The sequence below is a fragment of the Arthrobacter sp. FW306-1B-G06A genome, assembly GCF_058781765.1.
The window spans coordinates 54,589-109,677 of the sequence record NZ_JBYSXB010000007.1 but is presented as its reverse complement, the minus strand read 5'-3'; the positions used below and the strand labels follow the sequence as shown (position 1 = coordinate 109,677).

General features: G+C 64.4%; 56 protein-coding genes (2 of these 56 cut by a window edge). 22 read left to right on the top strand and 34 right to left on the bottom strand.

Going from position 1 to position 55,089, the window contains the following annotated elements; genetic code table 11:
- From fdhA to AC3WJM_RS05715, 3 genes are all read right to left on the bottom strand, one after another.
- Positions 1 to 772 carry the 5' portion of a formaldehyde dehydrogenase, glutathione-independent gene (gene fdhA, locus AC3WJM_RS05725; RefSeq protein WP_492271365.1) on the bottom strand. The gene continues 446 nt to the left of window position 1, outside the view, so 772 of the gene's 1,218 nt are visible here — the first part of the coding sequence; the start codon lies at positions 770 to 772; its stop codon lies off the left edge, out of view.
- Between the two features lie 271 nt (positions 773 to 1,043).
- Entirely contained in the window at positions 1,044 to 1,646 is a 603-nt protein-coding gene (folE, locus tag AC3WJM_RS05720) for a GTP cyclohydrolase I FolE (RefSeq protein ID WP_306960244.1), read from the bottom strand.
- Complete coding sequence (locus AC3WJM_RS05715) at positions 1,639 to 3,978, bottom strand: FdhF/YdeP family oxidoreductase (protein ID WP_492271364.1); 2,340 nt, start codon at positions 3,976 to 3,978, stop codon at positions 1,639 to 1,641. Before AC3WJM_RS05715 ends, folE begins: the two co-directional genes overlap by 8 nt.
- A gap of 190 nt (positions 3,979 to 4,168) precedes the next feature.
- On the opposite strand from AC3WJM_RS05715, the gene AC3WJM_RS05710 reads away from it, so the two are divergent.
- Positions 4,169 to 4,834: a GntR family transcriptional regulator gene (locus AC3WJM_RS05710; protein ID WP_284989180.1), complete on the top strand. Its 666-nt coding sequence runs from the start codon at positions 4,169 to 4,171 to the stop codon at positions 4,832 to 4,834.
- Positions 4,835 to 4,902: 68 nt separating this feature from the next.
- Here AC3WJM_RS05710 and AC3WJM_RS05705 read toward each other — a convergent pair whose 3' ends face one another.
- The 4 genes from AC3WJM_RS05705 to purU form a co-directional block, all read right to left on the bottom strand.
- Positions 4,903 to 5,778, bottom strand: a complete 876-nt coding sequence (locus tag AC3WJM_RS05705; RefSeq protein WP_492271363.1) for a bifunctional 5,10-methylenetetrahydrofolate dehydrogenase/5,10-methenyltetrahydrofolate cyclohydrolase — start codon at positions 5,776 to 5,778, stop codon at positions 4,903 to 4,905.
- Positions 5,775 to 6,401 (bottom strand): cyclodeaminase/cyclohydrolase family protein, encoded by a 627-nt coding sequence (locus AC3WJM_RS05700; protein WP_476909986.1) that lies wholly within the window; start codon positions 6,399 to 6,401, stop codon positions 5,775 to 5,777. Before AC3WJM_RS05700 ends, AC3WJM_RS05705 begins: the two co-directional genes overlap by 4 nt.
- A gap of 119 nt (positions 6,402 to 6,520) precedes the next feature.
- Positions 6,521 to 9,013: a GcvT family protein gene (locus tag AC3WJM_RS05695; protein WP_492271362.1), complete on the bottom strand. Its 2,493-nt coding sequence runs from the start codon at positions 9,011 to 9,013 to the stop codon at positions 6,521 to 6,523.
- A 61-nt stretch (positions 9,014 to 9,074) separates the two neighbouring features.
- Entirely contained in the window at positions 9,075 to 9,989 is a 915-nt protein-coding gene (purU, locus tag AC3WJM_RS05690) for a formyltetrahydrofolate deformylase (RefSeq protein ID WP_306960098.1), read from the bottom strand.
- A gap of 119 nt (positions 9,990 to 10,108) precedes the next feature.
- Between purU and AC3WJM_RS05685 the strand changes: the two genes are divergently transcribed.
- Positions 10,109 to 10,789: a GntR family transcriptional regulator gene (locus AC3WJM_RS05685; RefSeq protein ID WP_059388974.1), complete on the top strand. Its 681-nt coding sequence runs from the start codon at positions 10,109 to 10,111 to the stop codon at positions 10,787 to 10,789.
- 50 nt (positions 10,790 to 10,839) lie between these two features.
- On the opposite strand, the gene AC3WJM_RS05680 is transcribed toward AC3WJM_RS05685, so the two are convergent.
- Positions 10,840 to 12,996: an amylo-alpha-1,6-glucosidase gene (locus tag AC3WJM_RS05680; protein WP_492271361.1), complete on the bottom strand. Its 2,157-nt coding sequence runs from the start codon at positions 12,994 to 12,996 to the stop codon at positions 10,840 to 10,842.
- Between the two features lie 252 nt (positions 12,997 to 13,248).
- Between AC3WJM_RS05680 and AC3WJM_RS05675 the strand changes: the two genes are divergently transcribed.
- Both AC3WJM_RS05675 and AC3WJM_RS05670 read left to right on the top strand, forming a co-directional pair.
- Positions 13,249 to 14,448: a pyridoxal phosphate-dependent aminotransferase gene (locus AC3WJM_RS05675; protein WP_492271360.1), complete on the top strand. Its 1,200-nt coding sequence runs from the start codon at positions 13,249 to 13,251 to the stop codon at positions 14,446 to 14,448.
- Positions 14,445 to 15,404: a 2-hydroxyacid dehydrogenase gene (locus AC3WJM_RS05670; RefSeq protein ID WP_492271359.1), complete on the top strand. Its 960-nt coding sequence runs from the start codon at positions 14,445 to 14,447 to the stop codon at positions 15,402 to 15,404. The genes AC3WJM_RS05675 and AC3WJM_RS05670 overlap by 4 nt, the downstream gene beginning before the upstream one ends.
- 90 nt (positions 15,405 to 15,494) lie before the next feature.
- On the opposite strand, the gene AC3WJM_RS05665 is transcribed toward AC3WJM_RS05670, so the two are convergent.
- On the bottom strand, positions 15,495 to 15,899 hold the full coding sequence (locus tag AC3WJM_RS05665) for a LacI family DNA-binding transcriptional regulator (RefSeq protein ID WP_492260012.1): 405 nt from the start codon (positions 15,897 to 15,899) through the stop codon (positions 15,495 to 15,497).
- Between AC3WJM_RS05665 and AC3WJM_RS05660 the strand changes: the two genes are divergently transcribed.
- From AC3WJM_RS05660 to AC3WJM_RS05650, 3 genes are all read left to right on the top strand, one after another.
- A complete protein-coding gene (locus AC3WJM_RS05660; protein WP_492271358.1) occupies positions 15,888 to 16,748 on the top strand; it encodes a Gfo/Idh/MocA family protein in 861 nt (286 codons plus the stop codon). The genes AC3WJM_RS05665 and AC3WJM_RS05660 overlap by 12 nt on opposite strands.
- A 73-nt stretch (positions 16,749 to 16,821) precedes the next feature.
- Positions 16,822 to 19,530, top strand: coding sequence for a winged helix-turn-helix domain-containing protein (locus AC3WJM_RS05655; RefSeq protein WP_492271357.1), 2,709 nt, complete (start codon positions 16,822 to 16,824; stop codon positions 19,528 to 19,530).
- Between the two features lie 91 nt (positions 19,531 to 19,621).
- Complete coding sequence (locus tag AC3WJM_RS05650) at positions 19,622 to 20,644, top strand: DUF4386 domain-containing protein (protein WP_492271356.1); 1,023 nt, start codon at positions 19,622 to 19,624, stop codon at positions 20,642 to 20,644.
- Positions 20,645 to 20,768: 124 nt separating this feature from the next.
- Here AC3WJM_RS05650 and AC3WJM_RS05645 read toward each other — a convergent pair whose 3' ends face one another.
- The 3 genes from AC3WJM_RS05645 to AC3WJM_RS05635 form a co-directional block, all read right to left on the bottom strand.
- Positions 20,769 to 21,647, bottom strand: a complete 879-nt coding sequence (locus AC3WJM_RS05645) for an SDR family oxidoreductase (RefSeq protein WP_284989165.1) — start codon at positions 21,645 to 21,647, stop codon at positions 20,769 to 20,771.
- A complete protein-coding gene (locus tag AC3WJM_RS05640) occupies positions 21,644 to 22,669 on the bottom strand; it encodes a helix-turn-helix transcriptional regulator (RefSeq protein ID WP_492271355.1) in 1,026 nt (341 codons plus the stop codon). Before AC3WJM_RS05640 ends, AC3WJM_RS05645 begins: the two co-directional genes overlap by 4 nt.
- A 114-nt stretch (positions 22,670 to 22,783) precedes the next feature.
- Positions 22,784 to 23,368, bottom strand: coding sequence for a helix-turn-helix domain-containing protein (locus AC3WJM_RS05635; protein ID WP_306960240.1), 585 nt, complete (start codon positions 23,366 to 23,368; stop codon positions 22,784 to 22,786).
- A 121-nt stretch (positions 23,369 to 23,489) separates the two neighbouring features.
- Between AC3WJM_RS05635 and AC3WJM_RS05630 the strand changes: the two genes are divergently transcribed.
- Positions 23,490 to 24,530 carry an NAD(P)/FAD-dependent oxidoreductase gene (locus AC3WJM_RS05630; protein ID WP_492271354.1) on the top strand — a complete coding sequence of 347 codons (1,041 nt, stop codon included), beginning with the start codon at positions 23,490 to 23,492 and terminating at the stop codon, positions 24,528 to 24,530.
- A 21-nt stretch (positions 24,531 to 24,551) separates the two neighbouring features.
- On the opposite strand, the gene AC3WJM_RS05625 is transcribed toward AC3WJM_RS05630, so the two are convergent.
- The 3 genes from AC3WJM_RS05625 to AC3WJM_RS05615 form a co-directional block, all read right to left on the bottom strand.
- Positions 24,552 to 25,436, bottom strand: a complete 885-nt coding sequence (locus tag AC3WJM_RS05625; protein WP_492271353.1) for an aldo/keto reductase — start codon at positions 25,434 to 25,436, stop codon at positions 24,552 to 24,554.
- Positions 25,437 to 25,519: 83 nt separating this feature from the next.
- Positions 25,520 to 26,548 (bottom strand): MFS transporter, encoded by a 1,029-nt coding sequence (locus AC3WJM_RS05620; RefSeq protein ID WP_492271352.1) that lies wholly within the window; start codon positions 26,546 to 26,548, stop codon positions 25,520 to 25,522.
- Between the two features lie 19 nt (positions 26,549 to 26,567).
- Positions 26,568 to 26,735 (bottom strand): hypothetical protein, encoded by a 168-nt coding sequence (locus tag AC3WJM_RS05615; RefSeq protein WP_307053749.1) that lies wholly within the window; start codon positions 26,733 to 26,735, stop codon positions 26,568 to 26,570.
- Positions 26,736 to 26,837: 102 nt separating this feature from the next.
- Here AC3WJM_RS05615 and AC3WJM_RS05610 point away from each other — a divergent pair, with 102 nt between their 5' ends.
- The 3 genes from AC3WJM_RS05610 to AC3WJM_RS05600 all read left to right on the top strand — a co-directional run bounded on the left by AC3WJM_RS05610 (position 26,838) and on the right by AC3WJM_RS05600 (position 29,499).
- On the top strand, positions 26,838 to 27,719 hold the full coding sequence (locus tag AC3WJM_RS05610; protein WP_307053750.1) for a helix-turn-helix transcriptional regulator: 882 nt from the start codon (positions 26,838 to 26,840) through the stop codon (positions 27,717 to 27,719).
- 148 nt (positions 27,720 to 27,867) lie between these two features.
- A complete protein-coding gene (locus AC3WJM_RS05605) occupies positions 27,868 to 28,479 on the top strand; it encodes a hypothetical protein (protein ID WP_492271351.1) in 612 nt (203 codons plus the stop codon).
- Between the two features lie 81 nt (positions 28,480 to 28,560).
- Entirely contained in the window at positions 28,561 to 29,499 is a 939-nt protein-coding gene (locus AC3WJM_RS05600; RefSeq protein ID WP_307053752.1) for a 5'-3' exonuclease, read from the top strand.
- A 40-nt stretch (positions 29,500 to 29,539) separates the two neighbouring features.
- On the opposite strand, the gene AC3WJM_RS05595 is transcribed toward AC3WJM_RS05600, so the two are convergent.
- Both AC3WJM_RS05595 and AC3WJM_RS05590 read right to left on the bottom strand, forming a co-directional pair.
- A complete protein-coding gene (locus AC3WJM_RS05595) occupies positions 29,540 to 30,631 on the bottom strand; it encodes a hypothetical protein (protein ID WP_284989156.1) in 1,092 nt (363 codons plus the stop codon).
- Positions 30,632 to 30,910: 279 nt separating this feature from the next.
- Positions 30,911 to 32,026, bottom strand: coding sequence for a fatty acid desaturase family protein (locus AC3WJM_RS05590; RefSeq protein ID WP_492271350.1), 1,116 nt, complete (start codon positions 32,024 to 32,026; stop codon positions 30,911 to 30,913).
- 277 nt (positions 32,027 to 32,303) lie between these two features.
- Between AC3WJM_RS05590 and AC3WJM_RS05585 the strand changes: the two genes are divergently transcribed.
- Both AC3WJM_RS05585 and AC3WJM_RS05580 read left to right on the top strand, forming a co-directional pair.
- Positions 32,304 to 33,152, top strand: a complete 849-nt coding sequence (locus AC3WJM_RS05585; RefSeq protein WP_492271349.1) for an esterase/lipase family protein — start codon at positions 32,304 to 32,306, stop codon at positions 33,150 to 33,152.
- Positions 33,153 to 33,310: 158 nt separating this feature from the next.
- A complete protein-coding gene (locus AC3WJM_RS05580; RefSeq protein ID WP_332602285.1) occupies positions 33,311 to 34,204 on the top strand; it encodes a nuclease-related domain-containing protein in 894 nt (297 codons plus the stop codon).
- Positions 34,205 to 34,207: 3 nt separating this feature from the next.
- Here AC3WJM_RS05580 and AC3WJM_RS05575 read toward each other — a convergent pair whose 3' ends face one another.
- Both AC3WJM_RS05575 and AC3WJM_RS05570 read right to left on the bottom strand, forming a co-directional pair.
- On the bottom strand, positions 34,208 to 35,116 hold the full coding sequence (locus tag AC3WJM_RS05575) for a prephenate dehydratase (RefSeq protein WP_492271348.1): 909 nt from the start codon (positions 35,114 to 35,116) through the stop codon (positions 34,208 to 34,210).
- Between the two features lie 173 nt (positions 35,117 to 35,289).
- Positions 35,290 to 35,844: an SDR family NAD(P)-dependent oxidoreductase gene (locus AC3WJM_RS05570; RefSeq protein WP_492271347.1), complete on the bottom strand. Its 555-nt coding sequence runs from the start codon at positions 35,842 to 35,844 to the stop codon at positions 35,290 to 35,292.
- Positions 35,845 to 36,146: 302 nt separating this feature from the next.
- Here AC3WJM_RS05570 and AC3WJM_RS05565 point away from each other — a divergent pair, with 302 nt between their 5' ends.
- Entirely contained in the window at positions 36,147 to 36,584 is a 438-nt protein-coding gene (locus tag AC3WJM_RS05565) for a hypothetical protein (RefSeq protein ID WP_492271346.1), read from the top strand.
- A gap of 28 nt (positions 36,585 to 36,612) precedes the next feature.
- Here the strand turns inward: AC3WJM_RS05565 and AC3WJM_RS05560 are convergent, their stop codons facing one another.
- Positions 36,613 to 37,089 carry a phosphatidylserine decarboxylase gene (locus AC3WJM_RS05560; protein ID WP_492271345.1) on the bottom strand — a complete coding sequence of 159 codons (477 nt, stop codon included), beginning with the start codon at positions 37,087 to 37,089 and terminating at the stop codon, positions 36,613 to 36,615.
- Complete coding sequence (locus AC3WJM_RS05555; RefSeq protein WP_307053760.1) at positions 37,059 to 37,625, bottom strand: phophatidylserine decarboxylase associated domain-containing protein; 567 nt, start codon at positions 37,623 to 37,625, stop codon at positions 37,059 to 37,061. Before AC3WJM_RS05555 ends, AC3WJM_RS05560 begins: the two co-directional genes overlap by 31 nt.
- A gap of 90 nt (positions 37,626 to 37,715) precedes the next feature.
- Between AC3WJM_RS05555 and AC3WJM_RS05550 the strand changes: the two genes are divergently transcribed.
- Both AC3WJM_RS05550 and AC3WJM_RS05545 read left to right on the top strand, forming a co-directional pair.
- On the top strand, positions 37,716 to 38,669 hold the full coding sequence (locus tag AC3WJM_RS05550; protein ID WP_492271344.1) for a DUF5996 family protein: 954 nt from the start codon (positions 37,716 to 37,718) through the stop codon (positions 38,667 to 38,669).
- A 55-nt stretch (positions 38,670 to 38,724) separates the two neighbouring features.
- A complete protein-coding gene (locus AC3WJM_RS05545; protein ID WP_492271343.1) occupies positions 38,725 to 39,072 on the top strand; it encodes a UBP-type zinc finger domain-containing protein in 348 nt (115 codons plus the stop codon).
- A gap of 152 nt (positions 39,073 to 39,224) precedes the next feature.
- Here the strand turns inward: AC3WJM_RS05545 and AC3WJM_RS05540 are convergent, their stop codons facing one another.
- On the bottom strand, positions 39,225 to 39,545 hold the full coding sequence (locus AC3WJM_RS05540; protein WP_306960052.1) for a hypothetical protein: 321 nt from the start codon (positions 39,543 to 39,545) through the stop codon (positions 39,225 to 39,227).
- A 733-nt stretch (positions 39,546 to 40,278) separates the two neighbouring features.
- Positions 40,279 to 41,397, bottom strand: coding sequence for an alanine racemase (locus AC3WJM_RS05535; protein WP_492271342.1), 1,119 nt, complete (start codon positions 41,395 to 41,397; stop codon positions 40,279 to 40,281).
- 224 nt (positions 41,398 to 41,621) lie between these two features.
- Here AC3WJM_RS05535 and AC3WJM_RS05530 point away from each other — a divergent pair, with 224 nt between their 5' ends.
- Together AC3WJM_RS05530 and AC3WJM_RS05525 are read left to right on the top strand one after the other, a co-directional pair.
- Complete coding sequence (locus tag AC3WJM_RS05530; RefSeq protein WP_059388952.1) at positions 41,622 to 41,927, top strand: hypothetical protein; 306 nt, start codon at positions 41,622 to 41,624, stop codon at positions 41,925 to 41,927.
- 11 nt (positions 41,928 to 41,938) lie between these two features.
- Complete coding sequence (locus AC3WJM_RS05525) at positions 41,939 to 42,400, top strand: GyrI-like domain-containing protein (protein ID WP_492271341.1); 462 nt, start codon at positions 41,939 to 41,941, stop codon at positions 42,398 to 42,400.
- 92 nt (positions 42,401 to 42,492) lie between these two features.
- On the opposite strand, the gene AC3WJM_RS05520 is transcribed toward AC3WJM_RS05525, so the two are convergent.
- On the bottom strand, positions 42,493 to 43,188 hold the full coding sequence (locus AC3WJM_RS05520) for a maleylpyruvate isomerase family mycothiol-dependent enzyme (protein WP_492271340.1): 696 nt from the start codon (positions 43,186 to 43,188) through the stop codon (positions 42,493 to 42,495).
- A gap of 144 nt (positions 43,189 to 43,332) precedes the next feature.
- Between AC3WJM_RS05520 and AC3WJM_RS05515 the strand changes: the two genes are divergently transcribed.
- Positions 43,333 to 43,815, top strand: coding sequence for a MarR family winged helix-turn-helix transcriptional regulator (locus tag AC3WJM_RS05515; protein WP_059388955.1), 483 nt, complete (start codon positions 43,333 to 43,335; stop codon positions 43,813 to 43,815).
- A 24-nt stretch (positions 43,816 to 43,839) separates the two neighbouring features.
- On the opposite strand, the gene AC3WJM_RS05510 is transcribed toward AC3WJM_RS05515, so the two are convergent.
- Entirely contained in the window at positions 43,840 to 45,234 is a 1,395-nt protein-coding gene (locus AC3WJM_RS05510) for a glycosyltransferase 87 family protein (RefSeq protein ID WP_492271339.1), read from the bottom strand.
- Between the two features lie 112 nt (positions 45,235 to 45,346).
- On the opposite strand from AC3WJM_RS05510, the gene AC3WJM_RS05505 reads away from it, so the two are divergent.
- Positions 45,347 to 46,564, top strand: coding sequence for a molybdopterin-dependent oxidoreductase (locus AC3WJM_RS05505; protein ID WP_492271338.1), 1,218 nt, complete (start codon positions 45,347 to 45,349; stop codon positions 46,562 to 46,564).
- The gene (locus tag AC3WJM_RS05500) at positions 46,564 to 47,076 is read left to right on the top strand and encodes a hypothetical protein (protein ID WP_284989144.1); all 513 of its coding nucleotides are present in this window, start codon (positions 46,564 to 46,566) and stop codon (positions 47,074 to 47,076) included. The genes AC3WJM_RS05505 and AC3WJM_RS05500 overlap by 1 nt, the downstream gene beginning before the upstream one ends.
- Here the strand turns inward: AC3WJM_RS05500 and AC3WJM_RS05495 are convergent.
- The 8 genes from AC3WJM_RS05495 to AC3WJM_RS05460 form a co-directional block, all read right to left on the bottom strand.
- Complete coding sequence (locus AC3WJM_RS05495) at positions 47,037 to 47,786, bottom strand: methyltransferase domain-containing protein (protein ID WP_284989143.1); 750 nt, start codon at positions 47,784 to 47,786, stop codon at positions 47,037 to 47,039. The two genes, AC3WJM_RS05500 and AC3WJM_RS05495, sit on opposite strands and share 40 nt — an antisense overlap.
- Positions 47,783 to 48,487, bottom strand: a complete 705-nt coding sequence (locus AC3WJM_RS05490; protein ID WP_492271337.1) for a TIGR04282 family arsenosugar biosynthesis glycosyltransferase — start codon at positions 48,485 to 48,487, stop codon at positions 47,783 to 47,785. Before AC3WJM_RS05490 ends, AC3WJM_RS05495 begins: the two co-directional genes overlap by 4 nt.
- The gene (locus AC3WJM_RS05485) at positions 48,484 to 49,257 is read right to left on the bottom strand and encodes a glycosyltransferase family 2 protein (RefSeq protein WP_284989141.1); all 774 of its coding nucleotides are present in this window, start codon (positions 49,255 to 49,257) and stop codon (positions 48,484 to 48,486) included. Before AC3WJM_RS05485 ends, AC3WJM_RS05490 begins: the two co-directional genes overlap by 4 nt.
- 116 nt (positions 49,258 to 49,373) lie before the next feature.
- Positions 49,374 to 50,438 carry an NAD-dependent epimerase/dehydratase family protein gene (locus tag AC3WJM_RS05480; protein WP_307053770.1) on the bottom strand — a complete coding sequence of 355 codons (1,065 nt, stop codon included), beginning with the start codon at positions 50,436 to 50,438 and terminating at the stop codon, positions 49,374 to 49,376.
- Entirely contained in the window at positions 50,435 to 51,424 is a 990-nt protein-coding gene (locus AC3WJM_RS05475) for an MTAP family purine nucleoside phosphorylase (protein ID WP_492271336.1), read from the bottom strand. The genes AC3WJM_RS05480 and AC3WJM_RS05475 overlap by 4 nt, the downstream gene beginning before the upstream one ends.
- Positions 51,425 to 51,514: 90 nt before the next feature.
- Positions 51,515 to 51,862 carry a DUF6510 family protein gene (locus AC3WJM_RS05470; RefSeq protein WP_253257337.1) on the bottom strand — a complete coding sequence of 116 codons (348 nt, stop codon included), beginning with the start codon at positions 51,860 to 51,862 and terminating at the stop codon, positions 51,515 to 51,517.
- Entirely contained in the window at positions 51,859 to 52,596 is a 738-nt protein-coding gene (locus AC3WJM_RS05465) for an FAD-binding oxidoreductase (RefSeq protein WP_441437503.1), read from the bottom strand. The genes AC3WJM_RS05470 and AC3WJM_RS05465 overlap by 4 nt, the downstream gene beginning before the upstream one ends.
- A 10-nt stretch (positions 52,597 to 52,606) precedes the next feature.
- On the bottom strand, positions 52,607 to 53,203 hold the full coding sequence (locus tag AC3WJM_RS05460) for a sulfite oxidase-like oxidoreductase (RefSeq protein WP_216363205.1): 597 nt from the start codon (positions 53,201 to 53,203) through the stop codon (positions 52,607 to 52,609).
- Positions 53,204 to 53,320: 117 nt separating this feature from the next.
- Here AC3WJM_RS05460 and AC3WJM_RS05455 point away from each other — a divergent pair, with 117 nt between their 5' ends.
- On the top strand, positions 53,321 to 54,139 hold the full coding sequence (locus AC3WJM_RS05455) for an MGH1-like glycoside hydrolase domain-containing protein (protein ID WP_492271335.1): 819 nt from the start codon (positions 53,321 to 53,323) through the stop codon (positions 54,137 to 54,139).
- Positions 54,140 to 54,148: 9 nt separating this feature from the next.
- On the opposite strand, the gene AC3WJM_RS05450 is transcribed toward AC3WJM_RS05455, so the two are convergent.
- A protein-coding gene (locus AC3WJM_RS05450; RefSeq protein ID WP_492271334.1) for a DNA polymerase IV crosses the window boundary here: on the bottom strand, positions 54,149 to 55,089 show its 3' portion. Its footprint extends 148 nt past the window's final position; 941 of the gene's 1,089 nt are visible here — the last part of the coding sequence; its start codon lies off the right edge, out of view; the stop codon is at positions 54,149 to 54,151.

Here is a 55,089-nt window from a genome sequence, read left to right as displayed (position 1 = left end):
TCTGCTCGATTTGGTCCTTGGGGTCACCCTTGGAGACATTGACGGTTTCGCAACCGAATGACCTGGCCTGGACGAGGCGGTCTTCGTTGATGTCACCGACAATGACCACCGCTGCGCCGAGCAGTTGCGCGCCGGCGGCGGCCGCCAGGCCGACCGGGCCCGCGCCTGCGATGTAGACGGTAGAGCCGACCCCGACCCCGGCCGTGACTGCTCCGTGGAAGCCGGTGGGGAAAATGTCCGAGAGCATGGTCAAGTCCATGATCTTCTCCAAGGCCTGGTCCCGGTCCGGGAACCTCAGCAAGTTCCAGTCCGCATAAGGCACCAGAACATAATCGGCCTGGCCTCCGACCCATCCGCCCATGTCGACGTAGCCGTAGGCGCTGCCTGGCCGGTCCGGGTTGACGTTCAGGCAGATGCCGGTCTTGCGTTCCTTGCAGTTCCGGCAGCGGCCACAGGAGATGTTGAAAGGCACCGATACGATGTCGCCGACCTTGATGAATTCCACATCCGGGCCAACTTCCACCACTTCGCCGGTGATCTCATGACCGAGGACCAGGTCCCGCGGTGCGGTGGTACGGCCGCGCACCATGTGCTGGTCGGAACCGCAGATGTTTGTGGTCACGGTGCGCAGGATCGCTCCGTGGGGCACCTTCCGGCCGACATTGGCGGGGTTGACGCCGGGGCCGTCCTTGAGCTCGAACGTCGGGTAGCCGGTGTCAATGATCTCGACTACGCCAGGTTCCTTGTATGCGACTGCTCTGTTTCCTGACATGGACACTCCTAAGGGCCATTTCATGGTGTTTTGATTCAGTGGTTGGACGTTCGCTGAAACAGTTGCCAACGGTTGCCCGTTGCCCGTAAGCGGTGCTCCGGCGCTTACCTCCCCAGGCATTCAGGCAACCGAAGCACCGCTTACGGGAAACGCGATTCCCCAAGACCGGTTCAGGGGATGAGAGAGGCAACCACGCTGATATGTCGATCTTAGATTAAAGATATATCAGAAATATGTTACGTGAGGCGGGCGGGTCATGTCCAGAGGTTTTTCAGCGGCCGAGTATGAGGCTCAGTGCTTCTGCGCGGGCGGCCGGCAGTCGGAGCTCGCCCCGCACCGCGGAGGTGATAGTCTTTGACCCTGGTTTTCTGACGCCCCGCATGGACATGCACAGGTGTTCACACTCGACGACGACGATCGCACCGAGGGGTCGAAGCGAAGTGACCAGGGCATCAACCACCTGCGTCGTGAGCCGCTCCTGAACTTGGGGCCTTCGAGCGAAGGTGTCCACCAGTCGGGCGAGCTTGCTCAGCCCCGTGACGAATCCATCCGGGGAGGGGATGTATCCGACGTGGGCTACGCCGTGGAACGGGACCAGGTGATGCTCGCAGGTCGAGTAAAAGGGTATGTCCTTGACGATGACGAGTTCTTCATGGCCAAGGTCAAACGTCTTGTCCAGCACGGCGAGGGGGTCTTCGTGGAGGCCGCCGTACATTTCCGCCGCTGCGCGGGCGACGCGCGCGGGGGTCTCAACCAGGCCGGGCCTGTCCGGGTCTTCGCCTACGGCCAGGAGGAATTCCCGGACGGCCCGTTCCACCCGCGGACGGTCAACCCCTGGGGAGGACACCGCAACCGCGCCCCGGCTGTCACCCATGGCTGCCTGCGCCTGCCGGCTCGAGGCGGACAATGACTGACTTTGACGTCGGGGTTCCGCTGATGTCGGCTACCGAGTCCAGCGGTACGAGGACGTTGGTCTCCGGGTAGTAGGCGGCTGCGCAGCCCTTTGGCGTCGAATAGGAAACGATGCGGAAATTCTCCGCCCGTCGCTCGGTACCCCGGAATTCGGATACCAGGTGAACCATGTCGCCGTCCTCGAAACCAAGTTCGGACACATCGGATTCGTTCACGAGGACCACCCGGCGGCCGCCGTGAATGCCGCGGTAGCGGTCGTCCTTGCCGTAGATGGTGGTGTTGTACTGGTCGTGGGAGCGCAGCGTCTGGAGGATGAGGCGGCCCTCCGGGACGCGGAGGTACTCCAAGTGGTTCGCCGTAAAGTGGGCCTTGCCGGAAGCGGTGTCGAATTCCCGGGCATCCCGGGGCCGGTGGGGGAGAACGAAGCCTCCCGGGTTCTGGACCTTCTCCTCAAAATTTTCGAAGCCGTCGAGTACCGCTTCGATGTGTTTCCTGATCAGTGAATAGTCGTCCCTGAGCGCGAGCCAGGCGGCCTTCGGGGTGTTCGGCAGGGGGTGGCCGTCGCTGTCCGTGAAGAGCCGGTGGGCCAGGTTGCAGACGATCGCCACTTCGGACATCAAGTGCTCACTTGCGGGCTTGAGGCGTCCACGGGACGCGTGGACGGCACTCATGGAATCCTCCACCGTTACCCTTTGATCACCTGTCCGCTGCGTGTCCCTCTCGGTGCGTCCGAGCGTGGGAAGGATCAGGGCGCGCCGCCCCGTTGCCAGGTGGGAATGGTTCAATTTAGTGGAGATCTGGACCGTAAGGCGAGTGCTGGCCAGCGATTGCTCCGTGGTCTCAGAGTCGGGGGCCGCCCGCACAAAGTTGCCGCCCATCCCGATGAAAACCCGGACCTTGCCGTCCCGCATCGCCCTGATGGCTGCGACGGTATCGTAGCCGTGGGCCCGGGGGGAGAGGAATTGGAACTCTTGGTCCAGCCTGTCGTGGAACTTCTCCGGCATTTGCTCGAAAATGCCCATGGTGCGGTCGCCCTGGACATTGGAATGCCCGCGGACGGGGCAGACTCCGGCCCCGGGCTTGCCGATGTTGCCCTGAAGAAGGAGGACATTGACGACGTCGCGGAGCGTAGGCACGGAATGCTTGTGCTGTGTGAGGCCCATGGCCCAGCAGACAATGGTTGCTTTCGAAGCCAGGAGCCGCTCACCGGTGGCCTCGATCTGTTCCATCGTCAGCCCGGTCGCTTCGAGGATGTCCTCCCATGCCACGTCTTCCAGTTGCTTCACATAGGCATCGAGGCCGACGGTGTGTTTGCTGATGAAGTCATGGTCGAACACCGTGCGCAGGCCCGGGCTGGTCCTTCCGGCACTTTCGGCCTCCAGCAGGTATTTGCCCAGTCCCTGGAAGAGCGCCTGATCGCCTCCGGCCCTGATCTGCAGGAAGTCGTCGGTCAGCTCGGTGCCAACCATCATGCCAACCACGTTCTGCGGGTTTTCGAATTTGAGCAGTCCGGCTTCGGGAAGTGGATTCACGGACACGATAACCGCACCGTTTTTCTTGGCCTTCTCCAGCGAGCTGAGCATGCGCGGGTGGTTCGTGCCTGGATTTTGGCCGGCAACGAAGATCAGCGACGCTGTTTCCACGTCTTTGAGGCTCACGGAGCCCTTGCCGATGCCGATGGTCTCGACGAGGGCCGAACCGGAGGATTCGTGGCACATGTTGGAACAGTCCGGAAGGTTGTTGGTCCCGACACCGCGCACGAGGAGCTGGTAGGCGAAAGCCGCCTCGTTTGACGTGCGGCCGGAGGTGTAAAACACCGCCTGGTCCGGGTTGTCCATGTCCCTGATCTCCTGTGCGATGAGCTCCAAGGCATCGTCCCAATCCACGGGCCTGTAGTGCGTCGCGCCCTCGTCCAGGAGCATCGGATGCGTCAGACGCCCCTGCTGTCCCAGCCAGTAGTCGTCCCGTGTCTTCAGTTCAGCTATGGAATGCGAGGCGAAGAACTCCGGTGTGACCCGGCGGCGTGTGGCTTCTTCCGCGACGGCCTTCGCGCCGTTCTCACAGAACTCGGCCGTATGCCGCTTGTCGTGCTCCGGCCAGGCGCAGCCCATGCAGTCGAACCCGTCTACTTGGTTGACCGCCAGCAATGTTTGGACGCTGCGCAGTGGGCCCATCTGCTCGAGGGAGATCTTCAGCGCATTGGTGACGGCCGGGAGGCCCACGGCCTTCGACTTGGGTTTGGTGACAGTCAGCTTTGACTCGTCGATATTTTCACGGGGGGCTTTTGAGGCCATGGGCTTTTCCTTCAGAACTTGGCCGGATAGAGAGGTCTGGCGGTGAGGAGGAGGAAGTCCGTGACATTCTTATCCAGCGCATATTGATATATCAGTTGTAGGGATACTATGTTCACGGGGCCGGTGAGTCAAGGGCGCCGTCACCGAACAGGAAGGATCAGACGTGGAGAGCAGCGGCAAGTTATCGGTCATGGGGGAGTCGGAAGTGCCTGCGAGGCAGGATGACGAGTCCTATGCCGAGTATGCGTACCGGGTGCTGTGTGATGAGCTGATCGTCCTTGATATCAAGCCCGGGGAGCCCTTGAATGATGACCTGATCTCGCGTCGGCTTGGTGTGGGAAGAACGCCTATCCGGGAAGCCATGAAGAGGCTGGAAAGCGACCACCTGGTGGTGGCCTATCCACGCAGGGGAACCTTTGCCGCGGGCGTGGATATTACGGACCTTGCCGAAATCTCCGAGATTCGTCAGCTTTTGGAGCCTGCGGCATCTGCACGTGCCGCTCGAATGGCATCGGACCGGACGCGGCAGGAGCTAAGGGAGCTTGCCCGGGAGGTTCGGCAGCTCTTGGCCGGCCACCTGGCACAGCGGGACCTCATGCGCTTGGACATGCGAGTGCACCGCAGCATCTACCGGGCGACTGGCAGCCGGCATCTGGAGGATGTCCTGATTCGCTGTGACAACCTGGCGACCCGTATCTGGAGTCTCGTACTGGAGAAGCTCCCGCCGGTTTCCGAACACATTGCCCAGCACGTGGAGCTGCTTGAATACATTGCGGATGGCGAGGCAGAAGCGGCTGCAGACCTGACCGCCAAGCACGTTACCGACTTCGAGAACCTGATCCGGGCGGTCCTCTAGCAAGACTGAGCGTCCCGGATGCCCGGCGCCGTTCCCTTCGGCGGCCGGGCATGGTTTTGCCCTTTGTGTCAGCCGACAGGTCCAGGGATCAAAGAGCGCGACTGTTCACGGGCGGCCTCGGCGGTGTGCAGAAGCAACAGTGCGGTGGTCACCGTTCCGACGCCGCCGGGAACGGGCGTCAGTGCTGCCGCGACGCCAAGCACGCTGGCTTCGTCCACGTCCCCGACGAGGGATCCGTCGGCAAGGACGTTCGTCCCGACGTCGATCACTATCGACCGGGAGGAAACATGGGCGCCCGTGAGCAGGCCGGTCCGCCCGGCTGCGACAACAACGACGTCGGCAGTCTCCGTGTATCTCTCGAGCGGACCCGACTTGGAATGGCAGACGGTGATGGCGGCGTCGCGTTCCAGGAGGAGCAGCGAAAGCGGTTTGCCGACGACGGCGGAACGGCCGATGACGACGACGTTCCGGCCCGCCACCGGGATGTCGTAGTGGTCGAGGATCTCGACGACGGCCCGGGCGGTAGCAGGTGCGAAGGCGGGTTGCCCCACGGCCAGCCGGCCGAGGCTGAGCGGGTTCGCGCCGTCGATGTCTTTCTCTGGTGCGATGTGGCTGACCAGGGCATCCGTCCCGACCCCGGCGGGCAGGGGCGTCTGAAGGATGATTCCGTTGACGGACGGATCCGCGCTGAGGTCTTTCAGGACGCTGGCCAGGACGTGCTCTGTGGCGCCAGGGCCAAGGTCGACAATCCGGCAGCCGATGCCCGCGCGGTCGGCTGCACGTCCAATGGAGCGGACGTACCAATGCGTGGACTCGTCGTCGGTTGCCACCACCACCGCGAGGACCGGGCGCGCTCCTTCGTTTTCGAGCTTCATTGCCTCATCCCGGACTCTCTGCTGGATGACTGCTGCCAGCGGCTTGCCCGAAAGCAGGGTGGCGCTCAACCGAGGATCCTTTCGCGTACGCGCTTCACGAGCGCGTCTGCCGCCAGGACGACCTTCTCTTCGATCCCGTCGGTCTGCTGGGCAAGCCCGGTCCGGGTAACGCCGTCCTTGATGGCCACAATATTGATGTCAATGTTCACCCGTGCCGTGCTGGCAGCTGCGCGGGCGGCATCCGCGGCGGCTGCGACGTCGCTGATCACGTTGGCATTTGCGACGTCGAACAGTTCCGTGGCCAGTTCGACGACGGCTCCTGAGACCTTGACCAGTTGTGCCGGGGTCTGCGCTGCGTGAATGAGGGCAGCTTGGATGGCGGCCGACCGCGCTTCGTTGGAGGCCTCCGTCCCTGAGGGCAGCTTGTAGGAATCGATGACCCCTTGGAAGGCTAGTTCGTCGGCTTCCGCAAGTCGCAGGGCTTCGTCTACAAGTTCGTCCGCGGCCGCGATGATCCTTGAGACCAATGCGGCGTGTTGCTCGTATTTGGCGCCCGTGGTGTACCTGGCGACCATTGCAACGAGGGCGGCACCTTGGGCGGCGTGAAGCGCAGCGGCCGCGCCTCCGCCGGGGGTCGGCTCACGTGAAGCAAGCCTGGTGAGGTAATTGTTGATTGTTTCTGAACTGATCATGGGTCTTCCTGTTGTGTGTCTTCCTAGGCAGGGGCGGCAGAAGAGTCGGAAAGACGGCGGCCCGGACTCTGGTTGCGAGGATGAGTCCGGGCCGCGTGCCTTTGGATGCCGGGCCGGTCTTAGCCTCGGAGCCTGGTCATCGTGGGGTCGTACAGCGGATCGGCCGTGACCGTTGCCTGGATGCGCCGTCCGAAGTACTCGATCTCGACGGAGTCACCCAAGGAGACGGCGGACGGGAGGTACGCGTAGGCGATCGGCTTGGCAACGGTGTAACCATAGGCGGCGCTGGTGATGTAACCGACCGCCTGGTCCTTATAGAAGACCGGTTCCTTGCCCAGGACGATGCTGCGTCCGTCGTCGACCGTCAGGCAGCGCAAGCGGCGGGCGGAGTTTTCCTCGGTTCGCCCTTCCAGAGCGGCTTTGCCGACGAAGCTGTCCTTGGCCATCTTCACGGCGAATCCGAGGCCTGCTTCGAGGGGGTCGTGCTCAGTGGTCATGTCGGTGCCCCATGAGCGGTAGCCCTTTTCAAGCCGGAGCGAGCTGAAGGCGGCCCGGCCCGCCGCGATGACACCGAAGGGCTGCCCTGCCTTCCACAGTGCGTCCCAGAGGCGCTGGCCGTTGTCCGCGCTGGTGTAAAGCTCCCAGCCGAGCTCGCCGACGTATGAAAGGCGCATGGCGGTGACGTTGACTCCGCCGATGACGACATTCTTGGCCCGGAAGTAACGGAGACCGTCGTTGGAGAAATCGTCGCTGCTGACGGTGCTGATGAGGTCCCGGGCGAGGGGGCCCCAGAGACCGATGCAGCAAGTGCCGCCCGTCGTGTCACGTACCTGGACCCAGTCGCTGGCGGAGCCGCTTTCGGTCTGGTGGCGCGCGGCCCGGTCAAAGTAGGCGGTGTCGATGTTTCCGTTGGCCCCGAGCTGGAACCTGTCTTCGCTCAGGCGGGCCACCGTGATGTCGCTTCGGATACCGCCTGCGTGGTCCAGCAGGAGGGTGTAGGTCACTGCACCTGGCTTTTTGTCCAGGTCCGCGGTGGTGAGCTCTTGGAGCAGCTTGAGTGCTCCGGGGCCGGAGACCTCGAGGCGCTTGAGCGGTGTCATGTCGTACATGGCCACCGCGGTGCGGGTCTTCCACGCTTCGGCGGCGGCGATGGGCGAGCTGAACATTCCGGACCAGGCATCGCGGGCCGGGGGCTGCCACTCGGCTGGCATTTCCTTCAGCAGTTCGGCGTTGGCCTCGAACCAGTAGGGGCGTTCCCAGCCGCCGGATTCGAGGAAGAATCCTCCCAGTTGCTTGTGGCGGGCGTGGAACGGGCTGACGCGGAGGTTGCGGGGGGAGAGCTTGGGCTGGAGCGGGTGCAGGACGTCGTAGATTTCCACGAAGTTCTGCTGGGACGTTTCGCTGACGTATTCGGGGGTGAGCTGGACGTCTTCGAAGCGGTGGATGTCGCATTCGCCCAGGTCGATCCGGGACTTGCCCGTGGTCAGCAGTTCGGCAACAGCGCGGGCAACGCCGGCCGAGTGGGTGACCCACACGGCTTCGGCGACGAAGAAACCATCGAGCTCCTTTGATTCGCCCACCAGCGGGCCGCCGTCGGGGGTGAAGGAGAAGATGCCATTGAAGCCATCTTCGATGTCGCTTTCCGCCAGCGCCGGAAGCAACTGCTTGGTCGCCTCCCAGGCCGGGAGGAAGTCCTCGAGGGTGAAGTCAAGGCGGGAAGGCATGTTGTGTTCGCTGATGCTGTCCGGCGCGTAGCTGCCGAGTTCCTCGACGTCCACCGGCATGGGGCGGTGGGCGTAGGAGCCAATGCCATAGCGGTCGCCGTGCTCGCGGTAGTAGAGGTCCTGGTCCTGGTGGCGCAGGATGGGCAAGGAAGCGCCGTTGGGTAGTTCGTTCCGGCCCTGCTGTGCCGGTACGGGAGTTGTCGTGACGTATTGGTGGGCCAAGGGCAGGAGGGGAACGGACATGCCGATCATTTCGCCAATCTTGGCGCCCCAGAATCCTGCGCAGGAGACAACGATGTCCGCAGGGATGACACCGTCGGAGGTACGGACTCCGGTGACCCGGCGCCCGGATTGCTCGATCCCGGTCACGGTCGTGGAGCCACGGTACTCCACCCCGGCTGCCTCAGTGCGCTTGATCAGCAATTGGACGGCGCGGGCGGCGCGGGCCAGCCCGTCGCTAGGTACATGGAGGCCTCCAAGGATGTCTTCCTCGTTGATGAGCGGGTAGAGCTCCTTGCACTCGTCGCGGGAAAGGATCTTGCCTTCGATTCCCCAGGATGCGGCGTAGCCGAGCTTGCGTTTGAGGTCGGCGAGCCGGGTCTCCGTGGTTGCAACTTCCAGGCCGCCTACCTGGTTGAAGCAACTGACGCCGTCCTCGGTCAGCGACAGGAGCTTTTCGACCGTGTACTTGGCGAAAGTTGCCATGGTCTTGGAGGCGTTGGTCTGGAAGACCAGCCCCGGGGCGTGGGACGTGGAGCCCCCGGGCATGTTCAACGGTCCCTGGTCCAGGACAGTGATGCTGTTCCAGCCGCGGGCGACCAGTTCATCTGCCAGGTTGGTGCCGACGATCCCAGCTCCGATGATGACTATGCGTGGCGTCGATGCCATGTGGTTTCTCCTGCTATTTCTCGTGGTTGGGCTACTGCTGCTGCTTGTTGTCGGGCGTCGGCTAGCGGAAGACGACGGTGCTGGTTTGGTTCAACAGCACGCGGTGTTCGCAATGCCACCGCACGGCCCGGGAGAGCGCGAGTGCTTCGGCGTCCTGCCCGACCGTGGAAAGGGCAGTCGGCCCATAGCTGTGGTCTACGCGAATGACTTCCTGTTCGATGATTGGTCCCTCATCAAGATCCGCGGTGACATAGTGTGCCGTGGCACCCACCAGCTTGACGCCGCGGTCGTACGCCTGGTGGTAAGGACGCGCACCCTTGAAGCCTGGCAGGAACGAGTGGTGGATGTTGATCGCCCTGCCCTCCAGGGCGCGGCTCAGCTCGTCGGACAGAACCTGCATATAGCGGGCGAGAACCACCAAATCGATGTTGTATTCGTCAACCAGTTCGAGAAGGCGCCGCTCCGCATCCGCCTTGGTGTCCGGCGTCACCGGAATGTGCACGAATGGAAGCCCGGCAGCCTCGGCCATGGCCCGGTGAGTTTCGTGATTGGAAACTACCAGCACCAGGTCCCCGCCCAGGCTGCCCCCACGCCAGCGGAAAATAAGGTCGTTCAGGCAGTGCCCGAACTTTGACACCATGACCAGGACGCGCTGCTTAGTCTCGTCATGGAATCCGAACTTCATGTCAAAACGGTCGGCGATCGCCCGGAACTCTTCCTCGAGCGCGTCCGGTGAGTACTCCGGGGATCCGGAAAACGCCGTGCGCAGGTGCAGCGTCTGGCGGAGTCCGTCGTCGAACTGCTGGTGCTCTTCGATGTTGAATCCCCGTTCGAACAGGAACGTCGTGACCGCCTGGACGATGCCGGCGCGTTCAATGCACGACAATGTGAGCACGAACCTCCGCGAACGGTCGCCTTCAGAGGCACTCGCCTGCGGAAGTGTGCTTTTTATTGGAGTGGTCTCCACGAGCGTCATGTCTCCTCCTTAAGATATATTTTCGATTCGATAACTGATATATTAGATTGGGATATAGCGTATACTGGAGTTCGAGTGAGGTCAATAGTCCGCTTGGCTGGACGCGAAAGGTCGGTACCGTGGTATTTGAAGCGCTGGCAGCGGTGGATGCCGCCGGTCCGAGATCCCTGGCGGAAGTGGCCTACGAGCGGATACGCGACAGGCTCCTGACGCTGGACATCAAGCCGGGTGACTTGGTGAACGACGACGTGCTGGCGAGGGACCTTGGCATCGGGCGCACTCCTGTGAGGGAAGCGTTGAAGCGCCTCGAGTTGGACCGTCTGGTCATCAGCTATCCACGCAGGGGAACTTTCGCCACGCGCGTAGAGGTGACCGATCTGGCGTTCATTTCGGAGATTCGCGCCCAGCTCGAACCACTGGCGGCCGCGCGGGCGGCTCGGGTTGCAACACCGGCAGCCAGGGAGAACTTGCGCTCCGTGATGCGTGCAGTCGAGTCATTCGAGGTCGACGGCGCCTCCGTGGTGGAGACACTGCGCCTTGATGCCCGTGTGCATCAGGGGATCTATGCGGCAGCGGCAAATCCCCACCTCGAAGATGTGCTGATCCGCTACGACAACCTGGCGACACGGATCTGGTGCATGGTGCTCGATCGCCTGCCGGATCTTTCCCGCCACGTGCATGAACACCTCGACCTTCTTGGCGCCGTGATCGACGGCGACGAGGCCAGGGCTGCGGAACTGGCGCGACTTCACGTCGACGGCTTCGAAAAGGCGGTCCGTTCAGCGCTGTTTGCTGCGTAGGAAGACCGCCCTCCTCCGATGTCCAAGCTGGAGTGATCGTGGTGGGAACGCTATTTGTCCGGATGCAGTTTGGCTTGCTCCACGAGATCGCTGATCCACGGCCGTTGCCCGCGGTGCAGTACCAGGCCTTCCGGTACGCCCTGAACGGAGGCTGCTGAACCGGATATGTCGATGGTGATCCGGCCGGAGCCCATAGGGGCGTTCGTGATGTGAAGTTCGCCGTAGGAATCCGGCAGCACAGGGTCCAACCAAAGCCCCCCTTGGGAAATGTGTGCGTCGTAGCGCATCAGGCTGGTCACCAGCAGGATCGGTGTGGTGGCGGCCCAGGCCTGTGGGGAACAAGCCGTGGGATAGGGTACCGGTTCGGCGAACTGGTCGCGGCCGAAGCCGCAGAACAGCTCGGGCAGCCGCCCGCCCGAGTATTCGGCCGCCTCCAGCAGTGCAGTGGCTATCCGCTGTGCCTCTTCGACAAACCCATACCGGAGCAGCCCTGCCACAATAAGCGCGTTGTCGTGGGGCCAGACCGATCCGTTGTGATAGCTGGCAGGGTTATACGCCCGCATGTCGCTGGCGAGGGTCCGTATTCCCCATCCGCTGAACATCTCCGGGGACATCAGATGCTCCACCATTTGTGGCGCCTTGTCCTCATCCACAAGGCCGAACCAGAGGCAGTGGCCCATATTGGAAGCGCAGGCATCCACCGGCCGCTTATCGCGGTCCAGCGCGACGGCGTAGTACCCCTTGTCCGGCAGCCAGAACTGTTCGTTGAACCGCCGCTTCAGCGTCGCGGCCCGGTCCCGAAGTTCGGCTGCCAAGGCGAGGTCGCCGGCGTCGTACGCCATCCAGGAGCGCGCCACGTATGCGCCGTGGACGTAAGCCTGGACCTCGCAAAGGGCGATCGGCGGTTCCGCCAGGGTTCCATCGGCGAAGTTGATGCCGTCCCAGGAGTCCTTCCATCCCTGATTGACCAACCCATGATCGTTGAGGCGCTTATACTCGACAAAACCGTCCCCATCCCGGTCCCCGTATTCGCGGATCCACTCCAAGGCGCGGTCAGCGTTGGGCAGAAGGGCGTCGATGGTCTCTCTGTCAAAACCCCAGCGGCTGACGGACCCCAGGACCACCACGAACAGTGGGGTTGCGTCGACGCTTCCGTAGTAGGCGGATTTGCCGCCCAGCGCCAGTCCGGTGGAAACATCGAGCCTCACCTCGTGGAGGATCTTGCCGGGCTCCTCTTCGCTCATCGCGTCCACGACGGTGCCCTGGCGGTCAGCCAGGGTCTTCAGAGTGCCCAATGCGAGGGAAGGATCCACTGGAAGCGACATTTCCGAAGCCCAGAGCGAATCGCGACCGAACAGGGTCATGAACCAGGGCGCTCCGGCGGCGACGACCACCCGTTCAGGATGGCCAGGGTCCTCGATTCTCAGCGCTCCCAAGTCGTCGTAGCTTCGCCGCAGAGTCCGCTGGATGGAACGGTTGCCCATCTGCAATGCCGGAATCTTCGCCACCCACTCTTGACGGCGCCGGTCACTCGGAGACATTTCGCCAGGCGCCGGATGGACAAATGGGGCCTCGGGGCGTGCGCCGTTGTCCGTGGGCACAACATTCAATCGAGTACTCCACTGCCCATAGGGCGGAACGACTATCTCAAATATCAGCCCTTCAGGTGTGGCTTTGGCCCCATCCGCCTTGACGACGACGCCCTTCCGGATGTCGTGCCATTTGGCCTGGATTTCCAGGGCGTCGCCGTCGTGACCGCGTGTTTCCGCCCAGCGACGCTGGATTCGTGCCTCTTTCACTTCGAACAAGTCGGCGAAGTCCGCTTCGACGGCCAGCACAATCTGGCATTCAACGGGCTTCGTCGAGTAGTTGCGGATGGTGATCCGTTCCCGGATCCCTGCCCCCACCTCACGCAGCCGTTCCACGATCAATGGACTGTCCGCATACCCATCCGAGAGTTGCAGGCGGCCAGCGAAGAGGGCCCGGTACGGTTCCTTCGTCTCGGCAGCCAAGGGTTCGAGGGGCTGGCCGTTGATGGTTAGGTTCCAGCGGGAAAGGATGCGGGTATCCAGGTGAAAGACCCCGTGTGGGAGTTCGGGATGGATGTCTCCATTGGCCGATGAAATGCAGAAGGACGATCCTTCAACCAAAGTCACTGTGCCTGACCCAAGGGGTCCAGCCGCCGTGTCGGCATTCCATCCAGCCACTGCCGGCTCCTTCTTACGAATGCACTCCTGACCCGCCCGGGGCGCGGGTGGACCTTTGCTGCTCCCGTGTGGATGTAACCGACGCTACGCCCGTCGTGGACCGTACGCCAGAGACGATTTACCTCGTAAACAAGAACCATTGGTCCCCTTGGGACCGTTCGTATATCTTAATTCATGGTTTGATATATTAGTCCTGAACTTGATCTGAATTCGCCGGAGAATTGATCGCCAACTCAACGAGGAGTGAACAGTATGCAGCAACTCGCGCACCGGCTCGAACGTCTGGGCACCGAAACCGCCTTCAGCGTCGCCCAGGCCGCGGCCGCCTGGAAGGCGGAGGGGAACCGTGTGTTCCCCTTCCATCTTGGTGACATCAACATCCCCACGGCCGGGAACATCGTGGAAGCAATGAACCGGGCCATCGCGGACGGCTACACGGGCTACTGCCCCGGCCCCGGCATCCCGCAGCTGCGCGAAGCCCTGGCCGAGGACATTGGCTCGCGCCGTGGCATCGACTTTTCCCCGGACAACGTCGTCGTGATGACGGGCGGCAAACCCGTCATCACGAAGTTCCTGCAGGCGGTCATGAACCCCGGCCAGGAAGTGCTCTACCCGAACCCCGGCTTCCCGATCTACGAATCGCAGATCGAGTACCTTGGCGGCACGGCCGTGCCCTACCGCTACCTGCCCACGAGCACGGGCTTCGCGATCGACCTCGACCAGATCCGCGCGTCAATCACTCCAAACACGGTCGCCATCATCTACAACGACCTGCAGAACCCCATCTCGGCGGAGTCGACGGCGGCCGAGCGGGAGGCCATCGCACAGCTCGCCCAGGAGCACGACCTGTGGGTGCTCTCCGACGAGGCGTACTTCGAGACCCGCTACGAGGGCGTCTCCAGCTCGATCGCATCTCTTCCGGGCATGGCCGAGCGCACCGTCATCCTGTACACATTCAGCAAAAAGTTCGCGATGACCGGCTCACGCCTCGGCTGCGCCGTTGCACCGCTCGAGATCGCCAAGGTGCTCAGCACGCTCAACACCAACGATGAGTCGTGCACGACGCACTACGTGCAGTGGGCCGGCGTCCAAGCGCTCCGCGGCCCCCAGGAATCCGTGCAGCAGATGCTTGACATCCTGCAGAAGCGTCGGGACACTGCCTGCGAGCTCGTGAACTCCATCCCCGGCGTGCGCGTCGCCGTGCCGCAATCGACGTTCTACCTGTTCCCCGATGTCACCGAGGCTATGGAGCGCATGGGATACACGGCCGTCGGAGACTTTGCCACCGATGCCCTGTACAAGACCGGCGTCTCCTTCTGCACGCGTGAGCACTTCGGCCGCCGCCTGCCCGGTGAGCAGCGGCAGTACATACGACTCGCCTACTCAGGCATCGAGGTGCCGGATATCAGCGAAGGCCTGGGCCTCCTGCGCGAGTGGATCGAGACGGCATGAGCCGGGTAGTCGTCACGGGACGCATACCCGAAACCGCAATCGAGAAGCTTCGCGCCGAGCACGACGTCGATGCATGGACGGGTTCGGAGTCGATCGGCCGCGAGGAGCTCCTGCACCGGGTGGCCGGGGCAGACGCCGTGGTGAGCCTGCTCACCGAACGCATCGACGCCGAGCTGCTCGACGCCGCCGGCCCGCAGCTCAAGGTCGTCGCGAACGTGGCCGTGGGGTATGACAACATCGACGTCCCCGCCTGTACGGAACGGGGCATCGTGGCCACCAACACGCCAGGGGTGCTCACGGAGGCAACCGCCGACATCGCCATGGGCCTCGTCCTCATGGCGACCCGCCGGCTGGGTGAGGGGGAGAGGCTTATCCGCTCCGGCCAGGCCTGGAAGTGGGGGATGTTCTTCCTGCTCGGGTCCAGCCTGCAGGGCAAGACCCTCGGCGTCGTCGGCATGGGCGGCATCGGGCAGGCGACCGCGCGCCGGGCCAAGGCCTTCGGCATGGAAATCGTCTACCAGTCGCGCAGCGAGCTCGATCCGGTGATCGCCGCCGAGCTTGGCGCACGGCGGGTCGACCTCGACGAGTTGCTGACGGTGTCCGACGTCGTCTCGCTGCACTGCCCGTACGGGCCCGCCACGCATCATCTGATCGGCGCCGAACAACTCGCGGCGATGAAGAGCTCGGCGTTCCTCGTCAACACCGCGCGCGGACCGATCGTCAACGAAGCGGCCCTCGCGTCCGCGCTCCGCGAGGGCGTCATCGCCGGTGCCGGGCTGGACGTCTTCGAGCGTGAGCCCCAGGTCCATCCCGAATTGCTGGACCTGGAGAACGTGGTGCTCGTGCCGCACCTCGGCTCCGCGACCGTGGAGACGCGCACCGCAATGGCGATGCTCGCCGCCGACAACGCCCTCGCCGTGCTCAGCGGCGAACAACCACCCGCACCGATCAACTAGAGGCTGGCTGGGGTCGAGTCCGCCGTACGTCCACCGCGCGGCGGAATCGAGCCGCAGCTCAGCGTCCTTCAGGACGACAATCAGATGAAGTTACGCGGGCGAACTGGTCGAACCCCGTGTGATGAGCCGGGTCGCGAGCTCAATCCTTGGCCCGTCCGTGTTTGGGTCGATGCCTTCTCGCTGATTCGTCAAGCGCAGGAGCATGCGAAAGGCGGTGGCTCCCATTTCCTGAATGGGCTGCCTGACCGTCGTCAGTTGCGGTGTCGCCCAAGTCGCTTCGGGCACGTCATCGAATCCGACCACGCTGACGTCCCCGGGGATGTCGAGGCCGAGGTAGCGCACCGCGTCGTAGACGCCGAGGGCCATCATGTCCGATGCCGCGAAGATGGCGGTCGGCCTGTCCTCCCGGCCCAGGATGTCGACGGCGAAATCGCGTGCCTCGTCGCGGTTCCAATCAGCAGCACCGATTAACCGAGGCTCGACGTGCAGGTCCATGGCCGACAGGCCGGCAAGCACGTCTTTGCCGAGAAGCCCCTTGCGTTGTCCCCGGAAGACGCCCTCCCCATGCTGGAGCTCGCCGACTCTTTGGGGCTACGAGTCGGGAGCGCGCCCGATACCGTCCTCGGCACCGGCGTCCAAACGGCCCTGCAGTTGCTCAACGAAGGTGCCATCGGCACACCGGTCGCGGCGCAGGTTCACTGGTCCGCACCCGGACACGAACGCTGGCACCCGTCACCACTGTTCTACTACGAACCCGGAGGCGGCCCGCTATTCGATATGGGTCCCTACTACCTGACCAGCCTCGTCATGTTCTTCGGACCGGTTGTCCGCGTATCGGGAGTGGCCACTCGGTCCAACCGTGCGCGAACCGTCGAGACCGGACCGCTGGCCGGCACGCCGATTCCCGTCGAGATCGACACCCATGTCAGCGCGATCCTCGAACATGCGAACGGGGTGATCACCACAATCACGGTCAGCTTCGAAGTCTGGGCCACCCGGACTCCGCTCTTCGAGATCTACGGCACCGATGGCACCATCGCCGTCCCCGACCCGAACCGATTCTCAGACCCCGTCGAATTAATGACCCGGGAAGAACCGGAACGGCGCGAGGCGCCAACCTCTGCTGGCTATGAGGATGCCGGGCGAGGTTATGGTCTCGCAGACATGGCCAGGGCGATCGAGACAAACCGCCCACATCGCGCCTCCGGGCGGGTAGCGTTCCACATCCTCGAGGTTATGGAGGCCATCACACGCGCGAGCCGGGAGCATCGGGTCATTGACGTCGACAGCACGGTCGACAGGCCGGACGTTGTGCCGTTTGGTGCGGCACCCGACACCTGGTAGGCGCAAACTCACCGGCACTACACTGGGATCACCGGGCCGAGGCAAAGTGACCGGCTCTCGAGGGAGGTCCGTGATGGCAGGTCCATTGCTCGAGACCAAACTTCACGTTCCCGGGCCACGGAGCGCCCTCGTGGCCCGCCCCAGGCTGATCAGCCGTCTGGGCCAGGCCGATGAGCAAACGCTGGTCCTCATTTCAGCTCCCGCCGGCTTCGGGAAAACAACGGTGCTGGCCGAGTGGCTGGCAGATTCGCCCCACACTGGCCGATCGCACGCCTGGCTCTCACTCGACCAACGGGACAACGATCCCGTGCTCTTCTGGACCTACCTTGTGGCTGCCCTGGACAAGGCGTCTACCGGAATCGGCGCCAGAGCACTCGCTGCACTCCGGTCCACGCAATCGAGCACTGAAGACTTCCTGACCACCCTGATCAACGAGTTACAGGGTGGTCAGGACAGGTTTACGTTGGTGCTCGACGATTACCATGTCATCGACAATCAGGGCGTGCAGGAGGCTCTGGCCTTTCTCGTAGAGAACCTGCCCGCGCAGCTGCAACTGGTCATCGCGAGCCGTGCCGATCCAGCCTTGCCGCTCCCGCGACTCAGGGCACGCGGCAGGCTCCTCGAGATCCGTGCCGCCGATCTCCGCTTCACCCTGGAGGAAGCTGGCACCTACTTCAACGCCGTGATGGGACTGGGTCTCACCGCGCAGGATATCGCCGCCCTCGAAGGGCGGGCGGAGGGCTGGATCGCCGCGCTCCAATTGGCGGCGCTCTCGATGCAGGGAAGGGGCGACGTTGCCGGCTTCATCGCGGGTTTCGCAGGTGATGACCGGTACGTCGTCGATTACCTCGCGGAAGAGGTACTCCAGCGCCAGCCCGACGACGTCCGGAATTTCTTGCTGCAAACCTCCATCCTGAACCGGCTCAACGGTCAACTCTGCGACGCTGTGACCGGCCAAAACACCGGAAAAGCAATGCTCGAGGCGCTCGATCGGGGGAACCTGTTCGTGGTTCCGCTCGACGACCGACGCTGGTGGTACCGCTATCACCACCTCTTCGCCGACGTGCTGCGGGCGCGTCTCATGGACGAGCAGCCAGGCCGCATTCACGAACTGCACGAGCGCGCGAGCCTCTGGCACGAACAAAACGGCGACATTCCGGAAGCTATCCGCCACGCACTGGCCGCCCAGGACTTCGAGCGGGCCGCGGACCTGATAGAGCTCGCGATCCCTGCCCTGCGCAAGGACCGCCAGGAAGCCACGCTGAGCCGTTGGCTCGAAGCGCTCCCCGGCGAACTCATACACGCGCGGCCCGGGCTGGGCGTCGCCTACGCGGGGGCGCTCCTCGCGAGCGGCGAGCTCACCGGTGTCGACGCCCGCCTCGAGGAGGCAGAGCATTGGGTAGGTACGACGGCGGAAGGCCGCGACGGCGGCAACCTCACCAGTTCGATCGCGATCTACCGTGCCGCGCAGGCGCTTGCAAGCGGGGACACCACCGGGGCAATGACGCACGCGGCTACCGCGCTCGGCCTTGTCGGGAAGGACGATCATCTTGAGCGCGGAGCAGCATCCGGGCTCTTGGCGATCGGTCACTGGACGAATGGCGAACTGGAGGTAGCGCACCGCCTCTGGTCCGATTCCTATTCCAACCTTGAAAGGGCCGGGCACCACTCGGACATGCTCGGTTGCTCCATCGCTTTGGCCGACATCCGGATTACCCAAGGCCGGCTCCGCGACGCAATGGCCATCTATCAGCGGGGTCTTGAGCTCGCGGGAAGGCACCCGGCGCAAACGCTCCGGGGAACGGCCGACATGCACATAGGAATGAGCATGCTCCTTCTTGAACGCGGCGAACTTGACGCCGCAAGGGAGCACCTCCTGGCCAACCAGAGGCTCGGCGAGGACGCCGCGTTGCCCCAAAACCCATATCGCTCGCGGGTCGCGATGGCTCGGGTCCTCCAAGCGGAAGGGGACGTGGACGGCGCGCTTGAACAACTCGACGAGGCAGAGCGCCTGTACGTCGGCGACTTCTTTCCCGCGGTACGTCCGGTCCCGGCCGTGCGGGCGCGGATGTGGATCTCGCACGGAAGGACGTCCGACGCTTTCCGCTGGGCGCGCGAGCATGGCATTTCCGCCGAAGATGAGCTCTCCTACTTGCACGAGTTCGAGCACATCACCTTGGCCAGGGCACTCCTCGCCCAGGACAGGGCGGAGCCGTCGGAGGACCCTGCCGGACACGTCGTCGCCATGATTGACCGCCTCCTTCGGGCCGCGGAAGAGGGCGGCAGGACGGGGACCGTCGTCGAGCTTCTGGCGCTTTTGGCACTTGCCTACCAGAAAGAAGCGGACGACGGCGGGGCGCTGGCGGCGCTGCGACGCGCGGTAGCGCTCGCAGAACCAGAGGGCTACGTTTCAGTGTTCGTCGACGGGGGTGAGGCGATGGCGACCTTGTTGAATGCGCTCGTGAAGCGGGGAAGGGCCTCAGACTACGTAGGCCGGCTCCTGGAGTTGTTCGGGACCGAAACGCGCAGCACCCCGGCACGGCAACGCTTAATCGAGCCCCTGAGTGATCGTGAGCTGCACGTGCTTCGGCTTCTTTCCTCGGAGCTGGGCGGCCCGGAGATCGCGCGCGAGTTGCTCATTTCCCTGAACACCCTCCGGACACACACTAAGAACATCTACGCCAAGCTCGGCGCGAACAGCCGCCGCGCGGCCGTCCGGCGGGCCGAGGAGCTGGAGCTCCTGCCGCGAAAAGATCACCACATCAATCACCAGGTGTGGTGATCCCCGCTCACCACATCTCCTTCTACCTTCGAAGCATCAAAGAAGTCATCCGCAGAGGCGGTTGAACTCCACAAAGGCAGAAGGAGGGGCGATGAACGCGAGATCGGTAGGCCGGGAAGACACTCCGGCCGAGTATGAAATCCGCGTCAAAGGCCATCTTGATTCCCGCTGGGCCGCATGGTTCGAAGGACTGAGCGTCACCAACGAACACGACGGGACCGCCGTCATCCGCACCCGGACCGTAGACCAAGCCGCGCTCCACGGTCTGCTGCAAAAGCTCCGCGACTTGGCGCTACCGCTCCTGGCAATCACCCAAACCGGAACCACGCAAACCAGCCAGCCGGCGTCGAACGCCAGCATCTTCATCCCCAAGAAGGACCACACCATGAAAACCACCACCCAAACCCCGACAACTGATCGTGGCCGAATGGACCCCCTGCGGAAGACCGCGATGGTCGCAGGCATCCTGTACATCGTGACGTTCGTCAGCTCGATCCCGGCGCTTTTCCTGATTTCTCCCGTCCTGAACGATCCGCACTACATCACGGGCCCGGGTGCCGACTCGACCGTCATCTTTGGCTGCTTCCTCGATCTCGTCAACGCGGTTTCCGCGGTGGGCACCGCCGTCGCACTGTTTCCCGTCGTCAAACGGCAGAACGAGGGCATCGCGCTGGGCTTCGTCACCGCCCGGATGTTTGAAGCCGCGGTCATCGTGATCGGCGTCGTCAGTCTCCTGGCTGTGGTCACTTTGCGCCAGAACGGGGGAGCGGACCCTGCCTTGGTTCCCGTGGGCCAAGCGCTCGTGGCGGTGCGTGACTGGACGTTCATTCTCGGACCGAGCCTGGTTCCGGGCGTGAGCGGGCTGCTGCTTGGGTACTTGATGTACCGTTCGGGGCTCGTTCCGCGCATCATTCCCCTCCTTGGACTGATCGGCGGCCCGCTGCTGCTTTCGTCGACGATCTCAACGATGTTCGGTATCAACCAAGGGATCTCGGTGTGGTCGGGACTCGCAACCTTGCCGATCTTCGTTTGGGAGTTGTCGCTGGGCATCTGGATGGCGGTCAAGGGCTTCCGGCCTTCGCCTATCACCACCGGGCAAGTGCGCACAGCCTGAGGAGCCACCCACGAACTCCACGGAATGAGTCCCGCGGCCAACCCGGCCGCGGGACTCATCGCGTTGCAGGACGCGGCGGGTCTAAAGTTCAACGCCGACGTAAGACTCATGCCAGTTGATGATGTTAGGCGTCATGGGCGAGGTTGCTGGAGAGTTCGCGGTGGGCGTTGGCTTGGTCCTGGAGTTCCTTGGCGCGGGAGTCGAATAGTCCGACCGCGTCGGCTCCGGCGGCGAAGCGCAGTGGTGGCTGCTCCAGTTCGGCGAGTCGGATGAGGGCGTCGGCGAGTTTGGCGGGGTCTCCGCCCTGCAGGCCGTTCATGCTCTTCCATGAGGTGACGGTTTGTTCGGTGCGTTGGGCGTAGTCGCCGATGGTGGATTCGGCGTAGCGTGTGGATTCGGGGGTGAGCAGTTCGGTGCGGAAGAATCCGGGCTCGACGAGCATGGTGCGGATCCCGAACGGTGCGATTTCGGGGGCGAGGGACTCGGCCCAGCCTTCGATACCGAACTTGGACGCGGCGTAGGCGGTCAGGAATTCCCCGCCGGCGATGCCGGCGGTTGAGGAGATCGTGATGACCAGGCCCGAGCGTTGGGCGCGCAGGACCGGCAGTGCCGCTCGGGTGACGTTCATGGGCCCGAACATGGTGGTTTCGATCTGTGCCCGGAAGTCTTCGGGGGTGATTTCTTCGAAGAACCCGGCGTAGAAGTTGCCGGCGTTGTTGACGAGCACGTCGATCCGGCCGAAGCGGTCGACGGCGGCCTGGATGGCCGCTTCCGCGGCGGCGGGGTCGGTGACGTCCAGCTTCACGGCCAGCAGGGCTTCGTTTTCGCCGATGGCGTGGGCGACTTTTTCGGGGTTGCGGCCGGTGGCGACGACCGCGTGGCCGGCGGCGAGGGCCGCTTTCGCGATGTCGGTGCCCATGCCGCGGCCGGCTCCGGTGATGAACCAGACTTTTTTCCCGGTCATGTCTTCCTTCTGTCCTGTCTGGTCATTCTGCTGACTCATGGTTCTGTCTTTCCTGGGGTGGGTGTTCCCGGCCGCGCGGGGGAGCGCTGGCCAGGAGTGGTGGATCCACCGGCGGGGCCGCCGGTGGTGGTTTCAGGAGGCGACGCCGCCCAGCTGGCGAGGAACGCCAGCGCGTTCTCGGACGCGGAGCCAGGCTCCGCGGTGAAGGTGAACAGGGTCTGACCCTCGTCGCCGGGAAGGTCCAGCGTCTCGAACTGCAGGGACATGTCCCCGGCGAGCGGGTGGTGGAAACGCTTGGTGCCCGCGGTGTGGATCCGCACGTCGTGCCCGGCCCACAGGGCCGCGAACAGCCCGCTGCGCGTCGTCAGCTCCCCGACCAGCTCGTTCAGCGCCCGGTCATCGGGGTTCCGCCCCGATTCCAGGCGCAACATCGCGACTGTGGTCGCCGCGACCGCGCGCCAGTCAGGGTAGAAGTCACCCGCGCCCGGATCGAGGAAGAGATAGCGCGCCTGGTTCGGCAAGCGGGCCGAAGTGTCCGGTCCCGACCGTCCGGCGGGATTGGACTGTGCGGCTGGGTTGGACTGTCCTGCCGGGTTGAACTGCGCCGCGGAGCTGAACACGGGCCCGTACAGCGCCCGGCCCAGAAGGTTCGCGGCCAGCACGTCCGAGCGGCCGTTCTGGACGATCGCGACCGCTCCGGTCATCCCGTCCAGTAGACGCAGCACTCCGGGGCGGACTCTCTGCTGCGGTGGCCGGCGTGCCGCCCGCGGCGACGATGCGTTGGCCGTCCTTGCCAGGTCCATCAGGTGTGCCCGCTCGGCCTCGTCCAACTGAAGGGCAGATGCCACGGCCTCGAACACGGCGTTCGAGACGCCGCGGACGCTGCCGCGTTCCAGGCGGGTGTAATAGTCCGTGCTCACCCCCGCCAGATGCGCCACTTCCTCACGGCGCAGTCCCGGCACCCGGCGCAGTTCCCTGTAGGTGGGGATGCCGGCCTCTTCCGGGCTGATCTTCGCTCGACGCGAGATCAGGAATTCACGGATTTCGTCTTTTCTGTCCACATCCACCACGCTACGCAGCCGCGGCGGCCGGTGGCAGTGTCCACCAGACACCCCCAAACCGGCCCGGATACCAGCCACCGACCTTAGGCGTTCAGAAGGGCCGTTGCTTGGTCGCTATGACGGCTTGGGGCGGGCGCGTACATGCATCCGCTCGCCCTGCTGCCCGAACAAGCTGATGAATTCGACGGATTTTCCGTCGGCGCTGGCGAACCAATGGGGTGTGCGGGTGTCGAATTCCGCGGCTTCGCCAGCGCGGAGTTCAAAGTCTTTGTCGCCCAGCACCAGACGCAGCCGTCCGTTGAGGATGTAAAGCCATTCGTAGCCTTCATGAACACGCGGATCGGGCTCGGCCCCACGGGCGTCGCCGGCAAGAACCATCTTGAAGGCCTGCAAACCGCCCGGCCGGCGCGTGAGAGGAACGGCCGTCATGCCGCCATGGGTGATCGGCCGCAGATGAATTCTCGGATCCCCGGTGGGCGGGGCGCCGACCAGATCATCAAGAGGAACGCCGTACAACCTTGCCAAGGGCAGCAGAATTTCGAGGTTTGGCCTGCGTTGGCCGGATTCCAGGCGGGACAGGGTGCTTACCGACACTCCGGATGCAGAGGACACCTCTCCGAGGGTGAGATCCCGTTCCGTGCGGAGTGCCCTAAGCCGGGGCCCGACAGCCCCGAGAACATCATCAAGCTCATTTGCCATACCCATAGTTTGCCATAACGGCAAAAGAGTTTGCCAGATTTCCCACGCGAGATGAAAGCTTGTCTAAGCACCCAAGGACGCTGGCTGCGGACTTTCAGGACACCATGAAGGGCGAATCAGTATGGACACCACACGGCATGACGTCGTAATTATCGGGGGCGGCACTGCGGGACTGAGCGCGGCCACGACGCTGAGCCGCGCGCTTCGCTCGGTGCTGGTGATCGATTCCGGAACACCACGCAATGCACCTGCGGCGGGTGTGCATGGCTATCTTTCACGGGACGGCATGAACCCCCGGGAACTCCTGTCGATCGGACGCAACGAAGTGCTCTCCTACGAAGGAACTGTCATTGACGCCGAGGCCGTTTCGGCACGGCGCACTACCGACGGATTCGAGGTGACGCTCAGTGATACCCGCCGGTTTTCGTGCAGGCGCCTTCTGGTCACCACTGGCCTGACGGACGGGCTGCCTCCCATCGACGGCCTGCGGGAGCAATGGGGGAAGGGCGTTGTGCACTGCCCCTATTGCCATGGCTGGGAAATCCGCGGGAAAAGGATCGGGGTGCTGGGTACCGGAGCAATGTCCGTCCATCAGGCATTGTTGTTCAGGCAGTGGTCCCCTGATATCACCCTTTTCCTCAATGACACCGTGGAACCCACCGAGGAAGAGTGGGACAAGCTCAGTGCCCGGTCCGTAACAGTCGTCGACGGCGCCGTGGCCTCAGTGGACGCTGTCAACGGGGTCCTCACGGGTCTCACGCTCCGCCAGGGTTCCTCGTTCGACATGCAGGCCGTGGCTGTCGGTACACGGATGGAGGCCAGGTCCGCGCTGCTGGAATCACTCGGACTAAGTACCCAGGTGCACCCCATGGGGGTGGGGCGGTTTATCGAGACCGATGCTACTGGTGCGACGGCCGTCAAGGGCGTGTATGCAGCGGGCAATGTCTCCAATGTGATGGCCCAAGTGATCACCGCGGCGTCCGAGGGCGTGATGACCGGCGCACGGATCAACGCCGATTTGATAGAAGAGGAAACCCGGTGGGCCGTTGAGGGGCGGTTCGGCCCCTTCTCGGCGGCCTCGGAAGCGGCCGTATCCACCACTGTGCTGGGTCACGTCGATCACCTTCGCCTGGCCCCGGGCGTCACTTCGTGGGCTCCGTAGCTGTGGGTCCTTGTCTCTGTTTTAGGCTTCGGGGATGACCATGGCGAAGCGTTCCTCTCGGGCTTCGTCCGGGTCCGGACCGCTGCGGTTGCCGGTGTGGAGCGCGTCGATGGCGGAGAGTTCGGCTGCACTGAGTTCGAAGTCGAAGACGTCGAAGTTCTCGGCGATGCGTGCCGGGTTGGTCGATTTCGGAATGGCTGAGCGGCCTTGCTGAAGGTGCCACCGGAGCATGACCTGTGCAGGACTCTTGCCGCGGGCCGCCGCGATGGCGGCGATCGCAGGGTCTTCCATGACGTTCCGCCGCTCCTGGCCTCCCCATACTGGGTAGAAGGTGATCCCTCCGATGGGCGACCAGGCCTGGGTGATGACACCATGTTCGGCGTCGGCGGCTTGGACGTCCGGCTGGGTGAAGTACGGGTGGAGTTCGATCTGGTTCACGGCCGGGACGACGCCGGTCGAGTCGAGCAGTTGCGTCAGGTGGTGGGGCATGAAGTTGCTGACGCCGATCGCCCGCACGCGCCCGTCGGCGAGCAGGGTTTCCAGTGCTTTGTATGCGGCGATGGTTTTCTCGAACCGGTCGGGTGCGGGCTGGTGCAGGATGAGCAGGTCCACGTAGTCGACGCCGAGCTTGCCCGTCGCTTTGTCCCAGGCATGCAGGGTCTGGTCGTAGCCATAGTCACTGACCCAGACCTTGGTCTCGATGAAGACCTCTGCCCGATCCAGGCCCGAGCGGCGGATGCCTTCGCCGACTTCCCGTTCGTTGCCATACGCGGCGGCGGTGTCGATGTGCCGGTAGCCGGTAGCCAGCGCGGCCTCGACTGCCGCCGTCGTTTGCTCCGGGGCGCTTTGAAAGACGCCCAGGCCCAGGGCTGGCATTGTGACGCCGTTGTTGAGAGTAAGTTCCATGTCCATGCCTTTCACGGTATTCAGATGTGCGCAGATGTGGGAGGGCACGTCAGTACCCCCTTTGAAACGGGTGGTCCGGAAATTCAGCGCGCGGTTTCGAGTTGCGGCGCCGACGCAACTTCCCGGCGGGCCCCGGCGCGGCGGGCGGCCAGGTCCGCGGGAAGGATGAGGGCCGCTGTAACGGCCAGGGCGAGGAGCAGGAGAATGCTGCCTGTCGTGAGGGCGGCGCCGACCTGGGCGGCCAGGTGCGCCACGGCGGAACTCGTGGTCGGTACCGTCGCCGCGGCAGCGACTGCGATGCCAAGCCCCAGGCAAGTGCCGACCTGGTGGAAGGTGTTCACCAGGCCGGATGCCGCGCCGGCGTCGGACGCGGGGGCTCCGATGATGCCGAACGAGGTCAGCGGCGCAAACGCGAGACCCTGTCCCGCGCCGATGAGGACCATCGGCAGGGCAACCCCGGTCAGGTACGCGGAGTCGACACCGACCCGGCTGAGCCAGAACATCCCGGCAAGAGTGATCAGAATCCCTGCCGCCAGCGGGATTGAACCCGGCAACTTGCCCATGAGCCGCGGGATGCCCATTGCGACGGCGAAGTTCACCGCCGTCATGGGGAGGAATCCGAGGCCGGCCTGCAGCGGGTCGAAGCCGAGCACTTCCTGCAGGAACTGCGTGGTGAAGAAGAAGAACCCGATCATCGCGCCCAAGTACAGGAAGCGCGCCACATAGGCGCCGGTTCGGCGGCGGCTCGCGAACAGCCGCAGCGGCATGATCGGCTGGGCCGCCCTACGCTCGATCAGCACGAATACGACCAGAAGCACGACGCCGGCGCTGACGGCGGTGACTGTGACCGGCGAGCTCCAGCCGGCGTCGACCGTGTTGATGATGCCGAATACAAGTGCGCCGACACCGAGGGTGGCGCTGAGCGCGCCGAAAGCGTCGAAGCGGCCGCGGGACCGGCCTGATTCCGGGATGAACCGCGGCGCGAGTGCGATCATCGCGGCGCCGATAGGTACATTGACGAAGAATCCAGCCCGCCAGGAGATCCAGTGTGCCAGCGCCCCGCCGATGACCAGCCCCAGGCTGGCGCCGATGCCTGCGGTAGCGCCGTACAAGGCAACGGCCCGGGTGCGTTCACGGCCTTCCGGGAAGCTCGCGGTGAGCAGGGAGCCGCAGCTCCGCCTGCAGGCTCGGCAGGGCAGTGAAGATGACCGAGTTGTCCAGCAGGATCATGAAGTAGCTGAGGAGAATGATCGCGAGGATCGCTCCCAAATGGGAGGCTGTTGCGGGTTCAGGTTTCATGCTCTCCATCCAACCGTGATTACATACGGACCGGGAGTCACGGCCGTTCAGGGTAACGCCAGTGCCTCCCTTGGCCGATCGACCCGGCGTAGCGTGGATGCCATGACACACAGCGAGGACGTGCGGAAGTTCCTGGCCTCCCGCCGGGCAAGGATCACCCCGGACGAGGCAGGGCTTCCCGTCTACGGCGGCAACCGGCGCGTTACCGGACTGCGCCGCGAAGAAGTCGCGATGCTCGCCGGGATGAGCATCGACTACTACATACGCCTTGAGCGCGGAAACCTCTCCGGCGCCTCGGACAGTGTCCTCGAAGCCCTCGCGCGTGCGTTGAAGCTTGACGACGCCGAAACGGCCCACCTTTTTGACCTGGCCCGTGCCGCCACCGCCTCCCCAAGGGTGAGGCGCAAGCACAGCCCGCAGACAGTGCGGCCGAGCGTGCAACGCGTCATCGATGCGATTACAGCAGCGCCGGCTTGGGTTCGCAACGATCGCGGGGATGTCCTCGCCGCCAACGAGCTGGGCCGTGCCCTGTATCTGGACATGATGGCAGAGGTGGCCACTCCGCCGAACAGCGCGCGCTTCACTTTCCTGAACCCCAAAGCGCGGGAGTTCTTCGCCGATTGGGAACGCGCAGCGGACGACATCGTCGCGGTCCTTCGCTCCACCGCCGGAAAAAACCCGTACGACAGGGACCTCACGGACCTGATCGGTGAACTCTCCACCCGCAGCGAAGAGTTCCGCACGCGGTGGGCCCGTCACGACGTGAAGTACCACCGCGCCGGCCGCAAACACCTCCACCACCCGATCGTCGGCGACCTTGACCTGAGCTTTGAAGCGCTGGAACTTCCCGCAGACCCGGGACTGCGCATCAACGTCTACACGGCTGACCCCGGGACCCCCTCCGAGGACGCACTGAAAGTCCTCGCCAGCTGGGCCGCCACCCAGCGCGACACGTCACAAATAGCGGCTCAAGGAAAGAAATGAAGGGCTGCCGCACCACGTTGTCGACCTGAGCAGCTGTGGATGATACCGTCGTCGCTGGCTAGACATTTGGGATTTCAGCACGCAATCGCAGGGGATCTATATTCCCCACTATTCACGTGAATTCCGTAATTCGTCTCAGGGGGGACAAATGAAGAAGTCTATTGCAGCGCTTGCACTTGCAGGAACAATCGTACTGGCCGGCACCGCGCCGGCCGTAGCATCCACCACCTACCCGGCGCCGGGCAATGAGTACGGAACCGTTTCTGACGGAACCATATCTCGCGGCGGATCCATCACTTTCTCCGGTAGCGGCTACATCGCCGGCGAAACAGTCAACATCACGTTCGAGCGAACCGGCGGCAAGAAGGCTTCGTACGGCGGGAGGCCCGCTCCGTCCAACTTCAGCGTGATTGCTGACGGCACCGGCGCTTTCTCAACGCCCATTACCTTCACCGACGGCGGCAACTACATGATCGGCGCTGTCGGCGCCACGTCCGGCAACAGGCGCTGGGCAGCCGTGGTTGTGAATTCCGGCAACGGCGGAGGCAACAATAACGGGGGCGGCAACCATGGCGGCGGCAACGGCAAGGGCAATTCCGGACTTGCTGCTGTTTCCAGCGTTACCGCCGCTGGCACAGCAAACGGCGAGGCCAACACTGTTGCAGAGTCCAACCTGATCCTGTGGTCGCTGGTCGGCGCAGGCGCTTTGGCCGCGAGCGCGGCATCCACAGCGGTGATTCGCCGCCGCGCCAAGAAGTAACACGTCGCTACAAGGGCAGGTGCTTCTCCGGGAAACTGGAAAGCACCTGCCCTTTGCCGCTTGTGGATGTAAGGATCGGTTATGCCTCACCGCCTGATGCTCCTTGATACGGCCTCGCTCTACTTTCGCGCCTTCTTCGGCGTGCCCGATTCGATCCGCCGCGCCGATGGCACCCCGGTAAACGCCGTTCGCGGTCTGCTGGACATGATCGCGCGGCTCGCCACCGACTATGGGGCGACACATCTGGTTGCGTGCTGGGACGAAGACTGGCGCCCGAAGTGGCGCGTGGATCTCATCCCGACGTACAAGTCGCATCGGGTGGCGGAGGCGGTCGAGGGTGCGCCCGACGTCGAAGTGGTACCGGATGCGCTCCAGCTGCAGGTTCCCATGATCCGGCAGGTCCTCCGCCTTGCGGGGATCGCCGTCGTCGGGGCTGCCTCCCATGAAGCCGACGACGTCATCGGCAGCTACGCGAGCCACGCCGGGGTTCCCGTCGACGTCGTGACGGGCGACCGGGATCTGTTCCAGGTGGTCGATGATGCCCGCCAGGTGCGCGTCATCTACACGGCGAGGGGCATGAAGAACCTTGAGGTCGTGACGGATGCCGTCGTCGTGGGCAAATATCGAGTGCTGCCCGAGCAGTACGCCGATTTCGCGACGCTACGCGGCGACGCATCGGACGGGCTGCCGGGTGTGGGCGGGATCGGTGAAAAGACGGCCGCGTCGTTGCTCGCGATGTACGGCACGCTCGACCAGTTGCTCGCTGCAGCGAGGGATCCAGGCAGCGGGCTGTCCGCGCCTGTAAGGACGAAACTCGCCGCTTCCGCCGATTATCTGGCTGTTGCGCCCGTTGTTGTGAACGTCGTGCGCGACCTCGCACTGCCCACGCTCGACGAGGCGGGAGCGCTGCTGCGCCCCGTCGTCGGGGACTCGCGCATTGAACTCGAGCGTCTCGCTACGGACTGGAACCTCGGCGGCTCAGTGAAGCGATTGCTCGAAGCCCTCGACCTCAGGCAGTGAGGGACATCAGCCCTGCGCAATGATCGGCACAGCTGGCAAATCAGTGAGTCGGTGACGCCTGGATGGTTCTCGCTGTGGCTTCTATCTTGAGGGTAAGCGCGGCGAGGGCGAGCATTTCCAGTCCGGTCCAGGCGAGCGTCCCGCCCCAGATTTCAGGGGAGAAGCTCAGTGCCCCGTCGTGGACCGCCACACCGGCGAAGTACGGGGCCCAGAACACGACGGGGGAGAGGCCTGTCGCGATCATTAGCCGCGCGTGGCTGGTCGGGCGGGGTCGTACCATGGCCCACAGCAATCCAACGAGGACGGCTCCAGCGACGGCCGCCGGAACGAGCCAGGCGTCACGCAGCGCGACCATGATCTGCAGGGCCACCGAGGGCAGCAGCACCATGGCCGCGGGCACGGCGGCGTGCAGGCGCCATCGTAGCGAAAGCAAAAGGACGGGCACGAAAAGCACAGCCGTTGAGACAAAGAACGATCCCAAGGACACGATGATGGACGACGACGTCGGCACCGTCACCGCGGGCTCCGCCCCGGGAGCGGAGATGTACGTCTGGATGAGCCCGTGACGGGCGAAGACCGTGAATTCCTGCAGGATGAATGCCGCGACCATGCCGGAGAGCATGGCGCTCGCGACGGCTGGTATCAGCCGCGGCCATGACCGTTCGGGTGAGTGCCATGCCGAGGAGAACGGCGCGCCGAGGATGAGGAAGCCTCCCGTGGCGAGCCCCAGATGGGACGGGCTGAATAGCGCCTTGAGGCCCTGCTCGATGCCGAACACCGAATGCCAGGCGAAGTCCGCCATCCCGGAGATGAGGAAGAGGACGACCCCGGCTGCCGCGGCCCCATACCCGGCGGGGATGGCTTCGGTCCACCGTGTGCCGGGTGCGTGGCGGCGCCAGGTCAGGGCGGCGATCCAGAGGGCGCACGCCGCGAAGCCCGAGTAGAGGATCGCGTGCCACGGAGTGAAGAACGTCTCGAGGTCGCGGAGGTTGTTGTGCGCCCAGCCGTCAACATAGGTTCCGGTGAGGAGCCAAACGCCGGCCACGAGGGTAATGACGTCTTCAACGGCAGTCGTGGGGCGGTGGACTGATACCGGCGGAATCGCAAAAGCGTGAGCTGCTGTGGCGTCCATAGCTCCACAGTAGGTCCCGCCGCCTTTCGCGGCGAGAGGCAATCTCTTTTGCTGGAACCCCGGCCGCTGCGCCGTTGGCGGTTCCTGTTGACCAGGCTTCTTGCCCGGACCTAGCATCGCCGTGCTGGTGCGTGATGGTCTGGGGCATCCCTTGACCTTCGACCCAGCCGCCGCCTGGAAGTGATCGTCTTTGCGGCACTCATCGCGTGGACTGTCTGGGACCGGAAACGGCGGCAAGCATCGTGGTCTTCCTGACGGGTCTGTGCCGCCGGCCGCTGGTTATCGCCGGTATTCGCCGGCCACTGGACAGGTGAACGGATCCGCTGCCGCGAGTCCTACCGTATTAAGGTAGCGAACCACGATTGCGTACGAGTGCAGCAGCCCCGTTTCGGTGTAGGCGATCCCCTCGGCATCGCAGTGCGCCTTGACCAGCTGACGGACCTCTCGCAGGTGCGGGCGGGGCATATCGGGGAACAAGTGGTGTTCTATTTGGTGATTAAGCCCGCCCATGAGCAAGGTCACGAATCGTCCTCCGGCGATGTTGCGGGACGTGACCACCTGCCGTGTCAGGAAGTCCACCCGGCTGTTTTCGGACAGGATCGGCATCCCCTTATGATTCGGCGCGAAGCTTCCTCCCATGTAGAGACCGAACACGGCGACCTGTACCACGATGAATGTGACGGCGATCGCGGGGGACAGGACGAGGAAAAGCAGGCCGACGTAGGCACCGAAGTGCAGACCCAGCAGGGCGATCTCAAGCCACCGGTACTTCACTGGCCCTCGCCGAAGCAAATACTTCAACGAGTCAATATGCAGCGTCCATCCGAGGAACAAGAGCAAAGGGAAGAGCAAATAGCCTTGGTGCTTGCCGAGGGCACGGCCGAGTCTTCCGCGGCTGCTTGGCACTTCGTTGTGGAAGATGACCACACCCTGTGCGATGTCCGGGTCATGATTGACCATGTTCGGGCGGGCATGGTGCCGCGAGTGCTTGTCGGTCCAATACGCGAAACTCATGCCTACCACCAGGGTGGCAATGAGGCGTGCAGTCCACTCGTTCGCGGAACGGGACGCAAACACTTGCTGATGGGCTGCTTCATGGCCGAGGAAGGCGAACTGCGTGAAGACGACGCCGGAGGCGCCTGCCACGGCCAGCTGAAGCCAGGAGTCTCCCAAGATGAAGAACACCACCCAGATCCCCGTTCCCACCACGGCCAGGATCGTCAGCAGGAGGAGGTAGTAGCGTCGGCACCGCCGGAGCAGACCCGCTTCCCGGACGGATTTCAGGAGGTCCGCATAGCTGCTCGTGACCTTGTTGATCCGTGCCCTTCGCGGAGCGGGTCGTGGCGGCATCGTCAACGCGGGCACGGACGGTGAAGGCTGGTTGGTCAAGGGCAAGTGGTTGCCTCCTCGGATGCGCTGAAGACGCGCTGCCGGGGTCCGGGGCAACACAACCAGCCTAGGCGCCGCTGGCCCTACCCGTCCAGAGGATTGGGATCAGGGCGGGACGATCAGTCGGTGATTGGTCTGGCATTCGATACGGTCCGGGGTTGACCAGCGGGGTGCACGTTTTCTCAAGTTTGCAGCACGGTATTGCAACCCGACGGTAAGTTACCCCAAAGTAGCTAGGGATGCCGCGGACATAGGGGTTCGCGGCCAGGAGAAAGGCAAGGCCATGCGCCGATTCCGACTCACCGCCGTCCTCGCCGCTGCGGCGCTCACGATTGGACTCTTCGCCGCACCCGCGGCTCAGGCCGACTCGATCTCGCCGGTCCCGCCCGGAGCCAATGACTGGACGTGCAAGCCGACGAGCGTGCATCCGTACCCTATAGTCCTCGTCCCAGGGACGTTCGAGACGATGTACAAGAACTGGGCGCTGTTCTCGCCCGTACTTAAGAATCAGGGGTACTGCGTCTTCTCGCTCAACTACGGAGTAGTCAACGGTGTCCCCGCCAGCGGGCCAATTCGGGACTCCGCTGCTGAGCTTGCGACGTTCGTTCGCTCAGTTCTCGGCGCAACGGGTGCGAAGCAGGTAGATCTCGTCGGCCACAGCCAAGGTGGGATGATGCCGCGCTATTACATCGGCTTCCTCGACGGCGCCAAGTATGTGCACCATTTGGTTGGCATTGCGCCGTCGAACCATGGCACCCAAGGCCTGATCGCGCCGTCGCCCGCAGGGATGATTCTCGACACGACCGCAACGAGCACCCTGTGCCAGGCCTGCGCGGACCAGCATGCCGGCTCGGCATTCATGACCGAGCTCAATTCGATCGGCGACGCCGTGCCGGGGCCGTCGTACACAGTGATCTCGACCCGCTACGACGAGGTCGTGACGCCCTATACGAGCCAGGCTCTTGTTGGGCCGCTCAAGCAAATGTCCAACCTTGTCCTGCAGGACTACTGCCCGCTCGACACATTCGAACACGATCAATCTCCCAACGACCCGAACGTGTGGTCTCTCGTCTCCAACGCGCTTCTCCAGAGCGGCCCCGCAGATCCGGGGTATCGCCCGGAGTGCGTGTAGCGGGTGGTGGCCCGCCTGGGCTTTTGGTCCAGGAGGTTGCAGGCCCCGACGGCCATGCACGGTCCGCAGATCAGTCGGGCCGCCGATAATGTGCTGCCTGTATTCTCGCCCGGCACCGTTAGGATCGGTCCTGTGTACCAACGACAATGCGAAAGCCCATGATCCCCGACCCTTTCCCGACTGGTACAGGTCTGCCTCCGGACCCGCCGGAGGTTCCCGGCAAAGGTCCAGGCACCGAGCTCAGTCCCGGGCTGCTGACTGACCGGGTACCGGGACAGGCCGTGATGGCCGAGCTCTTGGCCGTGCGGGAAAGGGACGCTCCGCGGTCCCGGCTGGGGCGCGTGTTCGGGCTTGACCCGCTGACCGCAGACAGCCGCCCCTGGTACACGGGCGCCGTCGGGGAATTGGCGGTGGCTCGGGTTCTGGCGCGGCTGGGACCGGAATGGACAGTCCTTCATGCGGTTCCGGCCGGGGCCGGCACGTCAGACATTGATCATGTGTTGATCGGGCCGGCAGGGGTGTACACAGTGAACACCAAGAATCATTCAAACCAGAGAATCTGGGTGGCTGGCCGCACTCTGATGGTGGCCGGCACGAGACAGCGCTATCTTCCCAACGCCATGCACGAGGCGGCCCGAGCCGCCAAGCTCCTCTCCGCAGCAGCAGGTCTGGCGGTGGAGGTCACCGGTGTCCTGGTGTTCGTGGAGCCCAAGGGCATCACGGTCCGGGAACGGCCCGAGAGCATAACTGTGCTGAGCGATGGTCAGCTGTTGCGCTGGCTTAACCGGCGCAGACCGGTCCTCACTCCGGAGCAGATCGCCCGCATTGTCGCCGTTGCCGCGTTGCCGGGAACCTGGCACCGCCAGCCTGCGGGGCCCGGGGACGCTGTCGCTCTTCAGCGGGCCTTCGACGCTGTCAGGACGGAAGTCGTGGGGGCCCGACGACGGCGGGCGGTATGGGCGCTTGCCGTCGCGGCCTGTTTCGTCACTGCTGTTTTCAAACTTCCGGTGATTATCGCGTGGGTCTTGCCGATGCTCACGCACGCGGGATAGCCACTAAAGCGACAAAGTGGGCTTTGGATTGCCAGCAGGCGTTGTGCCCGGATTGCCGGAATCGGTGAAGCCCAGGCTTCGGTAAGGCGCAGCAGCAAATACGCCGAGAACCCTGACCTCATCGGTGAAGAACTCCAGCTCCTCGAGCGCGAGTCGCACGGGGGTGTCGGATGGGTGCCCTTCAACGTCGGCCATGAACGTGGTGGCAGCAAACTCGTTACCCACCATGTAGCTTTCCAGGCGCGTCATGTTCACGCCGTTCGTCGCGAAACCACCCAGGGCTTTGTACAGGGCCGAGGGGACGTTCCTGACCCGGAAGACGAAGCTCGTGATCACGGGACCGGGCAACTCGTCGCGGGTTTGCTGCCGACGCTCCCTTGACAGGGCGACAAACCGGGTCGTGTTGGTGGCGTCGTCCTCGACGTCTTCTGCCAAGACGTCCAGCCCGTACATCTGGGCGGCGAGCGGAGGCGCGAGCGAGACCTTGGAAGCGTCATTCCAGTCGCGGACCTCCCGTGCGGATCCTGCCGTGTCGCCGGCAACAACTGGTTTCAGCCCCATTGACCGGATCAGCTTCCTGCACTGGCCGAGGGCATGAACGTGGCTGTGCACTTCTCGCGCCTGTTCGAGCGTGCTTCCGGGTATGCCCAGCAAGTGGAATCGGATCCTGAGAAAATGTTCGCCCACAATCTGCAATCCGGATTCAGGCAGGAGCACATGGATATCCGCAACGCGCCCGGCGATGGAGTTCTCAATCGGAATCATGGCGAGGTCCGCGTCGCCGGATTTCACTAGTTCGAAAGCATCTTCGAAGCTGGGGCACGGTACTGGCTCCATGTCGGGGAACATCTGTAGGCAGGCGATGTTGGAGTTGGCGCCGGGCTCTCCTTGATATGCAACTTTACGAACCATGGAGCAAATGGTGTCACATTTTGCCGGGTGGGAAGCGCCGCGCCAGAACGGACTTTGGGTGTGAACCGGCTCGGAGCGCGCCGATGCGTGTGCGGAGGTATCGGGTAACCCTCACTGAACGGGTCGCACACTCGGACTACGCCCTGATCCACGAGCCGCCGGCTGGCAGCAGCTTAGACGGCGGTGTAGCCGCCATCGACGAGTACGTAAGAGCCGGTCATGAAACTGGCCTTGTCGGAAAGTAGGAACGTGGTGACGTTCGCGATCTCCTCAGGCTGTCCCAGGCGGCCGAGCGGATGCTTCGCCTCGAGCCCATTGAGGACTTCTTTAGGCGCAGCGGCCAGCAGCGGCGTATCGATATAGCCGGGGCCGATAGCGTTGACGCGCAACCCCTGGGGCCCATATTCAGCCGCAGCATTCTTGGTCAGGCCCACGACGCCGTGCTTGGCCGCGGTGTAAGCGGCGTTGCCGGGAGCGGCGACGGCGCCATAGCTCGCCACCGCGAAGTGGACGGCCTTCTTACTATCCTCGGCGACCGCTGTGTTGGCCTGAAAGGGAACGGCGGTGCCGCCAGCGACCGTGATCTCGTTGGCCACGCGGGTGGCACCGTCCAGGTTGATGTCGACGACGACGTTGACACCGTTCTTCGCGAGGTCTTTGCTGATCGCTTCCCCAAGTCCGGAGCCTCCGCCGGTGACGATCGCGGTCTTGCCTTCGAAGTTACTCATAGTTCCTCCTCGTGCGGCGGAATCGGTCCCGCGATTTCAGTGTTGAGCGGTGGTTGAGCCGCTCGCTTGTGGCAACCGTACTCCGTCCCGCGAGAAGAAGCCGGGACTTCGAATCTCCTGGCTCCACAGCGAGGGTCCTTTGACCCAAACGTGCAAACGGCCGGAAAGTCTTCCTTCAGGTGCGAAACGGCGGCACCATGAAGGAGAGCAGAACCCGTCCACCGATGGAAGGGAGAGAGAGCAGCGTGGATGAGCACAGGTCCCGTCGACGTCCCAGATTCCCGGGGTGGGAAGTCGGACCGGTGGCGGTCGGACTGGGCTTGGTCGCCCACCTGGTCTCGGGTGGCGTGTCTCCCGGGGTTCCGGTGCTGATCGCGCTGACGGCTCTGCTGAGTATGTGCGCTTCGCTGCTCGCCCGGATAAACCTACCGAGTTGGCTATTGGTCTTTCTCTGCGGTGTCGCCCAGCAGGTCCTGCATCTGGCCTTCGGCCGGCTCTCCGGGGCCTTCTCGGTTGTTGCGCCAGCCCAACATCAGCATGCAGGGTCAGGATGGCAGCCTGGGCAGCTGGCCGTGACGCCATCCGTCGCGGCCGGGCACTCACCGGATTTGATGCTGGACACGCACGTTGCGGCAGCTTTGCTGACAGCGCTACTCGTCTCCCGGGCGGACATATCGCTTACGCGGGCGTTGGCCCTGTTCCGGCACTCCGGCCAGACCCCTACGGCACATCTAGACTAGCTCGTGCCTCAGGAGGCCGCCGTCGGCCTCAGGACTTAGCGGTCGCCAGCTTCGACCGGACCCGCACGAGGGGCGCGTTCGGATCCTGCGGTTGGGGGATAGCGGTGAGAGCGAACTGGTCGATGACACCGGGCCGGAAGACGAGGCACTCGGTCGAGCCGACGAACTGGAAGTACCCCAGTTCGTCTCCCTTGTTTACGTGGTGGCCCGGTACGATCTCCGGATCGATGACGCAGGATGAGACTTCGACCATGCCTACCGGGATCACTGCCATGAGACCGATGACGGGGTCGTCGGCCTGGATCAGGATGATCGCGCGGGCAGCGACGTGGGCCAGATATGACTGGGAGAGGGTCGGCTTGACGGCGTCGGCCCCCTCGGAGTCTGCCTCGGAGAAGTACGTGCCGTCCTTGACGTACGCCCGCACGATCGTTCCGGCGACGGGAGCGTGCCACCGGTGATAATTGAGCGCGCTCAGGAACGCCTGGTACACAGTTCCGCCCACAAAATGATCCATTGACTCGTCCCGGGCGAGCAGGTCCTCGAGTGAGAGGGCTGGTTCTTGACCCAGAACCGGCTCCGGCGTTGAACGTCGGAGCTTATCTTGTATGGGGTCGACTCGCAGGCGCTGGCGATGATCCGGGGATCGCGGTGAGCCGCGAACCCGGCCTCGGTACCCATGGTCCAATCGAGGATCGCTGTCAACGGCGTGGTGACCATGCCGCCTTCGCTGAACTCGGGGGCAGTCGTCAGGACCTCGTTGATGAGCCGAAGCATCTGGTCAACGCTCGTGAGATGCCGTTTGCGGTAGGGCTTCAATTTAGGTACCTGCTCGATCATCTCCGTCATGTAGAGGCGGACAACCGGATCGCTGGCGATCAGTTCCTTGAACTCCACGATCACGGGATGCAGGGCAGCGTCTTCGCCCCGCGCTTCCACTCGTTCCCGGTGACCGGCAATCCATTCCTCAAGGTCGTCTTGTCGCTCGGGCAGCCAGCCGCCCGGTCGTCGGACACGGTCGGATGAAGCGTTGATTGTCATAGTGCCGAGCCTGCGCGCCTCCGACGTCGGGCCAGGCGCCGAAGCAGGGGACCTCGGCGGTTCTGGCGCTAAAGGTGGCAGAATTGTCAGATGGCTCACCCTGGATGGCCACGGCTTCGGGCCGATGATTGGACCCCGACCCGGGAGACCGTGCACATGTGGACCCAGATCGTCGGAAAAATCCGCATGGCGCACAGCCCGATGCTGAACCACTGGTGGCAGGTGACGCTTTACGTCACGCCGCGCGGGCTGACGACATCAATGATCCCGTATGGCCGCGGTGCCTACGACATCGAATTCGATTTCCTTGAACACCGGCTGAACATACGCTCCAGCAATGGAACTTCAGCATTCGTCGTTCTCGGAGCCAAGTCGGTGGCCGAATTCCACTCCGAGGTATTCGAAGCCTTGGGCCGGCTCGGTATCGAGGCGTCTATCCGCGGCATTCCGAACGAGGTGGACCCGGCCATACCCTTCGCCGAGGACCATCAGCACGCCTCCTACGATCCGGAGGCCATCGGGCTGTTTTGGCGGCAATTGGTCCAGTCGGACCGCGTCCTGAACGAATTCAGGTCCCGTTTCAGGGGCAAGGCCAGTCCCGTGCACTTCTTCTGGGGAGGCATGGACCTCGCGTACTCCCGCTTCTCCGGACGGGACGCGCCCACCCACCCCGGAGGAATCCCGAACTGCGCCGACTGGGTGATGGTGGAGGGTTACTCCCACGAGCTAAGCAGCTGCGGGTTTTGGCCCGGGGGAGGGGACGAAGGAGCCTTCTATGCCTACTGCTATCCCGAGCCCGCCGGCTACGCCGAATATGTGACCGACGCCGACGGTGCCGTCTATAACAATGACGGCAGGCTGTACCTCCTCCCGTATGAGAACGTCCGCACTGCCTCGGACCCCGACAAGATGCTGTTGCGGTTCCTGCAGTCCACCTACGAGGCGGCTGCGGAGACAGGACGTTGGGACCGGGCCGCGCTGGAGGCGGATCCGGCCCGCTGGCGGCACTCACGACGAGGGCAGCATTCCTTCGGCGTGAAATAGCCGGGGCGTAAAGTAGTGGGTGGTCCAAAGGCACTCCAATACGAGGGAAAGCCACATGAATGCAAATCACGGAATCGACGTTTCGATTCCACCCAGCGGACCTGGTTGCGTCGAATGCGAGGCCAACGGTGGGTGGTGGCTCCACCTGCGGCGGTGCGCCCAGTGCGGGCACATCGGCTGCTGCGACAACTCGCCGGGGCAACACGCCACAGCCCATGCACAATCCAGCGGCCACCCGGTCATCCGCACCTTCGAGCCGGGCGAGGACTGGTTCTTCAACTATCCCGACTCCGCATTTTTCGCCGGTCCGGAACTTGAACCGCCGGCGCATCACCCGCTCGATCAAAGCGTTCCGGGCCCAGCCTCACGCGTCCCGGCCGACTGGCAGCAGCGACTGCACTGACGGGGATGGAAGGACGATAGCGTGAGCGGCGTGCATCGCTTCCGGGCTGAACGCGGAGGTTGAGGCTGTGACCAGGGTGACGTGGTAGCCGAGATCCTTGCCGAAGCGGCCGGTCTGTTCGTTGCAGCACGCGATCGAGCCCGGGAGCTGTTCTAGGACGCGTCGGTGATGTCAGCCAGCAACCAGTCCGGGGATCCGGGACTCCGCTGCAGATGGAATGTGAGCAATGCGGAGTCTGAGTTGAGGCGAGCCTGTACCCGCCAGTTTTCAACGGATGCGAGGTGTTCGCTGTCGGTGGCGGCGGAGTCGCCGCCATCCCGCCCGCTTCCGCGTCCGAACCAGTGCGCGGCGCCGCCGTCGGGATCCACAGCCCAGATGCCGCCGTCATATCGGACGGCCAACGGGGCGCCGTCGGGGCTGAAGCGGACGGCGATCTCTACTAGCGTATGAATGGCCTCGGCAGTGAGTGTCATTGATGTGTACTTTCCCGGGTTGTACGGCGCGCCGTTGTCATGCAGCCTTCACGAAGGTCAGCTCGGTATTGTCCACTCTTTTAATCGTTTGTGTCCACGGAACAGGTACGCCCTTTTCAAAATAAATTAGCCGGATTGGGGTGACCACGCACGGCCAAAGCGTGTTTCCTCCGGGCGTTTCGACCACTTTCTACGTGAACCTATTTCGCCCGATCCAACGCGTGCATCAAGGCATCGGGCTCACCAAGTTTGAAATACGGATACTGCCATCGTTGCAATGATAGATATTCGGGAGGCTTCGGAAATAGAGTGGCGAACACCTGTACCGATAGCTCGTTTCCATTCCGGGCGGACCGGGACGTGGTCGCATGCCGCCGGGCCTCGGCGGTGCCCCACCTAGGAGGCGATGAGATGCTTGCGGACATCATTGCCCAAGTGGTGGTAGAACTGATCCAGGGATGGTTCGACGGGCGGCCCACGCCTCGCTAGCGTGTCTTACGGGCTCTGGATCTCTCGAGGGAGCCTGTCCTGTCTCCGAAGCAGCGAGAATTCGGCCGGAAGTGGCTCACGTACGGCTTGGGACATCTCGCGGATCTCGGGCTTGAATCGCGCGCCAAAGATATTCAGAAGGCACTGCAGCGTGTTGAACCCTTCCCTTGGGAGGACAGATGACGTTGCTGCGCAGAGACAAGTCGTAACGGACGTTCCGGATGCCAGCCGCTTGCAGGACTGCCTAGAACACCGGACGCCAGGTCTCGACGGCGTCGTCGCTGACTGCGACAACCTCACGCCAGCGGTCGAACACTGAGCAAGGGTGGGAGATGCCCAGATCCACGATATCGCCGACCTGCAGGCCTTCTGCGTCGTCCACGATGGCGTGGTGGTCGAAGAGGCGCGTCAGCGTGGCGCCTTCGCCGTCCGGCAGGAGGGCCCCGTTACGGAATCGGGAGACGATCACCGGCAGGCCGGCGTCGTACGCCAACTCCCGCTTGCCCGCGTTCAGGACAACGCGCCCGGGTTCAGGGGCGGAGATGACCAGTGCCCGAACCACGACGGCGGCGGTGAGACCCGGGATTGGCGAGACGCTCTGGTAGGTGCCGTGGTCGTGCACGACGTAGCAGCCTGACCGGAGCACGTTGACGGAGGTGCTGTGCGGCAGGAACGCGGCGGCACGGTCTTGGAACGCCGAGCCGCCGTTGCTCAACACCGGTAGATCCACCTCGAAAGTGGCGTGCAGTTCGTCGAAAATGTCGCGGGCCAGGCGGCAATGCGAATCGATCCCGGCCAGGTTTGCATCGGTCCTGGTGTTCGGTGCCACGCCCTCGTAGGCGCTGACGCCGGCCAACAGTAATCCCTGGGCGGCACGAACCTCAGCAGCGAGAGGCCCGGCTTCGGCTTCGCTGCGGATCCCGGTGCGGCCGCCGGCGGTCCCGACGTCGATCAGTACGTTGAGCGGCTGTGGCGAGTGTTCGAACACTTCGGCCATGGCTTGGACGCCCGCCGTCGAATCGGCCAGGCAGTAGATCTCCAGCTCCGGCGAGGCTGTCAGCCGGGCGCGGAGCTCCTCGAGGTGGCCGCGGAACAGCACCTCGTTCGCGATGAGGATCCGGGTGGCACCCCACTCGATGGCCTGCGCGGCCTGCGCGGTGGTCGCCACGGTCACGCCCCAGGAACGGGGCAACTGCCGACGGACAATCTCGCCCGTCATGGTGGTCTTGATATGCGGGGCCAGCACCATGCCGCGCTCCCGTGTCCAGGCCTCTTTGATGCCGATATTGCGCTCGACGGCGGCAACGTCCAGGAGCATCTGCGGCAAGGTGTTGAGAGGGAGGGCGGGGTCAAGGTGCGGCATGCGATGCGGTTCCTTCAGGACGTTCCGGAAGCTGGGTACCCGGAGATCCTATCCGGGTTCAGTAACTAGAGAACCCGTCGGCAGGTCGCCGCGAATGACAAGTAGTGGCCACTCGGGCGGTTACAGGGCGGAATGAGTATGGTCTTTCTCGTGTCAGACCTTTCAGGCGGATCGTCGCGTGGCTGGCTGCCACGAGCTGAGTCCAGGCCATAGGAGGTCACATCATGTCCGTCATCATTGCAACCAAGGTATCCGGTGACACGAGCGTTTTCGCCAAGTCGCTGGAGGAGCGCGCTGACGAGTATCGCCAATGGGGGGAGCGCGGCCGGGCTGCTGGGGCCATCCACCATCAGTTCGCGGTCGGCGACGGGTTTGTCCTCGTAGTCGATGAATGGGAATCGACAGAAGCATTCCAGAAATTCTTCGGTGACCCAGAGATCCAGGCGTTCATCGGCTCGGTCGGCGGCGACCCGAACGTGGCCCCTGAAGTCACCGTCGGGGAATCGGTCGACTCTGCGGACAAGTACTAGCCGACTCCTGCATGTCGGTCCCCGTCAACGTACAGACTGTTCGCCCCCGCATGCTGGCCGCCGTCCGGCGTGAGGTCTTTCCGGGCGAAGTCGGCTCGGCATGGGGCCCTGCTGTGGCGCTGGTCTGGGACTTCATTCGCAGTCAGCCGGGCCTGTGGACGGACGGCCACAATGTCTTCGTCTACCACCACCCGAACACGCCTGACGCACCCCTTCTGTGCGAATTCGGCGTCGAAGTCACGCGCACCTTTGAACCGGCGGGCGAGGTTCATGCAACCGAAACCCCCGCGGGCCAGGCTGCCGTGGCAGTCCACCGTGGGCCGTACCACCGCATGGACGAGGCATACAAGACGATCGAGGAGTGGATGGCGGCGAATCATAGGGAGTCTGCCGGGCATTCGTGGGAGATCTACGGAGATCCGACACCAGATCCGGCGGACACTGAAACCACGATCGTGCACTTGCTGAAGTAGCTGGCCGGCCGGGGCGCCTTCGCCGAGTTCGCGGAACATGGCCGGGGGAATGGCTGCGCGCCGCTATGCATATAGGCCGAAAAACCAGGTGGTCAGGGGGTGAGGGGGCCTTGCAGAACCTGGACGGCAAGCGCTTTGTCACCTTCGATGAGAGCAGTTTCTGCGAGGTTGGAGCGGCCCCAGAGCCCCAGGTACATCCCGTGCAGCGGGGCGGCAATGGAGGCCTCGGCTACCCCTTGGCCGAGTTTCCAGCTCCGGGCTCCGGGTACGTGGAAGATCACTGCCCCTTTCGGCTGGGGCATCCGTCCCAGGCGAAGCTGTCGCGGAGTGAACATTGTCAGGATTTCGTCAATTCCGTCGAGCAGGAAATCTTCTGCGAAAACAGGGTCTGCCAACCCTGATGTTTGGCAGGCGTCGATGAGGTGGACGGCGTGTTCATGTGCCTGGCGCCGGCGCCAGAACCCGGCTTTGCGCGGAGGCGGGCCGAAGTTCCAGCACGGCGCCTCGGGTTCGAGTGCCGACATTGTCCCGAGGAAGGCGTCCGCGCCTTGGAGGAACCACATTTCGGCTCCGGTGACCGGTGGTTCAGGTTCCTCGACGAACTTGCCCGAAAGGACTATTTGGGCTGCCCAACGTTCGATCGACCCCAGATGCCCGAAGAGATCCCTCAGTGTCCAGCCAGGGCACGCAGGGACAGGACGGGTCAGAATGTCCTCGGGTTGGCGAGCGAGGACGCTCAGGCGGTCAAGGCTGTTGGCCAGCTCAGTAAGAAGGCGATCCGGCGACATATGCCGAGCATAATGGGCCGGCCGGTTTCCCTGAATTCCAGCGGGTTCCAACACGGTGTGGCGATCACGCCAACGATGCTCCTGGCGCGGGTCATTTCACACTGGCATCCCGCACTTAGGAAGCAGGCTTACTATGGTGGATGTATGCCGGACTTAAACGACTGGACGACTCCACGGTTGCTCTCAACTGCAGCGCGACTGGTCGAGCATGCCTGGAATGAAAAGCTTGCTGTCTTGGGCCTGACCCATGCGGGTGTCATAGCGTTGGAAGTTCTCGACGCGGAAGGGGCCATGGTGCAGGCCCGGCTTTCCACCAAAGTCCAGGTGCGGGCGCAGACCATGGGACAGACGCTTTCGAGGTTGGAGGCGCATGGGCACATTACCCGGGAACGTAGCCGCCTGGACGGGCGCTCGCAGCGGGTGGCTGTTTCCGAGTCGGGCCGGACGGCCCTTGTCCAGGCCCGGGCGCTTGACCGGAATCTGACTCCCGGCGTCGAAGTCGGCGTGGAGGAACTGCGCGGCAAGCTAGTGGCCGTTATCCGCTGGCTCGGTTCTGCGCGCTGGGGCGAAGAAATGCCCGAGAACGAGTCAACGGCAACCAGCAAGGATCTGCCTGAGCAGAGCTAGCGCACCAGCAGCATGGCCGCCCGATTACGCCACTGCGTGCTGCCGCCGTCGTCTCACGACCGTTGCAACCACCAGGAGCACGACGACGGTCCCCAGGCCGAGTCGCTCCGCCAACGGGCCGTAGGGTTCGGCGCCGGTGAAATACATCAGGGCCAGCACGGGCGCGATGGCTGTGAACTCGTAGCGACGGCTCAACACGACGAACGGCAGAAGCAGCAGTGCGTACCAAGGGTAGCTGGGCGAAACGATCAGCAGCATTCCTCCGACCATCAAGACCTGCCCGTCCCACGGCCGGGAGACGTCGGTGGTCCGCCACACGTAAATGGCGAGAGCAAGCAGCAACACGAGTGCGGCCGGCGCCGCCCAACTGGCAGGGAGCACCAGCTTCAACAAAGCGAACCGCGGGCTGTCCTGCCCGTCGTACCCCTCCGAACGAAGGTATTCGGGAAGATAGCCCAGGACAGCCCAACCGCTGGCGAGGACGTACGGTACGTACACCACGGCGAACGTGGCCACGGCGGCCGCGCCGAAGCGGAACGGCCGCCGGTACAGCAGTGCCGGGGCGCTGATGACGGGGATCAGCTTGGTGGCCACGGCCGCGCCAAAGGCGACTCCGGAACCCAGTGTGCGCCCGCCCACCAGCAGTAGCGCCGCCGCCAAGGCCAGGGCGGTGCCCAACGCATCCACATGCGCCCCGTTGATGGCTTCAAAAGCCACCAGCGGAGACCAGGCCCACCAGACGGCTTGGTGCGCGGGCCTTCCGGTGCGGCGCAGGAACGCCAGCAATGCCACCGTGATGGCGAGGCTAAGCAGGAGCCCTGCCAGTTGGAAGGCGATGAATCCAACCTCGGGACCCGGGACGAACCGCACGGCCAGGAAATAGAGTTCTGCCACCGCCGGGTAGACGGTGGGCACGGCGGGCCTGTTGATGGCCGTGCACAGGGTACTGCCGCCGGGAATGTTGGTGGTGGTCTCCGTACCTGTGGGGAAGGGATTGCTATGGCATGTTCCATCCGGCCCGGCGTCTTGGAACAGCCACGGCGGCCGCAGCGGCCGCAGCGCTTCGTCCGCCGGAACGTGGGCATATGGAGAGATTCCGGCCTTCTGGACGATGCCGTCCCACGCATAGCGTGCGGAGTCGTTGCTGGTGGCCGGCGGTGCGGCGATGGCCGCGGCTCCCACCAAGAGCGAGCCCAGAAGGACGACGGCGGCCGCGTGCCGCGCCGTGATCCGGCGCGCCACTAGTACCGCCGGGAAGAAGACAATCCAGGCGGCCAGCGTGCCAAGAGGAGACACCCACTCCGCGGACGGATCGGTGGTGACGGTCCACCAGACGACGGCGGCGAGCAGGGCCACCAGTGCCAGCGCCATCACCGCGGCCGAAATGCCGGACGCGGGCCGGGTTGTTGGTTCGCTCACCCTTCGATCGTGCACCACGTGCAGGCTGGTGGGCCATTGATCCGCGGCACCGTATGCCTTTCGTAAGGTCTGCATCGGGACGGCGGGAGGGTCTTGGTGGTGTGATCAAGGCATGGACAGATTGACCACTTTCCTCCAACAGCGGATGGAAGCGGTGAACGGACGGTTCTCCTCGCCCTTGCGCAGCAGGCGGCTGACGGTGGTGCTGGGCCGTTGGCTCGGCCTTGCCTTCACTGTGTGCTTCTTGACCGGACTGTTCAGCCACCTTCTGCAGGATCCGCCAGCGTGGATGCTTTTCATTACCCGCCCCGTATGGCTGTACGTGGCTACGCAGGGCATCCACGTCACCACCGGGATAGCTTCCATCCCGCTCCTCGTCGCCAAGCTCTGGTCCGTGTATCCCGAACTCTTGCGTTGGCCCCCGCTGAAGTCCGTGGTGCACGGCCTGGAACGGGCCTCCATTGCGCTCTTCGTGGCCGCTTCGCTGGTGGAAGTCACCATCGGCCTGCTTAATACTTTCCAGTGGTACCCCTGGCCGTTTTCCTTCAGGGATGTCCACTATTGGCTGGCCTGGGTCATCATCGGATCTTTGGCGCTTCACATCGCTGTCAAGATGCCCCTGATCCTGGCCCATTGGAGCCGTCGGTCGGACGCGGCCACCATCGCTGCGGCGACTGAAGGGGGAGTGCCGGACAGCAAAACTCTTCCTGCAGCCGCGAAGGCTCGAACCGGGCACGGCTGGAGCCGCAGGGGGTTCCTGGCGGCAATCACTGCTGGCACCGGCGTCGTCGTCTTGACGACTGGGGGCCAGTCCTTCGCCTGGCTGTCGAGCCTGAACCTCTTCGCGCCGCGCCGAATGGATACCGGCCCCCAGGCCGTCCCCATCAACAGGACGGCCGCCCAGGCCGGTGTGGCTGACGCTGCGCTGGGCCCCGACTGGGTGCTGACCGTGTCCTCGGGATCGGTGCAGAAGACGTTCACACTGGCGCAGCTCGCGGCCTTGCCGCAGTACAGCTACGGATTGCCCATCGCCTGCGTGGAAGGCTGGAGCCAAGGAGCCCAGTGGCGCGGTGTCCGAGTCAGGGACCTGATGGCAACGGTGGGCGCACCGGCTGATGCCGAGTTGCAGATTTCCAGCATGGAGAAAGGCGGCGTGTACGGGCGGTCCTTCATGCCCGCTGCGTACAGCCAGGACGAGCAGACCTTGCTGGCGCTCGAGCTCAACGGCGAACCCCTGGACCTCGACCACGGCTATCCTGCACGGATCGTCGCACCCGGACGCCCGGGCGTCTTGCAGACCAAATGGGTGCACAAAGTGGAGGTGATCTGATGCGGCTCTCCTTGGGGATTCCGTCGGCGCCCGGTAGGCGCGGGACCGTCTGGTGGGTGCGTGCAGCCCTGGGCATCCTAGGACTGGCAGCCCTCGGATACGCCCTCTTCGGATTCCTTGCCAATGTGCCGCCTGCCCAGCTGATCGGTGTGGCTGCCTGGCTTGCTGTGGCGTTGTTGGTGCACGACGGCGTGCTGGTTCCGTTGACGACGTTGGCCGGCGGCGGCTTGTCGAGGTTGACGTATGGGCTGGGCCCCGTTCAACGGGGGATCGTGCGCGGGGCCCTTCTGGTGGGGGCATTGATGACGTTGGTGGCGGCCCCGCTCATCCGCGCCCAGCAGGTGCTCCAGCCAACCGGGCCGGGCAGCGGCGCCAACAGCACCGTCCTGCAGGGAGACTATGTGCTGGCCTTGGGCGTTTTCTGGATGGTCCTGGTGGTGGCCGCAGCGACTGCTGTGGCCGCCGTCGGACTCTACGGCCGCCGTTCCAAGGTCAGGAAGACCCGGCCCTGAACCGTCCGGGTTGCCACGGTATCCAATCCCGCGCGGGCCGCGTGGACAGCGAGCGCTTTCGCGCCGGCACGGGCCCAGGGAAAGGCCGCGCTGGCACGTCCGTCTGAATCCTCCAGCACCGCCAGATAGGCCACATCGAGAAAATCGCGTGCTTCGGCCTCCGCAAGCACTTGCCCGTCCGAGGCGAGCAAGGAGGCAACACGCTCCAGGAGCACCCGGATGTTTCCACCGATGCCGATGTTGCCATCCAATAACAGGGCCGAACCCCAACCTCGCTCGTGTGGGACGGGGTCAAAGATGGAGCCCAGGATGGCCGCACCGCCCCGGGCGGTGGCCAGCTTCACGGCGGCTGGGCTCGAATCGACACCCATGGAGGCCAGCCCCAGTTCCCGGGCGGCCTCCAGCATCCGCCCTGGGCCGCAGCCCACATCAAGAACGGGCCCGCGGAGGGCGCGAAGCAACTCGCGCTCACCTGCCGTGGCCGGGCCGGACCAGCCGAGCATGTTGAAGTGGACGGGCCCGATGGACTCCGGCAATGCCGACTCCGGACGCAGCGTCAGTCGCCCCAGGCCGAGGGGCAGGCTGCGGGCATAAGGCTCGTGGCCGCCCTGTCCAAAGAGAGCCGGTCCAAACAAGGCGAGCGGGCGGGAGTCAGGCGCAAAGGAATCGGACCGGGCACCAGGGCCTCCGCGAGCTGTCTGGATGCTCATCGCGAGGAACCCCTCGTGGGCACGACGCCGGCCGGCACCCCAAGCGGCATGCCCGCCTCGGGCAGTCCGACGCCAAACCGCTCCACTGCGAGGGCAAACCGGGTTCCGCTGCATTCCCGCGCGGCAGCCAGAGCATCGGCGAAGTAGTCCACGTCCCGCACGACGGGAAGCAGTCCGACCTCCAGGCCAGCGCCGGCAAGCCGGGCCAATTGCTGCGCCCCGGTCCGCGGAGTGGACATGTCCACCCCGCGGAGCAAACCGCCGTCGGGCCGGTACAGGCCCAACGCCCAGAAGCCACCGTCCGACGCCGGGCCGAACCACGCGCCGCGATGCGGTACCGGAGCGGGGGCTGCCCAGTCCGCCAGGAGCGGGGCCAATTGCTCCCCGCGTATTTGGGGCGTGTCCATGCCCAGAATCAGCAGGGGTCCGGCCGTGAGCGAACAGATGGCCGCCAGCCGCTCGTCCAGGCCACCGGAGCACTGGGCGGATACTTCAAAACCGGCTGCATCTCTTTCGTGCGGCGTGCCGTCAAAGACGAGCAAACGCCTATCCGCCGGAAGGGATCGCACTGTTTCCAGGGTCTGGCTCAGGCTGGTCTGGGCCAAGGCTGCGGCCTGCTCCGGGGTGAGCGGGGGAGTGAGGCGCGTCTTGACCTTGCCCGGGCTGCATTCTTTGGCAATGACGGCGATGGTGAGGTTCACGGCGTCGCTCCATGGGGATCAGCCGGTGCTCGATCGGCCGGCCCGTCGCCCTTCGTCGCCTGAGTCCGCTGCGATGCGGCGGCCAACTGGGTCCCCATGTCTTTGAGCGCAGTGACGGTTCCGCGGAGTGTGCCCGTTACTTTGGACTTTCCCAGCCGGGGAGCATAGTCGACCGGAACTTCGGCCACACGCCAACCGTCGCGGTGCGCTTTGAGGAACATTTCCAACGGGTAGCCGCTGCGTCGGTCCTTGAGGTCCAGGCCGAGGAGTGCGCTGCGCCGGGCAAGGCGAAGGGGGCCGAGGTCAGTTAGAGGGATCCCCGTGAGCCTGCGCAACTGCCGGCTCAGGACCATATTGGCCAAGCGGGCGTGGATCGGCCAAGCACCGCGGGCCGGACGCCTGGCACCCAACACCAGATCGGCACGGGCTGTGCGCACGAGCTCGAGCATCGGGGCCAATTGGGCGGGGTCCAGCGAACCATCGCAATCGCAAAAGCCCACAAACTCCGCCGTGGCCGCCAGCAGTCCGGCATGCGCCGCTGCGCCAAAACCGCGCCTCGGTTCGTCGACGACGGTGGCCCCCAGGCTCGCGGCCAGGGCGCCGGAGCCGTCGGTTGATCCGTTGTCCACGACGATCGCGCGGTATCCAGGCGGCAAAGCTCCCAGCACCTTGGGAAGGGCCGAACGTTCGTTGAGGCACGGTAAGACGACGTCCACGAGTGCGGCGGGTGGGCCCCCATCGTCGGCCGGTCCGTTGGGGAGGCCGGCCATTCCTCTTCGATCGCGCGAACCGCTTTGCTCTTTCTCCACCCTTTGACCGTAGAATCCGCAGGCCCGGTGCGACAGGCGGATTTCCTTACGGAACCGGGACGTTTGCCTCCTACGGCCTAGGCCTGATCCCCGCGCAGCGGTGCAATGGCGAACTCCCGCATTCCGTCCTCGAAACCACGCTTGGGGATCCAACCGAGCTCGGCCCAGGCCCGGGCCGAGCTGGCGGTGATATGACGGACGTCGCCCAGCCGGAATTCTCCTGTGACCACCGGCGCGGGCGCCCCGGCAACAGAACTCAGGACCTCCGCCACCTGCCCTACGGTGTGGACCTCCGACGCGCCGATGTTATATGCCCTCACGCAGCCCGAGGCAACCCGGCCGCCAACCAACGCGTCAACGGACAACAGATTTGCCTCCGCAACATCCCGGACATGGACGAAGCTGCGGCGCTGGCCGCCATCCTCGAATACCCGCACTGCCTCCCCACGGGCCAGCGCAGAGCGGAACACGCTGGCCACGCCCGCGTACGGGGTGTTCTTGGGCATCCGAGGGCCATAGACGTTGTGGTACCGGAGGGCAATCGCAGTGCTTCCGGTTGAGCGCGCCCACGCGGCAGCGAGGTGCTCCTGGGCCAATTTGGAGGCGGCATAGACGTTCCGCGGATCCATGGCCGCGTCTTCGGTGACCAGTGCCGGGAGCAACAACTCGCCGGTGGCGGGGTCCCGGGGGTCAAAGATTCCGTGCTCCAGATCCTCCACCCGGCGCGGGGCGGGGTGCACCGGCCTGCCTGCCGAATCGGTGTAGGCCCCCTCACCGTAAACCACCATGGAGGAAGCGAGGACCAGTTTGTCGACGCCGGCGGCTGCCATGCCTGCCAGGAGCACGGCCGTGGCCAAATCATTGTTGCGGATGTAGTCCGGTGCGTCGAAGAAGTCCACGCCGAGTCCCACTTTGGCGCTCTGGTGCACGACGACGTCGACTCCGGCGAGCGCCTGCGCCACCGCGTCCGGGTCTCCGGCGTCGCCAACCAGCACGGACACGCCAGGAATTCCCGGCGGTGGATCCGGGTGGACTGCCGGATCCAATGAATCCAGGATCCGGACTTCCCAGCCGCGTGCCATAGCGGCTTCGACTATATGGCCGCCGATGAAACCGGCTCCGCCGGTGACCAGAATCCTCACGGCGCTGTTCGTCCCGTGCCGGGGAGGAGAGGGCCGGGGAGGACAGGGCCGGCGGCTCCCATCACGGTGGCCACAGCGCCGGGCGGCGTGGGCACCATCCGCCACGTTCCGCCGTCGTCCGCTGGTTCTGCGCCGCCAAGCCCCGCGGACACAGTCCGCACCGCGTCTGACAACACCGCGAGGATCCGCGGTTGCGCCGCCGCCAGGCGTCCCAGGACCAGTTCCGCCCTCACCGGCTCGGAGCCATCGTGCCCCGTGTCGGCATCAGTGATGAATGCCAATGCGGCGAAGTGCATGTTCAATTCCGCCGCGAGCATCGGTTCCGGGTACTGGGTCATGCTGATCAGCTGTGCCCCGGACTTAACCAAGGCCGCGGACTCGGCCTTGGTGGAGAATCGCGGACCATTGATGACGGCCACGGTGCCCGCCCCAGCGAAGTCTTCGCTCCGGTGCTCCAAGGCGGCGATGAGTGCCGCCCGCAGCGGGGCGCTGTAGGGCTCGGCGGCAGGCAGGTGCTGCACCCCGGTGGGCAGCGAGCCGTCGTAGAAGGTGTCCGCCCGTCCCCAGGTCTTGTCCAGGACTTGATCGGGTACGGCAAAAGTACCGGTTCCGTGGCTTGAGACCAGTCCGCCCACGGCCGCGGAGGAGATGACGGCTTCTACCCCGAGGCTCTTGAGGGCCCAGAGGTTGGCGCGGTAGTTGATCTGCTGCGGGGCAACGCTGTGCCCGCGGCCGTGCCGGCTCAAGAACGCGACCACCGGGCCGCCGTCGCGGTCACCGTCTGCGCCGGTGCCGCCGTCGTCGCCGCTGGTGCCGGCCGGCGCGGTGAGCCGGGCAATGGTGACGGGACCGGAGGGAGGCCCGAACGGCGTCGGGATGTCGAGCCTGCTGAGCACGACAGCCCCGGGCAGCTTGTAGAGGCCGGTCCCGCCTATGATTGCAATCCGTGCGCGGTGTCCTGCTTGGTGTTCCGGGAGCGATGACATGACCCCATCATGCCAACGCCGGCCCGCGCCGTCGCGGGTGGAATCCTTACGGGTTCAGAACGCGCGCCGGGACGCCTGGACTGGATTGACTTAGCCCTCGCGGTCGATTTGCAAATAACTGAGTCCGCTCACATCGAGCCAGTACCGTGTGGGCGTCTCCACGAGGCGCAGGAGCACGCCCTCGCAGGAAGCGCAGCGCACAACGATTCCCGGAGCGTCAACGTAGACCATCGTCTCCCCGAAGACCCGGACCGCGCCGCAGTGCTTGCATCGTCCGATCGCTGCGACGATATCGAAGCGGAACAGTTCCCACAGCGGTCCTGCCACCGCGTTCCCGTCGAGATGGGCTATAGCATTGCCTGCGATTCCAGCGATGTCCTGATCCTCGAAGCCCGGATCTTTGGCACCGGAAGAATCAGGGCCGTTGTTGCCACTCACCGGGTTCCTCCTGTTCCGCCGAAGCGCTCGGTCTTGATCGATCCGGCGGGATATCCCGCCTGCACGAGCCATTCCGCGACAGTTTCCACGAAGACCGTCTGGCCGCAAATGAAGACGTCCGGGGCCGGGTCCGTTGGCAAGATGTTGGCCAGCAGGGTTTCCGCCGTGAGCCGTTGCGGAGGAATCGGCCAATCCGCGGGCGCCTTGCGTGTGTAGACGTAGTCGATGATGAGCTTGCGGGATTCCCGGGTCAAGGCTTGGAGCTCTTCCCGATAGAAGCCCGATTCCGGTGACTTGAGCGAATAGAGCAGCCGGAACTGCGCAGGATTCTCCGAAACATGGTGCGCACGGATCATGGACATGAGCGGTACGACCCCGGATCCTCCGGCAATCAGCTGAACGGGGTTCGTGTCCGTTGGCTTCCAGACGAACCAGCCGCCCACTGGTCCGCGGATCTCCAACTGGTCCCCGACCGCCAGCTCCCGGACCAGATAGGGGGAGACTTCTCCGTTGGCCAATTCGTCAACGGTAATCTCCAAGGTTTCGTCCAGGCCTGCCCTGGCCACGGAATATGAGCGGACGGCCGTGTAACCGTCGTCCGCGGTGAGGCGGATGTCGATGTGCTGTCCGGCGAGGTTGCCGTTCAAGCCGTTCACCCGCAGCCCGATGGTTCGCGCGGTTTCCGTTTCGGGCATGCTGCTGACGACGTCGGCCACGCGCCATAGCGTACTCATCGGATGCACCTCATGAGTAGCGCTCCTCGCGCCATGGGTCGCCGTGGAGGTGGTAGCCGTTGGATTCCCAGAAACCAGGAACATCATCCTGCGTCAACTCGATGCCGTTGATCCACTTTGCGCTCTTCCAGAAGTACAAATGCGGCACCAGGAGACGGGCAGGTCCGCCGTGGGTGCGTTCAAGGGGCTCACCGTCGAATTCCCAGGCCACCCACGCCCGGCCGCCAAGGAGGTCCTGGAGCGGGACGTTGGTCGTGTATCCGCCGTAGGAGTGGGCCGTGGTGAACCTGCAGCTTGTTTCCACGTTCTCAAAAAGAGAATCCAGTGACACTCCCCGCCACGAGGTGCCCAGCTTGGACCAGCTGGTCACGCAGTGGATATCCGTATGGATGTCCACTTGGGGCAATCCCATGAAGGCGTCCCATGACCACGCATGGCGCTGCCCTGCCTCAGTAGTAATAAAGAATTCCCAGTCGTCTCTGCGGATCCGGGGAGCGGGGCCGGCGGTTAGGACCGGGAAGCTGCCGGTCTCGTATTGGCCCGGTGGCAAAGCGGGATTGCCGCTCTGCCGTCTTCCATGAAATCCAGAAGAGATAATGCCCACCATGTACCTCCGATGCGGAGACTCAAGCCGGCTGTGCCCGGTTCCCCCACGATAGGGCAACGGCCGGGCATGGTCTAGACACTAGGCAAAGCCTGACCGGGTGACGCCCGCTGCAGTAGCTTGGTAGGTGTCAGGCTCGCCATCACGGAGCTCCGGACCCTGCTGTCCGCCCAATGGTCCACGGGAATGATCCCGCACATTGTCTTCAGCGAGAACAGCACAGACTACTTTCCCGGTTTTGATCGCTGGGGCACCGGGTCCGCGAAGGCACGCCCTTCGGGCATCGAGAGCAGCGGCATTTGCCAGCCTCCCGTTCACTCGATTGCCTTGCGGCACATCCTTGACCGGGGGAGGGAGAACGGCGGCGCCGACCGGGAAGCGGCAGAGTCCTTCCTCGACGAATCGTTCGACGGCTGGCTGGCGTGGCACCGCTGGCTTGCCACCGTGCGCGACCCGGACGCTACAGGGCTGATTGAAATCCACCATGGTTGGGAATCCGGGTTCGATAACTCTCCGCGGTGGGACGGGCCCTACGCCCGCGTCCAGCCCGGCACCGTCCCGGCCTTCACCCGGCGTGACACCCTCCGCGTCGCAGACTCCAGCGAGCGGCCCGATGACAGCGAATACACGAAGTATCTGTGGCTCGTTCAGCAGATGGCTTCCGTAGGGTACGACGACGGCGACGTGCGGAGCGTCGTAGGCTTCCGGGTGCGGGACGTATTCTTTTCCGCGATCATGGCCGCTTCCAGCGATGTCCTGGCCAACGAGTGGATCTCTACTGACACTGTCTCCGGATTTGCGCCGCTGGTGTCCGGAGGCGAAGAGTCGTTGCTCGCGGCGCAGAGGACCGCTGGGAAGCCTGAACCAGTCCTGGACAGCCGCGGCCTGCCTCGAATGGATCGGGCCGGGCTGGTAGGTGCGCACCGCTTAAGGAAGTGAACGACGCCGTCACCAACCGCCGCGCGTGGGCGTATGTCCCTTCCGGGCATCGCCGGGCATTGCCATCTCGGCCCGCAGGCCAAGGAGCCGGATCGGACGGCCCGCCTCGATTCCAGCCGCGAGATCCAACGCCCGCGCGAGGATTTCGTCCCGGTCGAAGGTCTCCGGAATCTTCCTCCCCTGGGTCGTGGTCAAGAACGGCGCATACCGGACCTTCAGGGTCAGCCCGATGACGGGCCGTCCTTCGGCCACAACATCCTCAAGGACATGCGCTGCCAGCTCCCGCACCGCGTCCTCCACCTCGGCCGGATCGGTCAGGTCGTGCTGGAAGGTGGTCTCGCGGCTATGTCCGCGGGCAACCCACGGGGTGTCGTCCACGACGCTCGTGCCGTCGCCGCGTCCGAGTTCCGCGTACCACGGACCCATCCTGGGGCCGAACTCCGGGACCAGGTCCTGGGGATTGGACGCGGCGAGTTCGGCCACTGTGTCGATGCCGAGCTTGGCCAGCCGGGCAGACACCCTGGTCCCGACGCCCCACAGTTCCTTGGTGGGCCGGCGGCCCATGACATCGAGCCAGTTCCCGGCGGTGAGCCGGAAGACGCCGGCTGGCTTGCCGAAACCGGTGGCGACCTTGGCCCGGACCAGGGTATCGCCGATGCCCACGCTGCAATGCAGCCGTGTGCGCTCCAGGACGGCGGCCTGCACCTGCCGGGCGTAGGCTTCAGGATCCTCCGTCTCGACGCCCACAAAGGCTTCATCCCAACCCAGCACCTGCACCGCGGCCCCGGGCTGCGCGCGGAGGGTAGCCATCACCGTTTCGGACGCCGCGAGATAGGCCTCCTGATCGACGGGCAGGATCACGGCGTCGGGCACTTTCCGGGCCGCAATGCGCAAGGGCATGCCGGAACCCACGCCAAACGCCCTGGCCTCGTAGGACGCGGTCGACACAA

Bases quoted from the DNA above. Each gene is read 5' to 3' on its own strand.
- folE (WP_306960244.1), bottom strand. From the start codon at position 1,646: ATGGGTGACAGCCGGGGCGCGGTTGCGGTGTCCTCCCCAGGGGTTGAC.
- AC3WJM_RS05715 (WP_492271364.1), bottom strand. From the start codon at position 3,978: ATGGCCTCAAAAGCCCCCCGTGAAAATATCGACGAGTCAAAGCTGACT.
- AC3WJM_RS05710 (WP_284989180.1), top strand. From the start codon at position 4,169: ATGGGGGAGTCGGAAGTGCCTGCGAGGCAGGATGACGAGTCCTATGCC.
- AC3WJM_RS05700 (WP_476909986.1), bottom strand. From the start codon at position 6,401: ATGATCAGTTCAGAAACAATCAACAATTACCTCACCAGGCTTGCTTCA.
- AC3WJM_RS05695 (WP_492271362.1), bottom strand. From the start codon at position 9,013: ATGGCATCGACGCCACGCATAGTCATCATCGGAGCTGGGATCGTCGGC.
- purU (WP_306960098.1), bottom strand. From the start codon at position 9,989: ATGACGCTCGTGGAGACCACTCCAATAAAAAGCACACTTCCGCAGGCG.
- AC3WJM_RS05675 (WP_492271360.1), top strand. From the start codon at position 13,249: ATGCAGCAACTCGCGCACCGGCTCGAACGTCTGGGCACCGAAACCGCC.
- AC3WJM_RS05670 (WP_492271359.1), top strand. From the start codon at position 14,445: ATGAGCCGGGTAGTCGTCACGGGACGCATACCCGAAACCGCAATCGAG.
- AC3WJM_RS05665 (WP_492260012.1), bottom strand. From the start codon at position 15,899: ATGGACCTGCACGTCGAGCCTCGGTTAATCGGTGCTGCTGATTGGAAC.
- AC3WJM_RS05655 (WP_492271357.1), top strand. From the start codon at position 16,822: ATGGCAGGTCCATTGCTCGAGACCAAACTTCACGTTCCCGGGCCACGG.
- AC3WJM_RS05650 (WP_492271356.1), top strand. From the start codon at position 19,622: ATGAACGCGAGATCGGTAGGCCGGGAAGACACTCCGGCCGAGTATGAA.
- AC3WJM_RS05645 (WP_284989165.1), bottom strand. From the start codon at position 21,647: ATGAGTCAGCAGAATGACCAGACAGGACAGAAGGAAGACATGACCGGG.
- AC3WJM_RS05635 (WP_306960240.1), bottom strand. From the start codon at position 23,368: ATGGCAAATGAGCTTGATGATGTTCTCGGGGCTGTCGGGCCCCGGCTT.
- AC3WJM_RS05630 (WP_492271354.1), top strand. From the start codon at position 23,490: ATGGACACCACACGGCATGACGTCGTAATTATCGGGGGCGGCACTGCG.
- AC3WJM_RS05625 (WP_492271353.1), bottom strand. From the start codon at position 25,436: ATGGAACTTACTCTCAACAACGGCGTCACAATGCCAGCCCTGGGCCTG.
- AC3WJM_RS05615 (WP_307053749.1), bottom strand. From the start codon at position 26,735: ATGAAACCTGAACCCGCAACAGCCTCCCATTTGGGAGCGATCCTCGCG.
- AC3WJM_RS05610 (WP_307053750.1), top strand. From the start codon at position 26,838: ATGACACACAGCGAGGACGTGCGGAAGTTCCTGGCCTCCCGCCGGGCA.
- AC3WJM_RS05605 (WP_492271351.1), top strand. From the start codon at position 27,868: ATGAAGAAGTCTATTGCAGCGCTTGCACTTGCAGGAACAATCGTACTG.
- AC3WJM_RS05600 (WP_307053752.1), top strand. From the start codon at position 28,561: ATGCCTCACCGCCTGATGCTCCTTGATACGGCCTCGCTCTACTTTCGC.
- AC3WJM_RS05595 (WP_284989156.1), bottom strand. From the start codon at position 30,631: ATGGACGCCACAGCAGCTCACGCTTTTGCGATTCCGCCGGTATCAGTC.
- AC3WJM_RS05585 (WP_492271349.1), top strand. From the start codon at position 32,304: ATGCGCCGATTCCGACTCACCGCCGTCCTCGCCGCTGCGGCGCTCACG.
- AC3WJM_RS05580 (WP_332602285.1), top strand. From the start codon at position 33,311: ATGATCCCCGACCCTTTCCCGACTGGTACAGGTCTGCCTCCGGACCCG.
- AC3WJM_RS05575 (WP_492271348.1), bottom strand. From the start codon at position 35,116: ATGGTTCGTAAAGTTGCATATCAAGGAGAGCCCGGCGCCAACTCCAAC.
- AC3WJM_RS05570 (WP_492271347.1), bottom strand. From the start codon at position 35,844: ATGAGTAACTTCGAAGGCAAGACCGCGATCGTCACCGGCGGAGGCTCC.
- AC3WJM_RS05555 (WP_307053760.1), bottom strand. From the start codon at position 37,625: ATGACAATCAACGCTTCATCCGACCGTGTCCGACGACCGGGCGGCTGG.
- AC3WJM_RS05550 (WP_492271344.1), top strand. From the start codon at position 37,716: ATGGCTCACCCTGGATGGCCACGGCTTCGGGCCGATGATTGGACCCCG.
- AC3WJM_RS05545 (WP_492271343.1), top strand. From the start codon at position 38,725: ATGAATGCAAATCACGGAATCGACGTTTCGATTCCACCCAGCGGACCT.
- AC3WJM_RS05540 (WP_306960052.1), bottom strand. From the start codon at position 39,545: ATGACACTCACTGCCGAGGCCATTCATACGCTAGTAGAGATCGCCGTC.
- AC3WJM_RS05535 (WP_492271342.1), bottom strand. From the start codon at position 41,397: ATGCCGCACCTTGACCCCGCCCTCCCTCTCAACACCTTGCCGCAGATG.
- AC3WJM_RS05530 (WP_059388952.1), top strand. From the start codon at position 41,622: ATGTCCGTCATCATTGCAACCAAGGTATCCGGTGACACGAGCGTTTTC.
- AC3WJM_RS05525 (WP_492271341.1), top strand. From the start codon at position 41,939: ATGTCGGTCCCCGTCAACGTACAGACTGTTCGCCCCCGCATGCTGGCC.
- AC3WJM_RS05520 (WP_492271340.1), bottom strand. From the start codon at position 43,188: ATGTCGCCGGATCGCCTTCTTACTGAGCTGGCCAACAGCCTTGACCGC.
- AC3WJM_RS05515 (WP_059388955.1), top strand. From the start codon at position 43,333: ATGCCGGACTTAAACGACTGGACGACTCCACGGTTGCTCTCAACTGCA.
- AC3WJM_RS05505 (WP_492271338.1), top strand. From the start codon at position 45,347: ATGGACAGATTGACCACTTTCCTCCAACAGCGGATGGAAGCGGTGAAC.
- AC3WJM_RS05500 (WP_284989144.1), top strand. From the start codon at position 46,564: ATGCGGCTCTCCTTGGGGATTCCGTCGGCGCCCGGTAGGCGCGGGACC.
- AC3WJM_RS05495 (WP_284989143.1), bottom strand. From the start codon at position 47,786: ATGAGCATCCAGACAGCTCGCGGAGGCCCTGGTGCCCGGTCCGATTCC.
- AC3WJM_RS05485 (WP_284989141.1), bottom strand. From the start codon at position 49,257: ATGGCCGGCCTCCCCAACGGACCGGCCGACGATGGGGGCCCACCCGCC.
- AC3WJM_RS05475 (WP_492271336.1), bottom strand. From the start codon at position 51,424: ATGTCATCGCTCCCGGAACACCAAGCAGGACACCGCGCACGGATTGCA.
- AC3WJM_RS05465 (WP_441437503.1), bottom strand. From the start codon at position 52,596: ATGAGTACGCTATGGCGCGTGGCCGACGTCGTCAGCAGCATGCCCGAA.
- AC3WJM_RS05460 (WP_216363205.1), bottom strand. From the start codon at position 53,203: ATGGTGGGCATTATCTCTTCTGGATTTCATGGAAGACGGCAGAGCGGC.